We start from the raw sequence: 55,558 nt of genomic DNA, 5'->3' as shown, positions 1-55,558 counted from the left end.
TCATTGGGTTACATCCGGTTCGTTGTCTTTTGACTGGGCTTTGCGTATTGATACGCTGACCGGTGTCATGCTCGTCGTGGTCAATTCGGTGTCAGCACTGGTGCATATCTATTCGATCGGATACATGCACCACGATCCACATCGTCCGCGCTTTTTTGCCTATCTGTCGCTTTTCACCTTTGCCATGCTCATGCTGGTAACGTCGGACAACCTGATCCAGATGTTCTTCGGCTGGGAAGGTGTGGGTCTTGCATCTTACCTTCTCATCGGTTTCTGGTTCCAGAAGCCTTCGGCAAATGCCGCTGCAATGAAGGCATTCGTGGTCAACCGCGTTGGTGACTTTGGCTTCCTTCTGGGTATCTTTGGACTGTTTGCGCTGTTCCAGTCTGTCGATTACAACACAATTTTCGCGGCTGCTGCGAACTATCTGCCAGCTGAAGGTTCAGCGGATGCTGGTGCTGTTGTTCTGAATTTCCTCGGCTATGAACTGCACAAGGAAACAGCACTCACCGTTGTCTGCCTGCTGCTTTTCATGGGCGCGATGGGTAAGTCGGCGCAGTTCCTGCTGCACACCTGGCTTCCTGACGCGATGGAAGGCCCGACACCTGTTTCCGCACTTATTCATGCGGCAACCATGGTGACCGCGGGCGTGTTCCTGGTTGCGCGTATGTCGCCAATCTTTGAACTCTCGCACACGGCTCTTCTGATCATCACGATCATCGGTGCAACGACGGCATTCTTTGCCGCAACCGTTGCGCTTGTGCAGAACGACATCAAGCGCGTTATCGCTTACTCGACCTGTTCGCAGCTTGGTTACATGTTTGCGGCTCTGGGTGTCGGCGCTTACGGTGCAGCTGTCTTCCACCTTTTTACGCACGCTTTCTTCAAAGCGCTTCTGTTCCTTTGCGCAGGCTCGGTTATCCATGCCGTTTCTGACGAACAGGATATGCGTCGCATGGGTGGTCTGCGTAAGCTGATCCCGGTCACTTACTGGATGATGATGATCGGTACTGTTGCAATTACGGGTCTGGGTGTTCCGGGCACGATTATCGGTACGGCTGGCTTCTTCTCGAAAGACGCCATCATCGAGTCGGTCTTTGCATCGCACAGCCTTGCTTCGGGTTATGCCTTCACGCTTCTGGTGGTTGCAGCTCTGTTCACGAGCTTCTATTCATGGCGTCTGATTTTCATGACCTTCTTTGGCAAGCCACGCGCTTCCGCTGAAGTCATGCATCATGTGCATGAATCCCCACCTGTCATGCTTGTGCCACTGATGATCCTTGCTGTTGGCGCGCTGTTTGCCGGTGTCGTTTTCAAGGAATATTTCTTCGGCCACGATTATGCCGAGTTCTGGAAGGGTGCGCTCTTCACACTGCCAGGCAACGAAATCCTGGAACATTATCATCATGTTCCGCTGTGGGTTAAGCTGTCGCCGTTCATCGCTATGCTGATCGGTTTGGTAACGGCATGGGTCTTCTATATCCGTGCGCCACACATTCCGAAGGCACTCGCAGAGCGTCACCGCGGTCTGTACCAGTTCCTTCTCAATAAGTGGTACTTCGACGAACTTTATGACTTCATTTTTGTCCGTCCTGCACGTTGGCTTGGCCGCTTCTTCTGGAAGGTTGGCGACGGCAAGATTATTGACGGGTATGGTCCTAATGGTGTCGCTGCACGTGTCCTTGATGTTACAGGTCGCGTTGTGAAGATGCAGTCGGGTTACCTTTATCACTACGCATTCGCGATGCTTATCGGCGTCGCCGCGCTCGTCACCTGGATGATGCTCGGGAGCTCTTTCTGATGACCGATTGGCCAATTCTTTCTACGGTCACATTCCTGCCGCTCGTCGGCGCCTTGTTGATCCTTCTCATCAAGGATGACAGCGAAGCCTCGCGTCGCAACATCAAGAATGTTGCGCTGCTAACCACGGTTTTCGTTTTCATTCTCTCTCTGGTTATCTGGGCCGGATTTGATAATTCAAATCCGGGCTTCCAGATGGTCGAACAGGTTGACTGGCTTGGTGGTGGCATTTCCTACCACATGGGCGTCGACGGTATTTCGATGCTGTTTGTCGTGCTGTCAGCTTTCCTTATGCCGTTCTGCGTGCTGGCAAGCTGGTTTGCGATCGAAAAGCGTGTCAAGGAATACATGATCGCGTTTCTTATTCTGGAAACGCTCATGATCGGCGTGTTCTGCGCGCTGGATCTGTTCCTTTTCTATGTATTCTTTGAAGCAAGCCTTATCCCGATGTTCATCATCATTGGTGTCTGGGGTGGCAAGCGCCGCGTTTATGCAAGCTTCAAGTTCTTCCTCTATACGCTGCTCGGCTCCGTGTTGATGCTGATCGCGATCATGGCAATGTACTGGCAGGCCGGTACACTCAATGTGGTCGAATTGCTGAAGTACGATTTTCCGGCAGGCATGCAGACGTGGTTATGGCTGGCATTCTTCGCGTCTTTCGCAGTGAAGATGCCAATGTGGCCGGTTCACACCTGGTTGCCGGATGCGCACGTTGAAGCGCCGACAGCAGGTTCGGTTATTCTGGCGGGTATTCTTCTGAAGCTTGGTGGCTACGGCTTCCTGCGCTTCTCGTTGCCGATGTTCCCGCTGGCATCCGCTGATTTCGCTCCGTTCATTTTTGCCCTGTCTGCGATTGCGATCATCTACACCTCGCTCGTCGCCTTGGTACAGGAAGACATCAAGAAACTGATCGCATATTCGTCGGTTGCGCACATGGGCTATGTCACCATGGGTATCTTTGCAGCCAACGAGCAGGGCGTGCAGGGTGCAATCTTCCAGATGCTCTCGCATGGCATCGTCGCGAGCGCGCTCTTCCTTTGCGTGGGCGTAATCTATGATCGCATGCATACCCGTGAAATTTCGGCTTTTGGCGGTCTCGTCAACAATATGCCGAAATATGCCGTGGCCTTCCTCATCCTGACGATGGCGAATGTCGGTCTTCCGGGTACGTCTGGCTTTATCGGTGAATTTCTCACGCTGTTCGGTGTCTTCCGCGTCAATACGTGGGTAGCACTGTTCGCAACATCGGGTGTGATCCTGTCGGCAGCCTATGCGCTGTGGCTCTATCGCAACGTGGTGTTTGGTGCGCTGACAAAGGAAAGCCTCAAGGGCCTTCTCGACCTCAGCCCGCGTGAAAAGCTGATCCTGTATCCGCTTGTGATCCTTACCATTTTCTTCGGTGTGTATCCGGTGCCGGTCTTCGATGTGACCGCAAGCGCTGTGCATGCACTGGTTACCAATTATGACGCAGCGCTGGCAAATGCCGCTAGCGCTACGCTGGCGCAGTAAGTAAAGGCGTAGGCTTGATGCAAACCGACCTGATTGCTTCCCTGTCTCTCGCAGCTCCCGAGGTTCTCCTCGCGCTGAGCGGACTGGCATTGCTCATGATCGGCGTGTTCTCCGGAGAGCGCGCCTCCACTCTCGTCAATGGGCTTGCTGTTGCCGTTCTGATTGCAGCACTCGCTCTTGTCGTTATCTTCCCGCACAATGGCAGCGCCTTTGGCGGTGCCTTTGTGAGTGATGCTTTCGCACGTTTCATGAAGGTGCTGACACTGATCGGCTCCATCGTGGCGCTGATCATGTCTGTTGGCTTTGCGCGTGAAGACAAGTTCGATAAGTTCGAATTCCCGGTTCTGATCGTGCTGGCAACACTCGGCATGCTCATCATGGTGTCGGCATCGAACATGCTCACACTCTATATGGGCCTCGAATTGCAGTCTTTGGCACTTTATGTGCTGGCAGCCTTCAACCGTGATAGCGTTCGTTCGACTGAAGCGGGCCTCAAGTACTTCGTGCTTGGTGCACTTTCGTCGGGCATGTTGCTCTATGGTATCAGCCTTGTTTACGGTTACACCGGTCATATCGGTTTTGCCGAAATCGCAAACGCAATCACCGGCGGCGAACGTCAGCTTGGTCTGGTCTTCGGTCTGGTGTTTATCCTTGCAGGTCTCTGCTTCAAGATTTCCGCCGTTCCATTCCATATGTGGACGCCGGATGTTTATGAAGGTTCACCGACACCCGTAACCGCATTCTTTGCCGCTGCTCCAAAAATGGCAGCAATGGCGCTGATCGTTCGCGTTGCTGAAGGCGCTTTCGCTCCTGTTACCCATGACTGGCAGCAGATCATTACCTTCGTTGCAATCGCTTCGATGGTGCTGGGCGCTTTTGCTGCAATCGGTCAGCGCAACATCAAGCGCCTGATGGCTTATTCCTCGATCAGCCACATGGGCTATGCCCTTGTTGGTCTGGCTGCGGGTACCGTTGTCGGCGTGCGTGGCGTCGCACTTTACATGGCGATTTATCTCGTCATGACGCTCGGCAGCTTTGCCTTCATCCTGTCCATGCGGACAAAGGACGGCAATGTTGAACAGATTGACGATCTCGCAGGTCTGTCGCGCAGCAATCCGCTTATGGCCTTTATCATGACGATCATGCTGTTCTCGCTTGCAGGTATTCCGCCGCTCGCTGGCTTCTTCGGTAAGTGGTACACCTTTGTTGCAGCCGTTGAAGTGGGCCTCTATCCGCTGGCGATCATCGGTATTGTCGCTTCGGTTGTTGGTGCGTTCTACTATCTGCGCATGATCAAGATCATGTGGTTCGATGAGCCGGTGACGACTTTCGTTCCGGCAGCAATTGAGCTGCGTCTCGTGCTGCTTGTTTCAGGTGCATTTGTTCTCTTCTATGCACTGATTGGCGGCTGGCTTGGCGGTCTTGCTGAAACTGCAGCAAAGACTTTCTTCTGAGCATGACTATCAATAAGGCCGCAGGTGATGGCAATGGTTTCACGCTGGCACCTGCGGCTTTAGCAGACAACTATCGGCTGGAGTTTTTTCCCGTCGTTGGTTCAACCAATGCAGAGGCGCTTGATCGGGCAACTGCCGGCGATGCCGGGCGCCTCTGGTTCGTGTCTCCGAAACAGGAAAGCGGACGAGGGCGCCGGGGCCGTACATGGACTGCTCCCGAAGGCAATCTTGCAGCAACGCTTCTTCTCGTCGATCGCTTTGATCCGAAAATTGCAGCCACGCTTGGCTTTGTTGCAGGACTTGCGCTTGCTGATGCCGTTGATGCGGTTTTGCCGGAAGCTGTGGCTTCGCGCGTGACTGTTGCGCTCAAATGGCCCAATGACGTGCTGGTTGATGGCGCAAAACTCTCCGGTATTCTCCTTGAATCGACGCTGCTTTCTCACGGTCGTTTTGGTCTTGCGGTGGGCATGGGCACAAATGTTGTCGCCTCTCCGCAAGGCTTGCCTTACCCCGCGACATCCTTGCGTGAACTTGGCAGTCAGGTCGATGCAGCGACATTGTTTTTGGCACTTTCGGATGCATGGTGTCATTATCATTCAATATGGAATGCTGGGCGAGGGCTGAATGAAATCCGTCTGCGCTGGCTCAAGCGCGCGCATGGGCTGGGCCAGCCCGTTATGATGCAGTTGAATGGCCGTATTGTTGAAGGTGTTTTTGAAACCATCGATTCGGACTGCCGCCTTGTTATCCGCGAAGATGACGGTACACGTGTGCCGGTAACTGCCGGGGACGTCTATTTTGGAACGGCAGCCTCTGTTAAACCCGTTTCCTGATTGAATAATTGTGCACAATTGAACGCTGTGCGGGTTGTTCCGGGCTTGCAAACTATCGGCAGGCGGTTCAACAGGGGCATAATAAATTCTAAGTAAAGAACAGGGAGGCATTATGCCCCGCTCACTATCGACGCAATTTGTCTTCCTGCCGCTTGGCGGTGTCGGCGAAATCGGCATGAACCTTGCCATGTATGGCTTTGGTCCTGAGGACAAACGCGAATGGATCGTGGTCGACATGGGCGTAAGCTTTGCTGGCCCGGAGCATCCGGGCGCGGATCTGATCCTGCCAGACATTCGCTTTCTCGAAGCTGAGAAGCATAATCTGCGCGGCATTATCATTACCCATGCGCATGAAGACCATTATGGCGCCTTGCTTGATCTTTGGCCGCGTCTGAAGGCGCCTGTTTATGCCACGCCGTTTACGGCAGGCTTGCTGGAAGCCAAGCGTCAGTCGGAATCTGGTGCACCGGAAATTCCGGTCAACATATTCAAAGCGGGTGAGACCTTTGAGGTTGGTTCCTTCAAGATAGAAGCGATTGCGGTTACGCACTCGATTCCAGAGCCTGTTTCGCTCGCCATCACCACACCGCTTGGTACAGTCATTCACACGGGCGACTGGAAGATGGACCCTGATCCATCCATGGGACCGTTGATTGACGAAGCACGTTTCCGTGCAATCGGCGATCAGGGCGTTTTGGCGTTGATCTGCGATTCCACCAATGCGATGCGCGATGGTGAATCACCGTCTGAGCGACAGGTCGGTGAAAGCTTGCGCGAGCTTATTGAAGGCGCGCGTGGTCGCGTGGCGATTACAACGTTCTCATCCAACGTTGGCCGTATCCGCTCCATAACAGAAGCAGCGCGCGATGCTGGTCGTCAGGTGCTGGTGGTCGGTCGTTCGATGAAGCGCACAATCGCGGTTGCGACCGAGCTTGGCTATATGGAAGGCTTGCCGGAGTTCCTCAGCGAAGATGATTACGGCTATATCCCGCGCGAAAATGTCGTAATGATCCTGACGGGCAGCCAGGGAGAGCCACGTGCAGCGCTGGCCAAGCTTGCGCGTGATGAAATGCGCAGCATCGCGTTGTCGGCAGGCGACACGGTTATTTTCTCATCGCGCCCGATTCCGGGCAATGAAAAGGCTATTCTCGACATCAAGAACAAGCTCATTGATCAGGGCATTAAGCTGATCAGTGATGATGATGCGCTTGTGCATGTTTCCGGCCACCCGCGCCGCAGTGAGCTAAGGCGCATGTATTCTTGGGTGCGTCCGAAGATTCTCGTGCCCGTTCATGGCGAGGCAGCGCATCTTGTCGCGCAAGGGTCGCTCGGTGCTATGGAGGGCATTGAAGAGATTGCACAAGTGCGCGATGGCGACATGTTGCGCCTGGCACCAGGCAAAGCAGAAATCATCGATGAAGCACCTGTTGGCCGTATCTATAAGGACGGCAAGCTGATCGGCGACGAAGACGAAATCGGCATGGTTGAGCGGCGCAAGCTCGCTTATGTCGGCCATGTCGCTGTTTCTGTGCTGCTCGACCGTGATTTCAAGATCATGGATGAGCCCGATCTGGTTGCCTTTGGCCTGCCTGAAGAAGACAGGCAGGGCGATTTGATCGAAGATATTCTGCTTGATGCGGCAATCGAAGCGATCGACAGCATTCCACGGGCGCGCCGCAAGGATCTTGAAGTGGTCCGTGAATCGGTTCGCCGTGCGGTTCGTGCTGCGACAAATGAAGCATGGGGCAAAAAGCCGGTGGTGACAGTCTTCATCAACCGGATAAAGTAGCTCTGTTTTCGGAGGAGGAAGATAGATGCTCAAACGCCTGAACCATGTCGCAATCGTGGTTCCAGATATAAAGTCCGCCTCTGCGCTTTACACAGGACAGCTTGGTGCGAACGTGACCGCGCCGCAAGCTTTGCCTGAGCACGGGGTGACGGTGGTCTTTATTGATGTGGGGAACACCAAGATCGAATTGCTGGAACCGTTGGGAGAGGGATCGCCCATTGCGAGTTTTCTGGAAAAGAACCCTTCGGGCGGAATGCATCATCTTTGCTATGAAGTTGACGATATTTTAGCCGCACGCGATCATCTCAAGGCGCAAGGGGCACGCATTCTCGGTAATGGTGAGCCAAAGATTGGCGCCCATGGCAAGCCGGTGCTGTTTTTGCATCCCAAAGACTTCAATAGCACTTTGATCGAGCTTGAAGAGGCATGAGATGACGATTGTTTCCGGTATCGCGATGTATTTTATCTTCTGGTGGATAACACTATTTGCGCTCTTACCGGTTGGATTGCGCACGCAGGCGGAAGAAAATGACGTGACATTGGGAACGGTCGCGAGCGCGCCAGCCAAACCACGCATCGGACTTGCATTTCTGCGTACCACGTTTGTCGCCACCGCGATCTTCTGCATCTATTATTACCTGACGCAGGTTCAGGGCTTCAGCCTTGATGATATTCCGCATTTTTTTCCCGATCTGAAGTAAAATCGGACATTCTGTTTCTCGATAAATGAAGCGCTGCAAGACATAGTGCCTATTTTTTAGGCGCTATTTTTTGAGGCGGCATTTTTGTCGCTCGCGTCAAGATCATGCGTTGAATCTAAAATGTATCAATCCGTTATAACGGCTTGAAAAGAAAGAAATTTAGTGCCTTTCCAGCGAAAGCGCGTAACGGCTTCGCGCAAGACAATGCGTGATAAAAATTGAGACAGCATTTCCAATGATCCACTCAAAACAGCAAATGCTCTGAGCTTTGGAAAGCTTGCCTGTGACGCTGCGCTTTGCATTAAAAAACTGAAAAATATCAAAGGCTTATTTTGCCTGGTGAGAGCTTTTTCTCTTGAAGGCACGGCAAAGCCAAAAAAAAAGCAAGGCTTTCGCCTTGCTAGTCGAATACGCGTTCGATCCGTTTCCGTATTACAGGCGGCTGCGAATTAACGCGCCTGGATCCATCCTCCCAAGACTTTGACCGCGTGAAACAACGGTTAGCTCCGTTGTTATGCTTATTGATGAAAAAAATAGCGGACTGCATAGCTTTTGTCACCAAAAATCTTTTGTGATGTCATATTTCCTTCGCAATTTTGCCGCCTCTCGTGTGCGATATGCATAATACATTGAAATTTAAAATGAATCTCGGCGCCTTTCTTAAATGATCTTTTTCGTCATTCTGGCGGTGATGGCTGTGGATGGGAAAAAACCTTCTGATCAAAGCACGGGGAGGCGGGTTTTCAATAGCGGTATAACCCGTTATGAAGCCAGCAAGTTTGCTTAATTTTTGCCTGATTCTACACACAGTCGGTTGCTATTCAGGCAATCTCTCTCTTGATCGGTGGTCACGATGCGTCTGTCGCAGTATTTTTTGCCCATTCTGAAGGAAAACCCAAAAGAGGCAGAAATTGTCTCTCACAGGTTGATGTTGCGTGCGGGCATGATCCGTCAGCAGTCGGCAGGCATTTATTCATGGCTCCCGCTTGGCCTGAAAGTGCTCAACAAGGTCTGCAACATCATTCGTGAAGAGCAGAACCGTGCAGGTGCCAACGAAATTCTGATGCCGACGATCCAGTCCGCCGATCTTTGGCGCGAAAGCGGTCGTTACGATGCATATGGCAAGGAAATGCTGCGCATTCAGGACCGGCAGGAGCGCGAAATGCTCTTTGGTCCGACCAATGAAGAAATGGTCACGGATATTTTCCGTTCTTATGTGCGCTCCTACAAGGATCTGCCGCTGAACCTCTATCACATCCAGTGGAAGTTCCGCGATGAGGTGCGTCCGCGTTTTGGCGTGATGCGCTCGCGTGAGTTTCTTATGAAAGACGCCTATTCGTTCGACCTCGATTACGAGGGCGCGAAAATGGCTTATTACCGCATGTTCGTGTCGTACCTGCGTACATTTGCGCGTGTTGGTCTTCAGGCGATCCCAATGCGTGCCGATACCGGCCCGATTGGCGGCGATCTCAGCCACGAATTCATCATTCTCGCTGAAACCGGCGAAAGCCAGGTTTATTGCGATAAGGCATATCTTGAACTGGCTGTTCCGGGCGCAGATACGGATTTCCGTAACGATGAGCAACTGACCGATATCGTCAAGCGCTGGACAACGCCTTATGCAGCAACCGACGAGATGCACGACGAGGCTGAATGGGCAGCTGTAAAAGCTGATGATCAGGTTTCAGCGCGCGGTATTGAAGTCGGCCACATCTTCCATTTCGGCACGAAGTATTCTGAGCCGATGGGCGCAAAAGTGCAGGGGCCTGATGGCAAGGAACACGCTGTATCGATGGGGTCTTACGGCATTGGTCCTTCGCGTCTGGTTGCAGCGGCAATCGAAGCTTTCCACGACGAAGCTGGTATCATCTGGCCCAAGGCAATTGCGCCTTTCGGTGTTGGCATTGTCAACATGAAGCCCGGTGATGAGGCTTGCGATGGCGTGAGCGAAAAGCTCTATACTGCCTTCACCAATGCCGGTCTTGATCCACTGCTTGACGACACGGATAATCGTGCGGGATCGAAGTTTGCAACGATGGATCTGATTGGTCTGCCTTATCAGGTGATTGTTGGTCCGCGTGGCGTTGCTGCCGGTGAAGTTGAAGTCAAGGATCGCAAGACTGGTGAGCGTCAAAACCTCACCATTGAGGCAGCAATCAACCTTTTGACGGCATAACCATGAGCAATGCGGCGGCAGCAAAATATGACGGCAAGCAGAAGGTGCCTAACAAGGCGCCTTCTTCAGGTCCTTTCTCCGCTTATGAGCGGATGATCGCATGGCGCTATTTGCGAGCGCGCCGCCGCGAGACGTTTATTTCGGTCATTGCCGGTTTCTCTTTCACGGGCATCATGCTCGGTGTTGCAACACTCATTATCGTCATGGCGGTGATGAACGGTTTTCGCGCCGAGCTGCTCAATCGAATTCTCGGTATTAATGGCCATCTCATCATGCAGCCGATAGATCGGCCGCTGGATGACTATGCGAGCCTGATTACACGTATAGACGGTATTTCCGGCGTAAAATTTGCCATTCCGGTGATTGAAGGTCAGGCTTTGGTGCAGGGCAATATTGGCGCAGGCACCGGTGCTCTGGTTCGGGGGCTTCGTGAAGAAGACCTCGACAAGCTCAAGCTTGTTTCGGACAATATCAAACAAGGCACCCTGAAAGGCTTTGATCAAAGCGGAGGCGTGGCCATTGGCACGCGTATGGCTGAAAATCTTGGTCTTTCTGTCGGTGATACGCTCCGCGTTATCTCACCCGATGGTGATGTGACACCGTTTGGCGTCAATCCGCGCGTTAAAGCCTATCCTATCGTTGCAATCTTCGAAATTGGCATGTCGGAATATGACGCGTCGATTGTCATGATGCCGCTTTCAGAAGCCCAGCTTTTCTTTAATCAGGAAGGCAAAGTGCAGTCGCTTGAAATCTTTGTCGATAATCCTGACAAGGTGGATGCGATGCGCGCACCGGTCGAGGAAGTTGCGGCTCGTCAGATTTCCATGGTCGATTGGCGCCAGCGCAACCAGACCTTCTTCTCGGCTTTGCAGGTCGAGCGCAATGTCATGTTCATGATCCTGACGCTGATCGTGCTCGTCGCAGCCCTTAATATCATTTCCGGCCTGATCATGCTGGTGAAGGATAAGGGCCGTGACATCGCGATCCTTCGAACCATGGGCGCCACACGTGGGGCTATCATGCGAATATTCCTTATGACAGGCGCAGCCATTGGTGTCACGGGTACGTTTGCAGGCGTGGTTTTAGGCGTGGTTGTGTGCCTCAACGTCGAACGTCTGCGCGAGTTTTTCTCTTGGCTTTCCGGCACGACCCTGTTTAATCCAGAGCTCTATTTCCTGAGCACGCTTCCGGCCAAGATGGATGTCGGCGAAACGGTTTCCGTCATAGCTATGGCTCTGATCCTTTCCTTTATTGCCACCATTTTTCCGGCCTGGCGCGCTGCTAAACTCGATCCGGTCGAAGCATTGAGGTACGAATAATGGCGGCTGAAGTTATTCTGCGTCTGGAAAATGTCAGCCGCGCCTATAAGGAAGCTGATCGCGAACTGGTCATCCTGAAAGATGCGAGTTTTACACTGCATCGTGGCGAGATGGTTGCACTGGTTGCCCCGTCTGGTGCTGGTAAATCGACATTGCTGCATACGGCCGGTTTGCTGGAGCGCCCGGATGCGGGTGATGTTTTTCTCGATGGCCGCTCCTGCAGTGCCCTTTCAGAGGATGAGCGCACAGCCGTTCGCCGCAACGATGTTGGCTTTGTTTATCAGTTCCATCATCTTCTGCCGGAGTTCACGGCACTTGAAAACGTGATGATGCCACAGATGATCCGTGGCCTGCCACAAAAGGCAGCGTCCGTTCGCGCGCAGCAGCTGCTCGACTATATGAAGATCGGCAAACGTGCTTCGCATCGCCCATCGGAGCTGTCGGGCGGCGAGCAGCAGCGCGTTGCCATTGCGCGCGCAGTTGCCAATGCACCTCTGGTATTGCTGGCCGATGAGCCAACCGGCAATCTTGACCCGACAACATCCTCTTATGTTTTTGGTGCGCTGGAAGCACTGGTGCGGCAGTCGGGACTGGCTGCGATGATTGCGACGCATAATCACGAGCTGGCGCGTCGGATGGATCGTCGTGTGACGTTGAAAGACGGCAAAGTCGTCGATCTTTGAGAGCGCTTTGACGTCGCTCTAAGCTTTTCGTTCAATCGCCCTATAGAGCGCCGGTGGCCATGCCGCCGGCGTTTGCATGTTTATTTTTCATAAACCTTAAATACACGCGATCACTTACATGGGTGTTGACTTTGGAACAGAAATGGAACAAACAATAAACATACGTGAACAAAGAGGAGTTATTCCAATGACCGATCTCGTCTACGACGTTTTGTCTTTCGTCTCCATCAGCCTTTTCGTTGCGACCTTCGCCATATGGGTGAGTGCAATCTGAAAGCGCAAAGCGGGTTCTTCTGTGAACCTCGCTGATAGTAACGGCGCTCACTCTGGACATCGTTACCGTATTCCCCGAAAGTGTGACGATGGGCGATAAGAGTCGCCCGTTACCCTGTGCAAATCTCATATCGTGAGCAGCACTCGGATGGCGCTGAAAACATGATTTCGCTATCATGGTGTTGCCGCGCAGTCAGCTCTGCAAAGATCGGGGAATGAATATGAATGATACAGCAAGCATGCGCGCGGGCGAGGATATGACGTCACCTCGTTTCGTTCATCTGCGAGTGCATTCTGCTTATTCCTTGCTTGAAGGCGCCTTGCCTGTTGGCAAGATCATCAAACAGGCGATTGCCGATCAGGCACCGGCCATCGCGATAACTGACACCAACAATCTGTTTGGTGCTTTGGAGTTCGCCCAGAAGGCATCTAAGGATGGTTTGCAGCCGATCATCGGTTGCCAGCTCGATGTTGCATTCGGCGATCACAATGATAACAGTCGCAGTGCCAATCGCCGTCTGGTTCTCGACTTGGCACCCTTGGTTTTCCTCGCTTCGACCGAGGAAGGTTATGCGAATATTGTCCGGCTCGTCAGCCGTGCATTTCTCGACACGCCTTCGGGCGACCCTGTGCATGTCGATGCTGGGTGGCTGGCTGGCCTGTCAGAAGATGTGATTGTTCTCTCCGGTGGCCCTCTTGGACCAATCGGACGCGCTTTTGCCGCTGATCGCCCGGATCGTGCAGAAAGCCGTTTGGCTTTTCTGAAAGAAGCATTCGGTGACCGGCTTTATGTCGAGTTGCAGCGGCAGGCAGGTTATGATCGTGCGCTTGAGGCGAAGACCGTTGAACTTGCTTATGCAATGGAATTGCCACTCGTTGCGACCAATGAAGCTTTCTTCCTTAAGGCAGAGGATTTTGAAGCGCATGATGCGCTGCTCGCCATCGCCGAAGGACAAATTATTTCAAATGATGATCGCCGTCGTCTGACGCCGGACCACCACTTGAAAAGCCGCGCAGAAATGGCGGCACTGTTCGCGGACTTGCCGGAAGCGCTCGAAAACACGATTGAAATTGCGGAACGTTGCAGCTGGTTCACCCAGACACGAGCGCCAATCCTGCCGCGTTTCACGGGTGAATCCGACGATCCCGAAGCCGCAGTTCAGGCGGAGGCCGAAGAACTGGCGCGACAGGCGCGCGAAGGTTTGAAGATGCGGCTGGAAACAGCCGGGCTTGCTGAAGGGTATACGCAAGAACAATATGCCGAGCGTCTCGATTATGAGATCGGCATTATCACGCGTATGAAGTTCCCCGGCTACTTCCTCATTGTTGCGGACTTTATCAAATGGGCCAAGCAGCAGGGGATCCCTGTTGGCCCCGGTCGTGGTTCGGGTGCGGGCTCTCTCGTCGCTTATGCATTGACGATTACTGATGTTGATCCGTTGCGCTTTTCGCTGCTGTTTGAGCGCTTCCTCAATCCTGACCGCGTATCGATGCCAGACTTCGATATCGATTTCTGTCAGGATCGGCGCGAAGAAGTCATTCGCTATGTGCAGGGAAAGTACGGTCGCGATCAGGTCGCACAGATCATAACTTTCGGAACACTTCAGGCGCGCGCTGTGTTGCGTGATGTGGGTCGCGTTCTCGAAATGCCTTACGGGCAGGTCGACCGTCTCTGCAAGCTTGTGCCGCAGAATCCGGCCAATCCGGTGTCTCTGGCGCAGGCCATTGAAACAGAACCCAAGATTAATGAGGAACGTGAGAAAGAGCCGGTTGTCGGCCGTCTTCTCGATATGGCGCTCAAGCTTGAAGGGCTTTATCGCCACGCCTCGACGCACGCAGCCGGTATCGTTATCGGTGATCGCCCATTGTCTGAACTGGTGCCGATGTATCGCGATCCGCGCTCGGATATGCCGGTCACACAGTTTAATATGAAATGGGTCGAACAGGCCGGTCTGGTCAAGTTCGACTTTCTTGGTCTGAAAACGCTTACGGTTCTTGAGACGGCAGTGAAGCTTGTTGCGCGTAAAGGCATTGAGATTGACCTGTCGCGCTTGCCCTTGGATGACCAACTGACTTATGAAATGCTTTCGCGTGGCGAAACGGTCGGCGTGTTTCAGGTGGAAAGTGCCGGAATGCGAAAGGCGCTGCTCGGCATGCGCCCGGACCGCATTGAGGATATTATTGCGCTCGTGGCGCTTTATCGTCCGGGGCCGATGGAAAACATTCCGACCTATAACGCGCGCAAGAACGGTGAGGAGGAGATTGCCTCCATCCACCCAAAGATTGATGACCTGATCAAAGAAACGCAGGGCGTTATCGTTTATCAGGAACAGGTGATGCAGATCGCGCAGGTTCTTTCGGGCTACTCGCTCGGTGAAGCTGATCTTTTGCGCCGCGCCATGGGTAAGAAAATCCGCGAAGAAATGGACAAGCAGCGCGTCCGCTTCGTGGACGGTGCCATTGAAGGCGGTGTCGACAAGGCGCAGGCGAATATGATTTTCGACCTGTTGGCCAAGTTCGCCGACTATGGCTTCAACAAGTCGCACGCGGCTGCTTATGCGATTGTATCTTATCAGACCGCCTACATGAAGGCGCATTATCCGGTCGAGTTTCTCGCCGCTTCAATGACATATGATATGTCGAACGCCGATAAGCTGAATGATTTCCGCCGCGATGCAAATCGTCTGGGGATCGATGTGGTGACGCCATCGGTCATGACGTCTTTTCGTCCCTTCGAAGTTGGCGAGAAGAAGATCTTCTACTCGCTTGCCGCAATCAAAGGTGTTGGTGAAGCCGCCGTTGATCATATCGTCAGTGTACGGGCCGAAAAGCCGTTTGAAAGCCTTGAAGATTTCTTTGAGCGGATTGATCCGAAAATTGTCAATCGCCGTGTGACGGAAAGCCTGATCAATGCAGGCGCTCTCGATTGTTTCGGTCGCGACCGTGCGGCGATGAGTGCTGGCATGGACCGCATCATGGGGTTTGCCCAACGCACACAGGAAAATGCGGCCAGCGGTCAATCGGATATTTTCGGTCTTTCCGGCGCGCCCAAGGAAACCCTGATCCTTCCGCAGGCAGCCCCTTGGTTGCCTTCGGAAAAGCTGCATCGCGAGTTTCAGGCGGTTGGCTTTTATCTTTCTGCGCACCCGCTTGACGAATACCGTCAGGTGCTTGATCGCATGCGTGTACAGAGCTGGGCTGATTTCTCGGCAGCAGTCAAGCGCGGCGCAAATGCCGGGCGTCTGGCGGGTACGGTGACGACACGGCAGGAGCGCAAGACCCGCACAGGCAATAAGATGGGCATTGTGCAGTTGTCCGATGCCACTGGCCAGTTTGAAGCGGTCCTTTTCTCGGAAGGTCTTGCGCAATATCGTGATCTTCTGGAAAGCGGTAAGTCTGTCGTTATTACGGTTGCCGCAGAAAATCGCCCGGAGGGTATCGGGCTTCGCATCCAGACCGTGCAATCGCTGGAGGATCGGGCTTGCGCAATGCAAAAGGCATTGCGGCTTTATCTACGCTCGGCTGAAGCAGTGAAAAGTATCGTTCCGCATTTTAACACGCGCGGCGATGGACAGGTAAGCCTGATCGTAATCAAGGAAGAGGGGCAGCGTGAAGTGGAGATCGAACTTCCACACCGCTATCGCGTCAGTCCACAGATTGCGAGTGCCATGAAAGCTATTCCGGGCGTTGTTGACGTCGAGCTGGTCTAGAGCATTTCCAGCAAAAGTGCGAAGCGGTTTTGCGTGGGATAATGCGTGACAACAAACAGAGCATTTCCAGCAAAAGTGCGAAGCGGTTTTGCGTGGGATAATGCGTAAAAAATATAGAGCATTTCCAGCGATTCAAACAAAACAGGAAATGCTCTAAAAACCGGCCAATTAGAATTGGCCGGTTTTTTCCATGTTTTTAGTAAGCAGCAGTGAAACGCTTGCCGATATGTTTGCCCTGTTCTGCTTCATCGACAATCGCCACGGCCAGATCTTCAACCGAGATTTTGCTTTCGCCTTTGTCATCAAAGACTGGCTCGTCTGCGCCAAGACGATATTTGCCGGTGCGTTCGCCGGGTTGAAGAATGATTGCGGGCGAAACAAAGGTCCAGTCGAGGTCTTTTTCTTCACGCAGTTCATCGAGTGCCTGGCGTGCGCCAAGCGCGCCTTCTTTCCACTCGGCGGGAAAATCCGGCGAATCCACCAGCTGATGGCCGTTGATTTCCAGACTTCCGGCGCCGCCAACTGCGATGAGACGCTTCACGCCTGCTTTCTTGGCAGCTTCGTTGATGGAACGGCTGCCCTTGATGTGGTTTTCGCGGATATTGCTGTCTGTCCAGCCGGGATTAAAGGCTGAAATAATCACGTCATTGCCTGCAATTTGCTTGGCGAGCGCATCCGTGTCGAATACGTCGGCCTTTACAGCGGTAACATTGTCGAGTCTCGCAACCTTATCTGTATGGCGGACAAGTGCTGTGACGCTGTGACCGCGCGATTGTGCTTCCTTGAGGATTGCAGCGCCGACAAAGCCGGTAGCGCCGATGAGTGCGATTTTAGCCATTTCATGTTCCTTTCAAATCAGTCACTGAAGTAATATTTAATAATCAGGTTCTTTATAGTAACTATGTAGTTGATATGATAAACCTTGTGAAGAACGCACTTTTTCATGATTAGGGTACATGGAGGTAACTGCATGCCCGACAAGGCCACTTAGGGAAGTAAAATGAAAATCACGACCCAACCGGATAACGGAACACCGCTTCTATCATCGACGGCTGCTTTTCAATCGGAGCCCGATGGAAAGGGGCTTTGCCCCATTCGTGAAGTGCTCGACCGGGTGGGCGATACGTGGAGCATTCTCGTTATTTTTAATCTGCAAATGGGATCAATGCGGTTTAATGCATTGCGCCGATCTGTGGAGGGTATTTCACAAAGAATGCTGACCGTGACGCTGCGTTCACTTGAGCGCGATGGCCTTGTGGCGCGTCATGTGCGCCCAACGTCGCCGCCGGAAGTGAATTATTCCCTGACCGAACTTGGACATTCACTTGCTGTGCCGATTGATGTGCTGGGGCAGTGGGCTGTCGAAAACCGGGAACAAATGCGCGATGCCCGTCGGCGTTTTGATGCCGCTGCAGAAGATTAGGCTCAAGCCCCCTTTAATAAATGGGGCCAGAGCCAAACGAACCGGATGCCGGAATGCTCGTTACTCGTTTCAACAAAGGAGAATGAAACATGCCTGCAAAATCAAAAGCACAGCAAAAAGCAGCGGGTGCTGCACTTGCCGCAAAGCGCGGCGAGATCGACAAGAGTGAACTCTTTGGCGCCTCAAAAGAAATGTATGAAACAATGACGGAGAAAGAGCTCGAAGAGTTTGCCGAGACCAAACACAAAGGTCTTCCCGAGCACGTCTCAGACAAAAAAAGCAGCTGACTCCTCATCAGCTGCTCTTCTTCTATGATCTGTTAAGCGCTTACTTCGCGCCGTTTGCGGGTACAAATTCGATGGCTTTGAGCTTGCCGCCGCTAATTCCGCAGCGCAAGGTTATCGTGTCCCATTGCGTGCCGCCAGTTTTGCGCCGTGCTTCGCCGGGTACGGAAATGACGGCAGAAACTTTACGTGCATCTTTTGTGCTGAATTTCGCAGATTTGTCGTTTGTTGTTGCCGCGGAAATATCATCTTTTGTAAAACCAAGACGATCATATTTCTTGCTCTTTTTAACATAATCATAAGCACTTGCAACGCAGTCAGCCACCTGTGGTGACGCCTGCTGATCCTTGACAAGTGTCTGATAATTGGCAGTAAAATCTTTTGAACGCTTCGGAACACTGTCGGCATGGGCGGCGCCGACTACGCCGAAAGCGAAAATTGCGGAAAGTATGATCTTGGTCGATTTCATGATTTGCTTCCTTGGAAAAGCTACCGCACCAATTGGCGGTTAGCAAAATCGATAATGAAGATAATATTAGTGAGGCAGTTTGAATTTTTTATGTTCGCTGTCTGCGTGCAGAATATCTTATTGGCAGATTCGGGCAAGACAGGTTTTTCCATGACATCCCTGATCAAGATGCATGTTTGTGATGTGCGCGGCGTCCCCTTCAGGCCCGATTACCGTCATGAAAAGTTTGCAGCTTGCATCATGAACCGCACGCCAAAAGGCTTTTTCCTTTTCCGATCCGTTCCAGCCACTTTTCAATTCGGTCACAGAACCATCCGAAAACTTAAACGACATGATGTCGAGCGCATTGGCAAATGCATGTTCGGACACGCGCCCCTCTGATGCACCATTGACATTGCGACACTGATAGTCGGACCCCGTGCCAACTTCTGTGACTTTCACATCGTTGCCATAGACCTTGCTTGCGGCTTCTCTGACATGCTCCGACCATTTGGCAAGCGTAACAGCCATTGCGCAATTTGTTGTGACAGGATTTGCGAACTTCAGGGGCTGGGCTTTACCAATTGCAGTCAGCGAAAGCGGCGACTGCGCGCTGCATTGAGGACCATCATTGATCGGTGGGGAGAGCTTTCCCTCCACGTCGCCTTGCATGAGGGCTGGGCAGGCAACCTGATAGATGCGCTCGTTTTTCTCTGGCCTTGGTGTTTCAACATTGCTTTTAGCCGGTTCTGCCGATTGGGCCGGCTCTTTTTCGCGTCGTGGCGCGACCGCTTCTCGTTCTGGCGCTGGCGTGGGAACTGGAATCACAGTGACTGGCGCTGACTGCGGCTTTGATCGTTGCTGCCTGGTGCTGCGTTTCTTTTTGGTGCGTTTTTGAGGCGTGGTCTTCTTTGTGTTTCCGCTTAATGCGCGTTCAATAAGATTTTGCGCATTTACTGTTCCAGTCCCCGGCCAGTTCCCGCCGCAAATCAACGTAATCGAACATGCGAGGAGGAGGGTCGTTATTGCTTTGGGAAAGAAAGAGAAAGAAACGGCCATGTTTGCCTCTTTTGATATGACGCACCCCGGTTTAATGTCGATAAGGCAGTTGTCGTTCCTTCACGCTTCGTGGCGCACGGTTATATATGGCCAAATGGCTTAAAATCCGGGCTCAAGCCTTGACAAGATGACACGCTAATGACTACAAGCCGCCATCGCTGGAGCTTCATCGCTCCGGCGTTTCATTTGACGTGTCCCGTGGATGAAGATCGCAGCTGCGCGCTTCATTCTGTCAGTCTCTGGAAAACAGGGGCAGAGGAGGGCGCGTTTCCTGTCTGCGCCGTAAGGCGCATCAACTTTTTAAAGGAAATGCGATGAGCAAGCGCGAATCCGCTAAGTACAAAATTGATCGCCGCCTTGGCGAAAACATTTGGGGTCGTCCGAAGTCCCCTGTAAACCGTCGTGAATATGGCCCAGGCCAGCACGGTCAGCGCCGTAAGGGCAAGCTTTCCGACTACGGTGTACAGCTCCGTGCAAAGCAGAAGCTCAAGGGCTTCTACGGCGATATTTCGGAAAAACAGTTCCGCAAGACCTATGACGAAGCAGCTCGCCGCAAGGGCGATACTGGTGAAAACCTCATCGGCCTGCTCGAATCGCGTCTGGATGCTGTCGTGTACCGCGCAAAGTTCGTTTCAACGATTTTTGCTGCACGTCAGTTCATCAACCACGGTCACGTTAACGTAAACGGCCGCCGCGTCAACATTCAGTCCTACCGCCTCAAGGCTGGTGACGTTGTTGAAGTTCGCGAAAAGTCGAAGCAGCTCGTCATCGTTCTCGAAGCTGTTGCGCTCGCTGAACGCGATGTTCCTGACTACGTTGAAGTTGATCACAACAAGATGGTTGCGACCTACTCCCGCGTTCCAACCCTGGCTGACGTTCCATACGCAGTTCAGATGGAACCAAACCTCGTCGTCGAATTCTATTCGCGTTAATTCTGAGCCTCTGGCTCAGAGCATTTCCAGCAAAAGTGCGAAGCGGTTTTGCGTGGGGGAATGCGTGAAAGCAAAAATAAATAGCCGCCCTCGGTTTTCCCGAGGGCGGCTTTTCTGTATGTAGACGTTAATCTGTTTCTCTCATGTACAGGAAGCATAATGAACGCTTTCGATCCCAATAGTGCGGAGGATTCCGGCACTGATGGCTGTCATCCGCTTTTCCGCGATGTCCCTGCCTCCGTTGAATTCAACAAGCTGCGCAAGCGTTTGCTGCGGCTGACACGTCAGGCCATTGAAGATTTTGCAATGGTTAAACCCGGCGAGCGCTGGATGGTTTGTCTGTCTGGTGGCAAGGATTCCTACGGTCTCTTGGCACTGCTGCTTGATCTCAAATGGCGTGGTCTGTTGCCAGTGGAGCTGCTGGCAGTCAACCTCGATCAGGGGCAGCCCAATTTCCCAAAGCATATTCTGCCGGACTTCCTGAACCGGTACGGCATCGAACATCGCATTGAATATCAGGACACCTATTCGATCGTCACGCAAAAGCTGCCCGAAAACAGCACCTATTGCTCGCTTTGCTCGCGTTTGCGCCGCGGCAATCTTTATCGCATTGCGCGTGAAGAAGGTTGTTCGGCGATTGTGCTCGGCCATCACCGCGAAGACATCCTCGAAACCTTCTTTATGAATCTGTTTCATGGCGGGCGACTTGCCGCCATGCCGCCAAAGCTTCTTAATGATGAAGGCGACTTGATGTTGTTCCGTCCACTTGCTTATGCGGCGGAAGAAGACATGGAAAAATTTGCGACAGCCATGCAGTTCCCGATCATTCCGTGCGATCTCTGCGGCAGTCAGGAAGGGCTTCAGCGCAATGCGATGAAGGCAATGTTGATCGATATTGAAAAGCGGATGCCGGGCCGCAAGGACACGATGATCCGCGCCCTGACCAATGTGCGCCCAAGCCATCTGCTGGATCGCAAATTGTTTGATTTCGCAAGTCTCATGACCAGTTCTGACGTGGAGAATACCAGTGCAGTTTAACGAAAAGCAGGTTGATTGGTTGGCAGACCTTCTGGCCGAAGCCGCAAATGCTGAGATTATGCCACGCTTCCGCCAACTGGGGCAGGGTGATATTCGCCAGAAAACGTCTGCTGCCGATCTCGTTACCGAAGCTGACGTGAATGCAGAACGCTTTATCACTGCACGTCTCAAGGCGCGCTTTCCCAATGCGCTGATTGTTGGCGAAGAAGCCTGTTCTGATGATGAAACATTGCTCAATGGTCTTGGTGATGCAGAGCTCGCATTCACTATTGATCCGGTGGACGGTACGTTTAATTTCGCTTCAGGCGTTCCGCTGTTTGGCGTGATGCTGGCCGTTGTTGTCAAAGGCGAGACGGTTGCCGGTATTATCTATGATCCTGTCGGTAAAGACTGGATTCTCGCTTCAAAGGGCAGCGGTAGCCATATCCGCTATGCCAATGGCTCAATGAGCCCTGTGAAGGTCGCAGCATCAGCGGATATTTCGCAGATGACGGGATCGGTTTCCTGGCAATATACGGCTGAACCAGTTCGGTCGCGCCTTGCGCGCAATCATACGAAATTTTTGTCGCAGATTGGCTATCGTTGCGCGGCCCACGAATATCGTATCATCGCCACGGGTGGCGCGCATTTCGCTTGCTACAACAAGTTGATGCCGTGGGATCATTTGCCCGGCGCACTCATCCATCAGGAAGCAGGCGGTTATCTTGCGCGCTGGGATGAGAGCGATTACCTGCCATCGCATACAGGCGGCGGCCTTCTGGTGGCGCCAGACAAGGAAAGCTGGAAAGCAATTCAGTCGGCCCTTTTTGCAGAATGAAAAAAGCCCGCCAAATGGCGGGCTTTTCCAACGGTTCGTCAGAGTGGCTTGTTATGCTGCCTGAACATCTTGCCGCGTTCGGCAATCAAAACACAGATGAATGCGATAAAACCCAGCACACAATAGCCTGCCGCAACGGGTGTTGTCGTTCCGTCAAATGCCTGACCGATGATCGCTCCAAGCGCTGCACCAATCACGGTCTGTGTAAAGCCGAGAACAGAAGACGCTGTACCAGCGACTTCGCCGAGTGGCTCCATTGCCAGCGCGTTGAAATTCGACGTTACCAAACTGAACGAGAACATGATTGTCATATAGATCATCATCAGCATCCAGAATGGTACCGGTCCGCTCAGGCTAAGGGAAAGCACGACCCAAAGCAGGCTGAAGCCAACAAAAACCAGCAGCATCGTCTGCGAAATGCGGCGCATCCCATAACGTCCGACCAGACGTGAATTAAGAAAGGATGCAAGAGCGAGCGTCATGGCCACCGCTGCAAAGGCCAGCGGAAACATTGTGCCGAGATTGTAAATATCGACAAAGATCTGCTGCGCCGAGTTGATGTAGCCAAACAGCGCACCAAGGATGAATGACGTTCCCAACATGTAAAAAAGCGCTATGCGGTTAGACAAAACAATGCCGAAGCCACCGATGATGCTTTTCAGCGTCAATGGGCGACGGTGGTTGACGGGCAAAGTTTCCGGCAGGCGGATATAGGCCCAGATAGCAACGATCGCAGCCATCACCGCCATGGATAGGAATATCAGATGCCATTCACCAAACAGCATGATCAGCTGGCCGGTTGCAGGCGCAATCACCGGCAGGATCATGAACACCATCATCACGAGTGACATGACCTCAGCCATCTGACGGCCTGCAAAACGATCACGCACAACCGAAACGGCAATGACACGCGTTGCTGCCGCGCCGAAGCCTTGCAAAACACGCAGCACGATCAGCGTCGTGAAATCGGTGGCAAAAGCCGCGCCGAGTGCTGCCAGAATGTAAATCAGCAGGCCGCCAAAAAGTGGAAGTCTTCTGCCATAGCGATCGCTGAGCGGACCGTAAAACAGCTGTGATACGCCAAAGCCCAGCAGATAAGCCGTGATGACATATTGAGCATGATTTTCCGATAGAATACCGAGACTCGTGCCGATTTGGGGTAGACCGGGCAACATGATGTCCACTGCCAGCGCATTGATCGCCATGATTGCAGCAATAAGCGCAATAAATTCACCACGTGCACCCGCGGGCGTCTGTTGGTCCAATGAGCTTTTCTGAATATCGGTTGGCATTAGGGTAGTCCTCGATAAGCGGCACACCGGTCAGAGGATCGCCGGTGGAGCAGTCGGAATTTATAAAACAGATGCCTGTCATGACGATGCGTCAGGCAATAGAAAAGGCGCCGTTTCATGGCGCCTTTTAGAAAAGGTGAGCTTTAAAAGCCGTATGAGGGGATAATTAATCCTTAAGCGGCTTTGGTAGCAATACCCTTATCGGCAAAAAGTGTCTGCAATTCGTTGGACTGGAACATTTCGCGGATGATGTCGCAACCGCCAATAAACTCGCCCTTTACATAGAGCTGAGGAATGGTTGGCCAGCTGGAATAGTCCTTGATGCCCTGACGGATTTCGTCGGATGCAAGAACGTTTACACCCTTATAATCGACGCCAAGATAGTCGAGGATCTGCACGACCTGACCGGAAAAACCACATTGCGGGAAACCTGGTGTGCCCTTCATGAACAGCACAACATCGTTGGTCTTCACTTCATTGTCGATGAAATCGTTGATTCCGGTCATTTTAATTCCTTTCAGGATGCCGGTTCAAGTCCCGGCCCGCGTAGGGAGAGGCTCTGCCCCAATATAGTAAGTTGAGCTTTGGTAATCACCCTCTAAAGGTGAAAGCAAGTCAAATTAGCGCGAAAACAGGCTGTTCTGGGGGCAACATCTTGCCGCAGTAACATAGCGCCGCCACATATTGCCTTCTGAAAGCGCATCAAGGGCGGCGCTGATGTGTTATTCTGGTATGCTGGTCTGGAGCGCGAGCGCATGAAGAACGCCGCCCATATTGCCTTTAAGTGCGTCATAGACCATCTGGTGCTGCTGCACGCGTGACTTGCCACGGAAACTTTCCGCAACAACTTCAGCAGCGTAGTGGTCTCCATCTCCGGCAAGGTCGCGGATCGTCACCTTTGCGCCAGGAATACCTTCGCGTATCAGTTTTTCGATCTCATGTGCGTCCATAGCCATGCAAAATCTCCTGCCTTTCAGGGCTTCTTCTTGTTCGTTTCGAATCGTAACGCATCATCGTGATACGTCAATCTTCAACTGTCTAACGTTTAAATGAGCGACAAGCAAACGCCCGGCACAGAGTTCCCGGCCGGGCGTCAATTGGTAACAGTGCCGACCAATAACGCTTAGTTATCGACCGAAGCTTCGCCGCTCATAAAGCTTGGGAACCAGCCTTCAAAGGCAGCAGTTAGGTCTGCGACCGAAACATCGATGATCGTGCCGAATTTCAGACGATCACCGCCAACTGTTCCAAGTATGCGGAATGCCAGGCCCGCACCTTCAGCATTGAGCGCAATCAGCTTTGCCATTTCAGGCGTAGCTGAGACGACATAACGTGCCTGATCTTCACCAAAGAGCGTTGCATGTGGCAGGCCGTCACCGGCATCAAGTACAGCGCCCTTGCCAGATTTGATTGCCATTTCAGCTACACCAACAGCAAGGCCGCCGTCGGATAAATCGTGACAGGCTGTCACCTGACCATTGCGGATCGCTGAGCGAACAAATTCGCCGGTACGCTTTTCAAGCCCAAGATCAACGGCTGGTGCCGGACCATCCGCGCGGTCAAACAGATCACGCAGATAGATCGACTGACCGAGATGTGAGCCGTCGCTACCCAGCAGAACCAGCGTGTCGCCATCCTGCATGCCGCCTATCTTGGCCATCTGAGACCAGTCAGGAATAAGGCCGACACCTGCAATGGTTGGAGTCGGCAGGATCGCCTCGCCATTGGTTTCATTGTAGAGCGAGACGTTGCCCGAAACGATTGGGAAATCGAGCGCGCGGCAAGCTTCGCCGATACCTTCGATTGCCTTGACCAACTGACCCATGATTTCCGGCTTTTCAGGATTGCCGAAGTTCAGGTTGTCGGTCGAAGCGAGCGGCTCAGCACCGGTTGCGGTAATGTTGCGCCAGCATTCAGCAACCGCCTGCTTGCCACCTTCAAACGGATCAGCTTCGCAATAGCGTGGCGTTACGTCAGACGAGAAAGCGAGTGCCTTGGTGGGATGACCTTCAACGCGGATCACACCGGCGTCACCACCCGGAAGCTGCAATGAATTGCCCTGAATGAGCGTGTCATACTGCTCATAAACCCAGCGGCGCGACGAACCATCCGGCGAACCGACGAGCTTGAGCAGCGCATCGGAATAGTCTTCAACCTGCGGCACATTGGCTGCTGGTAGCGGAGCGTGCTTGCCCGGTTCCATCCACGGACGATCATATTCAGGAGCCTCGTCGCCGAGTTCCTTGATCGGCAGATTGGCAACTTCTTCGCCCTGATGAATGACGCGGAAGCGCAGATCATCGGTTGTCTTTCCAACGATCGCGAAATCAAGACCCCACTTACGGAAGATCGCCTGTGCTTCTTCTTCCATTTCAGGCTTGAGAACCATGAGCATACGCTCCTGGCTTTCCGACAGCATCATTTCATAAGCTGTCATATTCACTTCGCGAACCGGAACATGATCGAGAATGAGCTCGATTCCAAGATCGCCTTTGGCACCCATTTCAACGGCAGAACAGGTGAGGCCAGCCGCACCCATGTCCTGAATCGCAATAACAGCACCCGAAGCCATCAGCTCAAGACAGGCTTCGAGCAGGCACTTCTCGGTGAATGGGTCACCAACCTGAACGGTCGGGCGCTTTTCTTCAATCGATTCGTCAAACTCGGCCGATGCCATGGTGGCACCGCCCACGCCATCACGGCCCGTCTTGGCACCGAGATAGACAACCGGCAGGCCAACGCCCTTGGCTTCTGACAGGAAGATGCCGTCATGCTTGGCAAGACCGGCAGCAAAAGCATTGACGAGGATATTGCCGTTATAGCGCTTGTCGAAATTCACTTCGCCGCCGACGGTCGGAACGCCGAAGGCATTGCCATAACCGCCAACGCCGGAAACAACACCGGAAACGAGGTGGCGGGTCTTCGGATGATCAGGCTCGCCGAACCGCAGCGCATTCATGGCTGCAATCGGACGTGCGCCCATGGTGAAAACATCGCGCAGAATGCCGCCAACGCCTGTCGCAGCCCCTTGATAAGGCTCAATGTAAGATGGGTGGTTGTGGCTTTCCATCTTGAAGACGACACAGTCGCCATCGCCAATATCCACAACGCCGGCATTCTCGCCGGGGCCCTGAAGTACGCGGGGACCAGTCGTTGGCAGCGTCCGCAGCCACTTCTTCGACGACTTGTAGGAACAATGCTCATTCCACATTGCCGAGAAGATTCCGAGCTCCGTGAAGCTTGGTTCGCGTCCGATCAGATCAAGAATACGCTGGTATTCGTCCGGCTTGAGGCCGTGGGCAGAGATAAGTTCCGGCGTGATATCGCGCTTATTGGAAATAGTCATGGAGATGAGGGACCCCGTCGCAGGCTGCGGTACCCGGAAACTTCTGCCGAAGGGCGGACACCTAAGGTTTCAAGGGGCCTCTTTAACCTAACTCTGTTGGAAGCGCGACAGGAAAATGCCGATTTCCCGGTTCAAATGCTGCCTTCATAGCCTGCTTGTTCGTTTTCCAGCAGCTGACGTAGGGCTGTGAAGCCATTTTCGACATCACTGCGGTCGGCCGGCGAGGAAAAAGCGATGCGAACCCGATGATATGTCCGATCGATACGCCCGGCTTTGAACTCGTCTTCATCATCGATCAGCAATCCGTTTTCATAGGCCGCGGCTTTAAACGTGCTGGCAAGCCAGGGCTCGGGCAGTTTCAACCAGAGGATAGGCACATGCGGTGAAGAAACGAAGTCGTAACCGGCAAAGATTTCGCGGGCCAGCCGCTCGCGCCATTCGATTTCCGCAGAGCACTTGTCCAGCAGGGCATTCGCCTGACCGGAAAGCACGGTTTGAGCAGCCGTTTCAGCGAGCAGAAAGGACACGCCGCCGGTCATCAGTTTATGGGTCACCCTCAAACGCTGCGCACAATGCGGAGGGCAGGCCACCCAGCCACAACGCAAACCAGCCGTTACCGCTTTTGAAAGACTGCCTAAGAGAAAGGTGCGCTCTGGCGCAATGTCTGCAATTTTCGGGATATTTGATCGAGTCATGACCCCGTAAGTGTCGTCTTCGATCAGCCAGACATTGTGCCGCGCTGCGATATTGGCAATTGCAACCCGGCGCTCATAGGGCATGGTTGCAAGTGTGGGGTTGTGGATGCTTGGCATCAGAAATGCCATTGTCGGATGCTGTTGATTGCAGACCAGCTCAAATTCTTCCGGGATCATTCCGTATTCATCGCTTGCGGCAATCGCAATGCGTCGCCCGGTAATTCGGACGGAACGGCTCACCTGTGTATAAGTGAGATCTTCAAAAACGATCCTGTCACCGGGTGCGGTAAAGGCCGTAATTGCCGCAACTGCACCCGCATGCGCGCCGTTGGTGACCACAATGTTGCTCGCATCGGCGGGCGCATTTTCCTGATTGAGCCATTGGCGACCGGCTTCAAGCCAGTGTTGCGGAAAATACCGCGTGTAATTAACGATTTCATGCGGGAAATTGCGGATAACAGACGTGATAAGTGGCTCAAGCGCCGCGTTCTGTCCAATATCCGGTGCCGCAGTCGTGTCAAAGCGCCCTTTGTCGAGCGGGGCATCCTGAATTCGCGTGCCCGCTATGCCATCGCTGGAATAGGCGAGGGGCGCATCCTTTCGATCAGTCTTGCCAAGCACATAGGTTCCGCGGCCAACTTCGCCGGTTACAAGCCCACGTTCGTGCGCAAGCGCATAAGCGCGCCCAATTGTACCGATTGTCACCTTTAGATCGAAGGCCAGGTTGCGCTGGGGTGGCAGTTTCTGCCCCGCTGGCAAAGAGTTGTTGGCAATTGCCTCTTCAATCGCATCAGCGAGTTGCAAATAAAGCGGACCGGACTTGCCGGTGAGATCGGGGAGCCAATTTGTCATGGTCACAATATAAGCATTGTGTCGGTTCTTGAGTCAATTGTATTTGAGCATTCAAGCGTCACACGAACTTGAAATAGCGGTTTTGCCCATATAAAAGGCTTTTTGCTATGACATATACGTCAATTAAGCATGATGAAATAGATACAATTGATACAATCATCGCGCGGGAAAGTGAATTTTGTTATGCTTCCCGCTCTGTCTGGCAGCGCTTTGTCGAATGGTGGAAATTGCGTGCCATGCTGCGCCGCAGCCGCATTCAATTGATGAACCTCACGGACGATCAGTTGCGCGATATTGGTATTACGCGGGTGGACGCTGACATGGAAGCGCGCAAGGTACGCTTCCATATCCGCTAATTATTTATCCGGTCAGCAGCCCTTTTCGCCTGATGCCCAGCGATTGATATCCGTGGCGATCCGGCTGCCATGGCTTTGCTGCATCATAGGACCAAAGGCCTCGATCCGGGCTGGATTGCCCTGGGCCTGAACAACGAGCAAGGGACGCCCTGCAAGATTGCGCGACGGAACCACCAGAATACGCGGACGGCCAGTAAATGAATTTAACTCCGGCGCTAATGCATAACCGCGGAAGCCTTTGTCCTTTGATTTAAACCAGCAACTGTTGGCGCCGAGTGCAATGCGCTCCATGGTTGGCAGCGCTGCCTTATTCGAATCAAGGGCAACAGGGCCGGGGGCAGGCTTTGGCGAGCAGGCTGAAAAAAGCGCAAGAGCAGGCAGAGCGACAAGCGCAATGGTCTTATTCTTCAAGGAAGACTCCATCAAAACGCGTTCGGCAGAGCGCAGAAAATTGGCCAGCCGATAAGCGTGTAGAAACAAGGTGTTAACGCGAACCCTAAAAGCTCACATTGTGTCAGGTGAGATCATTCAAGCAAGTTGCGGCATGAAAGCCTTTAATCCGTCACTCATTTCATTCCATATGAGTTCGAATGCAGGGTCGCGCGTTGCTTTCACGGCATATGTGTCGAATTTTGGGTAAGCCGCCAGCAAATCATCTTTTCCAGAAAGCTTCTTGAGTGGCTCCATGAGAAAACGCACGGGCAGCAGCCATGCATCGGCAAGTGTCGGCGCATCATTGAGTGCGAAATCATGATCGGTCAGGCGCGATTCAACAACACTCAGGCCCTTATGCAGCTTCGTGAAAAGCCGCTCGATCGTTGCCGCGTCTCGTTCTGGTTTGCTTTGAAGAATAAAGAGCTTCATTGCCGGTTCGAGTATATCGATTTCAGCAATACGTGCCAGAAGCCGGATCAGAGCGCGCTCGCGCGGGCTTCCGGGCAGGACAGGCGTGTCCGGATAATGATCTTCAAGATATTCAGCAATGACGATTGCTTCAAACAGCGTTTCGCCTGAGCCGGTAATCAGCACAGGAACACGCTTGAGCGGTGTCACATCGCCAAAATCAGCAGGAAATGGGTAAGACAGATTGAGCGGTTTGAATGGCAGCTCTTTGAGATAAAGAACGCCGCGCACAAAAGCGGAATAAGGGGAGAGAGGGCGTGAATATAATTGCATCGGTATCGTTCCCCGATTCGGTTGCCGCAGGAAGTATCCTCCGCATAAGCTGGCATGAATTTTCAAAGAGTGCCAGAGGATTGAGTATCGGTTTAAACGGGAAATAAAAAAACGGCCTCCGGGTTTAACCGAAGGCCGCTTTGCGATGAGTGTAATTATTATCAGTCTCAGGCAGCAATACCAAGAGCGCCTGCAAAAAGCGCGCGGCCATCGCTGCCGCCATGGGCCGCTTCAATCAGGTTCTCGGGATGTGGCATCATGCCAAGAACATTACCGCGTGCATTGACGATACCAGCAATATCATTGACCGAACCATTCGGGTTGGTGTCTTCGGCATAACGGAACACAACCTGACCTTCACCTTCGAGGCGCTTCAGCGTTTCAGCATCGGCGAAATAGTTGCCGTCATGATGCGCAACCGGGCAGCGGATGATCTGGCCCGGCTGATAGCCGCGCGTGAATGCGGTGTTCGCATTGCTGACTTCGAGCTTCACTTCGCGGCAGACGAACTTCAGTGATGTGTTGCGCATCAGCGCACCCGGCAGCATTCCGGCTTCAACCAGAATCTGGAAGCCATTGCAGACGCCGATAACCATGACACCCTTGTCGGCTTTCTCACGGATAGCCTGCATCACTGGCATACGTGCAGCAATTGCACCGCAGCGCAGGTAATCGCCATAGGAGAAACCACCCGGAATGAGGATCAGATCAACATCGTCAGGGATGGAAGTATCTGTCTGCCAAACGGTAATTGGTGCCTGACCGGAAATCTTGGTGATGGCCGCAATCATGTCGCGGTCACGGTTGAGGCCCGGAAGAAGAACGACTGCTGCTTTCATGGCGTTTTACGTCTCTTTGATTTGAGTGCCCTTCAAAATCGTTGCTTAAGCGAGTTGAAGGCGCGCAAAAAACTTGGTTTCAGCCGCAGTGCGTCAGGCGATGACGATTGCGTAATCTTCAATGACCGTGTTGGCGAGCAGCTTCTCACACATGGCCTTGATTTCGGCTTCAGCTTTCGCCTTGTCCGTGCCTTCGAGTTCAAGATCAAAGACCTTGCCCTGACGGACGGAGTTGATTCCTTCGAAGCCCAGACTGCCGAGCGCGCCGACAATAGCTTTGCCCTGCGGGTCGAGAACGCCGTTTTTCAGTGTAACGGTGACGCGTGCCTTGATCACTTGGTAGTTCCTGCTGATCTGTAATAAAGACAATGAAAACAGCCCGGCACGCGAGTTGCCGGGCTGTGCGGATTTTTACTTCACAAGCGTAGGGCCGGAAGGACGGGGTGATTCGTTCTCGTTCATGATGCCGAGACGACGCGCCACTTCCTGATAAGCCTCAACCAGTCCGCCCATATCGCGGCGGAAGCGGTCCTTATCAAGCTTGTCATTGGTGTTGATGTCCCAAAGACGTGCTGAGTCTGGTGAAATTTCGTCAGCAACGACGATGCGCATCATATCGCCTTCAAACAGACGTCCGCATTCCATCTTGAAGTCAACAAGCTGAATGCCGATGCCGAGGAACAGGCCGGTCAGGAAATCGTTGACGCGAATGGCAAGAGCCATAATGTCATCGATTTCCGCAGGGCTTGCCCAGCCGAAAGCGGTGATGTGCTCTTCGGTGACCATAGGGTCATCAAGCGCATCTGCCTTGTAATAAAACTCGATGATCGAGCGCGGCAGAACCGTGCCTTCTTCCAGACCAAGGCGCTTGGATAACGAACCAGCCGCAACGTTGCGCACAACGACTTCAAGCGGGATGATTTCCACTTCCTTGATCAGCTGCTCACGCATGTTGAGACGGCGGATAAAGTGGGTTGGAATACCAATGCGATTAAGCTGGGTAAAGATGTGCTCCGAGATGCGGTTGTTTAACACGCCTTTTCCGTCAACAACTTCATGCTTCTTCGCGTTGAACGCGGTTGCGTCATCTTTGAAGAACTGGACAAGAGTACCGGGTTCAGGGCCTTCATAAAGAATCTTGGCCTTGCCCTCGTAAATACGGCGGCGACGGTTCATGGCTTTTCTCGGATTTCCAAAAATGTGATGATCGGCTTGTGCCGCTATTCTCGCGGGCTACGTATAGCAATTGTGGGCTTTTAACAATCCTGCTTTACACCCGTTCCCCCGTTTTAAGCGTTTAACGGCCATATTAATCAAGAAAGTGATGTTTGGCACTTGTATAATCTTGCTCTCCTTGCCAGCTTTAGGCAAGAGAACGGATAACGATCTTATATAAGTTAACAGCTTGGGAGTTGTATGAATGGCCACTGGCATGGATGAACGCCGCAACGCTTTCGAAAGCAAGTTTGCACATGATGCCGAGCTTCGCTTCAAGGCAGAAGCGCGCCGTAACAAGATTCTTGGTCTTTGGGCCGCAGAACTGTTGGGCAAGCACGACGCAGATGCAGAAGCCTATGCTCGTGACGTTGTCGCAGCCGACTTTGAAGAAGCAGGTGATGAAGACGTATTCCGCAAGCTGCGTGCTGATTTTGATGCGGCTGGGGTGAAGGTGGAAGACGAAACCATTCGTGAAAAAATGTTCGCTTTCCTTGAGGAAGCAGTTCAGCAAGTGCAGAAAGACTAATCAGTATGTCGGGGCGGAAATGTAGATAGCATTTCCGCCCTGAATATTTGTAATGGGGAATAAGCATGTCTTTGTCTTCGCGTCTTCGTGCCGGAGAAACAGTTCTTTCTGCATGGTCATCCTTGCCGGAAGCACTCACTGTAGAAGTTCTGGCGCATAGCGCCTTTGAAGCGGTCACGCTTGATATGCAGCATGGTGGCCATGATGAGCAGAGCGTTCTGCGCAGTCTTGGCTTGATTCTGAATGCGGGCAAGCCGCCGGTTGTTCGTATTCCTGTTGGACGCTTCGATATGGCAAGCCGTGCGCTCGATTTTGGCGCGCAAGCCGTTATCGCGCCAATGATTAACTCGGTTGAAGATGCGCACAAATTTGCCGCTTCAATGAAATATCCGCCAATAGGCGAGCGTTCTTGGGGCGTGTTCCGCGCCAATGCCGATTACGGCGCACCGGGCTCGAATGACTATCTTGTCACGGCCAATCAGGACACACTTGCTTTTGCGATGATTGAAACACGCGATGCTTATGATGCACTGGATGCCATTCTTGATGTGCGTGGCATTGATGGCGTTTTTGTTGGCCCTGCGGATTTCTCGATTGCCTGGAGCAATGGCCGCGAAGCCAATCCGAATTCCGAAGCCATCATTGAACCAATCAGCACAATTGCCCGTAAGGCGGCTGCCGCTGGAAAATTCGCCGGCATCTATTCGCCTTCGGCAGAATTCGCGCGGCGTTATATCCCGCTTGGCTTCCAGTTTCTGACACTTGGAAATGACGGTGGCTATCTGCGCCTTGGCGCAAAAACACTGATAGATGCTGTTCGTTCATAAAGAAAAGCGGCAGATTTTTCATCTGCCGTTTTCAAAAGTTAAATTGAATCTTTTTGTTTAGAAAAGCATACAACACATTGATTTAATGTGATTTTGGTGGTTGCAGATTGGTCATGAACTCTGCAAAAACCATCGTGCCTTCGGGCCATGGTCCGTGACCTGAGTCCGCGTTGATGTGGCCGGAATCACCGGCATCAATCAACATTGCACCCCAATCTTTCGCCACGTCTTCTGCGGCGTCAAAGCTGGAGAAGGGGTCGTTGCGGCTGACAACGGCAATCGTTGGAAACGGCAAACGCACACGTGGGTAAGGGCCGAATGTGATGAGGTGCTTCGGTCGGATTTTTTCATTCGCCACATCGGGAGGTGCAACAAAAAATGCACCAGCAACCTTGTGCTGAATTTGCGGAATGGCATGAACAGCTGTGGCAACGCCAAGTGAATGAGCAACGAGCACAATTGGCTTCGTTGCTTCATTGGCGGCTTTGACCACCTGTGCAACCCAATCGTCTTTGACTGGCTTCGACCATTCCGCCTGTTCAACCCGCCTTGCCGTGGAGAGTTTTTTCTCCCAACGGGTTTGCCAGTGATCGGGGCCTGAGTTGGTGTAGCCGGGAATAATGAGAATATCTGCGTCTTTGACTTTCATGACCCCTATTTAGAGCTGTTTCAATGCATCTTCAAGCTGGGCTATAGCGCTGTTTTACGAGCGTAGGTGATGCAAATGATGAACAGCTTGTTCGCTGATCGCTATCTTGTGAAACGCTCGCTAAATTGTGATCTTTGGAGGGAAGATAATTACGGAGAGGGTTCCACGGCTATGACCATAAGCAGAAGAACGATACTTGGTTCTGCAGGCGCTGCTGTGATGAGCAATATCCTTTCCGCGCGTGCGGACATGCCGCCGAAGGAGAATAAAATGACAGATACACTGAATATGGCGACTGCTGAAAAGAGCGCTCCTTTGCCTTTCGCAATGACAACACCGGTGCGTGTCGCACGCGTGGGCCTTAAGGCACGTGATGCGGAGGCACTGGCCGAGTATTACCGCGATGTCGTGGGCTTACGTGAAATGACACGCCGTGGCGCTTCTATTGTACTGGGCGCAGGCGACCGTGAGTTGATGGAAATCGAGCAGTTCTCTGCTGCAAAGCCTGATGATCCACGCAGCGCTGGTCTCTACCACACGGCTTTCCTGCTGCCGAGCCGTGGCGATCTCGCACGCTGGTCACGCCGCGCTATCGATAAGCAGCTGCCTGTCGCCGGTGCTTCGGATCATAATGTCAGCGAGGCCATTTACCTGACCGATCCCGAAGGCAACGGCATTGAGATCTATTCCGACCGTCCACACGATACCTGGCAGTGGAATGGTGATCGCGTGAAGATGGGCACCGAAGCGCTCGACGTCAAAAACCTTCTCGACGTTGTTGATCGCGAAGGCGGTGAGTGGATCGGCGCGCCACAGAATACAGTGGTCGGTCACGTTCATCTGCGCGTCGGCAACGCGCAGGATGCGGAAACCTTCTGGCATCAGCAGCTTGGCTTTGACACTGTTCAAACCTATGGCGACAAGGCCGTGTTCCTGTCCACTGGCGGCTATCACCACCACATTGGTGCCAATGCCTGGCAGAGTTCAGGTGCTGGCTTGCGCGATAAAGATCGCACTGGTTTGGCATGGGTCGAATTGGAAGATACGCGTGGTGGTAATAACCACGTCTTTGAAGACCCATGGGGCAATGTGATCAATACGATCAAAAAGAGCGCCTGATTTGAATGTCAAAAAGCCCCATGTTTACAGAAACATGGGGCTTTTTTCGGATTCGTTTTATGAAGGCTTATGCTTCACCGAAAACCCGTTTGAAAATCGTATCGACGTGTTTCGTGTGATAGCCAAGATCGAACTTTTCGCGGATCTGTTCTTCGGAAAGCGCTGCACGAACTTCCTGATCAGCAAGCAATTCTTCGAGGAAGTCTGCACCCTGTTCCCAGACCTTCATGGCATTGCGCTGCACGAGGCGGTAGGAATCTTCACGCGATACGCCAGCCTGCGTGAGTGCCAGCAGAACGCGCTGCGAATGCACAAGACCACGGAACTTGTTCATGTTTTTGAGCATGTTTTCCGGATAGATCACCAGCTTTTCGACAACGCCAGCCAGACGGTTGAGCGCAAAGTCGAGGGTGATCGTGGTATCCGGGCCAATCGCACGCTCAACGCTTGAATGCGAAATATCGCGTTCATGCCAGAGAGCAACGTTTTCCATGGCAGGCACAACCGACATACGAACCAGACGGGCAAGGCCGGTCAGGTTTTCTGTCAGAACAGGGTTGCGCTTGTGCGGCATTGCGGAAGAGCCTTTCTGGCCGGGCGAGAAGAATTCTTCCGCTTCCAGAACTTCCGTGCGCTGCATGTGGCGGATTTCGATGGCGACGTTCTCAATCGACGAGGCAATAACGCCGAGTGTTGCAAAGAACATGGCGTGACGGTCGCGCGGGATAACCTGCGTTGAAACTGGCTCTGCTTCAAGACCAAGCTTTTCACAGACATATTCTTCAACGCGCGGGTCGATATTGGCGAAGGTGCCAACAGCGCCCGATACAGCACCGGTCGCGATTTCCGCGCGTGCTGCAACGAGGCGTGCACGGTTGCGCACCATTTCGGCGTAGAACCGGGCGAAAGTCAGTCCCATTGTGGTCGGTTCGGCATGAATGCCATGGCTGCGGCCAATACGAACGGTATCCTTATGCTCGAATGCGCGCTTTTTAAGCGCTGCCAGCACACGGTCCATGTCTGCGAGAAGCAGGTCAGCGGCACGAACGAGCTGCACATTAAGCGTTGTGTCGAGCACGTCCGACGAGGTCATGCCCTGATGCACGAAACGGCTGTCTGGACCGATGAATTCAGCGAGATGCGTGAGGAACGCGATGACGTCGTGCTTGGTGACGGCTTCGATCTCGTCGATGCGCGCAACGTCGAACTTGGCGGCATCACCCTTTTCCCAGATGGTCTTTGCAGCTTCCTTCGGGATGACGCCCAGTTCAGCAAGCGCTTCGCAGGCATAGGCTTCGATCTCGAACCAGATGCGAAACTTTGTTTCGGGAGACCAGATGGCGACCATTTCTGGTCGGGAATAGCGCGGGATCATGGGCATATCCTGTTTTGGCGGCCCGTCTGCTGGGCTGCAGGTATTTAGAGGGAATACGCGGTGTTTAGCAGAGCGTAAGGCTCTGCTCAACGCATTCCACCGGAAAAGTGGCTTGTTTAGCGTGCTGCTTCTGCGGCTGCGCGAATGGATTTGATGTTGGCGGCATAGCTCTCGACTGAGTTGCCTTTATAAACAGCAGAACCGGCGACAAGAATATTGGCGCCGGCCGCAACGACCAAACCGGCAGTGTCTGGCGTAATTCCGCCGTCAACTTCAATATTAATCGGGCGGTCGCCAATCATCTCGCGCACGCGTTTGATCTTATCGAGCATCGGCGCAATGAATTTCTGGCCGCCAAAGCCCGGATTAACAGTCATGACAAGTACGAGATCAACATCATCAATGACGTTGGTCAATGCTTCGACAGGGGTAGCGGGATTGAGCGCCAGACCGGATTTCTTGCCCAAAGCGCGGATGTTCTGGAGTGAGCGGTGCGTATGCGCGCCAGCTTCGGCATGAACCGTGATCAGGTCACAGCCTGCATCGGCAAAAGCTTCAAGATAGGGATCGCAAGGCGCGATCATTAGATGCGTGTCGAAGAAAGCCGGCGTGCGCGGGCGAATTGCTTTCACCACCTGTGGGCCAAACGTAATATTCGGTACAAAATGCCCATCCATGACGTCGATATGAATCCAGTCGGCACCGGCTTCAAGCACGGCATCGACTTCTTCTCCCAGACGCGCAAAGTCGGCGGATAAAATGGATGGGGCGATAGCGATAGGACGCATGGTTGTCTCCCTTGGCAAACACTTGCCTTATTCAAACAAAAAAGCGTCCGACCTTTGCTGGCCGAACGCAGATATTGATTTCTAGCCCCAGCGCTTGTGGAACCACATCCACTGGCCAGGATATTCACGCACCCAGCCTTCAACCGTATCGTTGAGAAGTTGCGCGGTCGCGGCGATATCGATCTCACCCTTTTCATCGCGCGGCAGTTCCATGCGCTCTTTTAGCTCAAGCCGGTATCGCCCGCCGGGCAGGCGAATGCAGCGCGCCGGATAGACGTCGCAATCATACTGACGCGCGAGCTTTGCGAGCAACGGATTGGTCTTAACCGGACGGTTGAAGAAGGTCGAGGGAACTCCGCGCTGGAACTTCTGATCCACCAGCATACCGACATTGCCATCAGCATCCAGAACGCGCGCCAGCGACCACGCGGCGCCGGCCTTTGATGGCACCAGATGCCCCATATTGGTCTTACGTGCTTTGAGAACGGTCTTGGCAATATAGGGATTGTTCGGCGGGCGGAAGAGGGCGGTTACATCCAGACCGAACGTACCGGCGCAGATCGGCAGAAGCTCGAAATTGCCGGTATGTGCGGTGAAGAAGATGTGCGGCTTTGTCTCGTCACGCAGACGTTCGAAAATCGGAATGCCGTCAACTTCAATTAGTCCGGGTTCTGTAGCGTTCGGATCAAAATCGAAGATCGCATCGAGAAAGATATATTCCGCGAAAAGACGCGCCATCGAATCCCACATTTCGACGGCGATCTTTTCGATTTCAGCATCGCTCTTCTCAGGATAGGCATGACGCAGATTGTTGGTCGCGACCTTATGCCGTGGTGTGAGTGGGCCTACTTTGCGCGCAAACCATGCAGAAAAGCGGATTGCGCTTTTCGCAGGCAGGAGACGCAGCAGAGCCAGCGCGATAAAGACGGCCTGCGCCCAAAGCCAGTAGTTAAACTGCTTGAGCTTTCGTGACCACTTGAAGAGAAGAAGCTTAATCTTGAACATTCAGGCCTAGTCGATCTGCAAAACGATCTTGCCAAACACGTCACGGCCTTCCATGCGCTTCAGTGCAGTGCCAATATCATCAAAGCCGACAATGGTGTCGATAACCGGATGAACAACGCCCTGTGCCATTTTCTGCATCGCATCAGCCATGTTTTCCATGCGGCAACCGAATGAGCCGAGGATTTTAAGCTGCTGCTGGAAAAGCTGCATCAGGTTCATATTGGTCGAAACGCCGGAGGTCGAACCACAGGTCACGAGACGTGCGCCGCGCTTCATGCAGAGCATTGAGCCTGCCCATGTGTCGGCACCGACATGTTCGAACACAACATCAACGCCCTTTTTCTTGGTGAGCTTGCGCACAACACCTTCAAAGCGATCCACGCGATAATTGATGACATGATCGGCACCGAGTGCCTTGGCCTTCTCGATCTTGTCGTCCGAGCCAACGGTGGTAATGACTGTGCAGCCCATCTTCTTGGCAAGCTGAATGGCAGCCGTACCGATACCGGAACCACCGGCCTGAACCAGAACGGTTTCACCCGGCTGGAGCTTCGCATTGTCAAACAGCATATGCTCGACCGTACCAAAGGTAACAGGAGCAACAGCCGCACCAATGGCATCAACGCCGGGAGGCGCCGCAACCAGCAAACGTGCTGGCAGATTGACAGCTTCACAGGCAAAGCCATCAAGATGGAAGCCATGAACGCCGCCCACATGTTTACAAAGATTGTCGCGACCTTCGCGGCAGGCCTTGCAAAGACCACAGGTGCGCGCACCATAGATCGAAACAAGCTGACCCGGCAGAACATTGGATACGCCGGGGCCGATTGCATCGACGACGCCGGAAGCTTCCGCACCGATCACCAGAGGCATCTTGCGCTTGGCAAATGCCATGCCGCGCCAGCCCCATACGTCAATATGGTTGAGTGCGACGGCCTTGATACGGACTGTCACTTCACCATTGCCGGGGGCAGGTGGCGGAGCAATATCGGTCATTTCAAGACGACGATCGTCGAGAAGCTGCAAGGCGCGCATGAATTTATCCTTTTCAAGACATAATCCCGGAAAGCGATCTGCTGACCGGGATTACCGAGAATACATAACTTTGGACCCGATTAATTCGGATTTGCTGTCAATACAAGGCTAGTATTCTGTCCGCCAAAGCCAAATGAGTTGGAAAGCACGGTAGAAACCTGTGCGTCGCGCTTCACATTTGGCACCACATCCAGCGGAATTGCCGGATCTGGGTTGTCGTAATTGATGGTTGGAGGCAAGGTGCCTGTCTGAATTGTCAGCAATGAGAATACCGCTTCAATCGCACCGGCAGCGGTCAGCGTGTGGCCGATCATCGACTTGTTCGATGAAACAGGGATCGAAGAGAGCCGGTCGCCAAACACAGTTGAAAGCGCAAGATATTCCATCTTGTCGTTCTCAGGTGTGGAAGTGCCATGTGCATTGACATAGGAAAGCTGATCTTCGGTAAGGCCTGCATCACTAAGTGCGGCACGCACTGTACCAATTGCAGGTGAAGCGTCCGGCTTTGAGCGGGTGCGGTGGAAGTCATCAGCCTTTTCGCCACAACCGGCAAGAATGCCAAGCACCTTCGCGCCACGCGCAAGCGCGCTTTCAAGCGATTCCATGACCAGAGCACCAGAGCCTTCGGCCATGGCAAAACCATCACGGTCTTTGGAGAAAGGCTTGGATGCCTTTTCCGGCTTGTCGTTCTGTGTGGACAATGCCGAGAGCAGCGAAAAGCGAATGAGCGATTCAGCCGATACCGAACCATCTGTGCCAATCGAAAGAACACGGTTACTTTCGCCACGACGAATGGCCTCAACGCCGAGCTGAATTGCGGTTGCACCTGAAGCGCAGGCGGTCGAGAGTGTTACCGGCAGACCGCGTGTGCCAAAAGCTTCCGACAGGCGTTCTGCTATATAGCCGAACTGTGTTGTATTGAAGAGCTCATCCTGACGTGTACGACGGCAGGCTTCAAGCAGAAGCTGATAGCTTGCCGGGCCTTCATCCTTGATGCTGGCATCCAGTGCAAAGCGGCTCTTCCAATCGAGCTCAACGGGAGGGGCTGCAAGGAAAAGCGGGCCGCCAAAATTGGTAACTGAAAGACCTGACTGGGCGAGGGCTTCTTCACCGGCAAGACGCGCCAGCGCCTCAGACAGCGCGGACGAGCCAATATTGCTTTCAGGAAGAAAATCCACCGTGCCGGAAAAGCGCGTTTTCAGGCTTTCTGTCGGAAAACGGCTGATTTCATGAATGCCCGAGCGTCCACCGGTAAGCGAGGCCCAGTTGTCTTCCTTGCCCTGTCCGAGCGAAGAAACAACGCCTGCACCCGTGATGGCAACAATGGGACGGCCGAGATGGTCTGTATATTTGGTCATCTTATGCTCTCACCAGCTTTGCGGCACCTTCAGCGCGTGTTGCACCGATGGTGGTGACAATGGCTTCACTGATTGTTCCATCAATGGCTTTTTCAGCTGCGCTTGATGGTGTGAAAGCCTCACCTTTCCAGACAGAAATCGCTCCAAGCGCCAGCGCCAGTGGAAACTGTGCTTCACGCAAATGACCGGTCAGACCGGCAATCCCGCGATAGGCGGCATTGATGCCTTCAAGTGCTGCCTTTTCACCGGTTGTTGCAGCATGCGCGCCGGAAGCACCCGAAACCACATATTGAGGCTCTTTGCCGCCATTGGCCGCAATCACAAGATCGCGAATTGCGTTTGTAAGATCGGCAGTATCGCGGCGGATTTGCTCGCTTTCAATGCTTGCAATCTCGGCATAGGCACGTGCACCGCGCTTTTGCGCGTGTTCAGCGCTTTCGAGCACCAGAAACACGCCGCCAGAGCCGGAAATCATGCCGCCACCGGCTGAACCTTCACGCTCCCAGAGCGGTGCCCAACCATCATGCTTGAGCAAACCGCCAAGCTCGTGGCCGAGAATCATATCGAAATGTTCAGCATTATAAGAGCCGCCGACCAACGCATGCGTGCTCTGTCCTGAACGAATGCGGGCAGCCGCTGTTTCAATAGCCGAAATACCCGAACCTTCCTCGCCCATGAAGGTGCGCGAAGAACCGGTGACTTTGTGAACGATGGAGATATTGCCCGCCAGCAGGTTGGAAAGCTGGGCAAGAAACAGGGTAGGGCGCAACTCTGTCGAGAGCTTCTCGTTGAGCATCTCACCGCGATTATTGCTGATGCGTCCTTCTTCGAGAATTTGCATATCGACAGTAATGTCGCGTTCACCACCACCGGCTCCCACGATCATGTCCATGCTGGCGCAAAGGGCTTCGTTGTCCTTGATACCGGCATCTTCGAGCGCAAGGCCTGCCGCATAGGTGCCGAGCCGCTGCCATGTTTCCATCTGGCGCTGGTCGCCACGCTTGGGTATCTGCAACCCCCAATCGACTTCACCAAGCGGATGAACTGTATAGGGCGCAAAGGCTTGCTTTTCGAGGCGCGGTTGAGAACCTGACGTTGAAAAAGCGTTCCAATGCGCATCCAGCCCTTCGCCGAGCGAGGAGATGATGCCAATACCGGTAATGACGACTTTATTGCTTTGCATGGTTCGGCCTGCCCGTAAATGCTGCGCTTGATCCTGAAACGGAATCAGGGCGAACAGGGATGTTCACCCTTTTTAACGCATCCCGAAAAGTGTGAAACGGTTTTCGGATAAGATGCGCGTTAAAAATAAGTTAGAGCGCCAATCTGATTTTATCAGATCGAAGGCGCTCTAATACCGTCAGCTTGCGTGGCTGTTCAGCCCTTCTTGGCTGCAACCAGCTCGTCAATCTTGGCGCAGAGGTTTTTCAGAACGAAGTATTCTTCGGTCGGAGCCTTACCTTCGTTAACTTCCTGCGTCCACTGTTCAAGCGGAATCTTGATGCCGAATTCTTTGTCGATAGCGAATACGATGTCGAGGAAGTCGAGGCTGTCGATGCCAAGATCATCAATGGTATGGCTATCGGGCGTGATGGTGTCACGGTCGATTTCGCTTGTTTCGGCAATGATGTCGGCGACTTTGTCAAAAGTAGAGGACAAGTTTCGATTCCTTTATTCTTGGCGATGCCACAACAGGCATGCGTCTGAGTATCTGCGCGTATCTAGCGTTTTTCCGATGATAGGGAAAGTCATAATAGTTCCACGATCACCGGCATTTCGCTGGACTTTGATTGCGCATATAAGGTGCACAATGCGCCAAGCGCAACATAAAGCCCATTACAAAAAATTGAAATGTCCTTCGGAGGGGGCTTGTTCAGGGTTCATTCCTGATCCGCTTGATGAAGTACCAAAGGCCAATGGCGGTGCATGCAAGCATGATGATTGCGAGCGCATATTGCACCGGTCCATTGCCGGATGCGATTGCCGCAAGGCCTGATATTGCGCTGCCCAAAGTGCCGAGCGCTTCTGGATGTTTGAGCGCGGTACTGATGGCTGTATCGCTTTGACGGGCTTTCGGTAGCGGGTCAGCATTTGGCTGGGCGGGTTCGGTGGCAGGGGGCGTTGCGGCCAATGCAAGCGCGCGTGAGCGCACCCGCTCCACCCGCGCCAGCCAGCCATTGCCAAAGGTTGCAGCCGTGGAAAGTCCCTTGAGCCACGCTGCGCGTGCATCGCAGAGTGCATTGATAATGACTTCTGGAGGATAATTGGAAACTGCTGCAATGGTTTGTGCGCCGATTACAGCATCTTCTGGTTGATTGACGATTCCTTGCAGTGTTTTTGCAGCCCGCCCCGGACCGGAGTTCACCGCAAAATCAAACACGGCATAGTCGACCCCCGATGGCAGCTTGTCGCCGTCAACCTTGTTCCAGAATTGCTGTTGATAGATTTTTGTTGCTTCTGCCGGAGAAAGTTTCTCAACATCCAGTTTAGAGACAGGGTGCCCCTTCCATGCAGACAGTGTTGCTATGGTAATTCCCATGTTGGTCGCCCCGCCGGGATCGCGGGGATCATCTGCATATCCGCCTTCTTCACTGAAAATATAGGGCATAATATTTTTGAAATTTTCTTTCATCGCTAAAACCCCTAATTTAGTTAATAATATTAAATCAATACTTGTTATATATTTATATTACGCTGAAATTTGACAAAATAATATTAACTTATGTTTTCCGGGTCTTGCTGGGCGGTTTTAATAATCGGTGTTCCCTCTTGCGTCATCTTCACGATGCGGATTTGATGCAGCTTTCGAAAACACATCAAAATGGGCGAGCACAGTGACATCGGAAATTTTTGGATATGCACCGGACGGGCAGGCGGTTTATCGGATGACCATTGCCAATGGTCCGCTTGAGGCAAAGATTATCACATGGGGCGCAGCCATTCAGGACCTGCGCATGGAAGGGCACGATGCGCCGTTGGTTATAGGCTATCGTGACTTTGCCGATTATCCTGAACACTCGCCGCATCTGGGCGCAATTGCGGGCCGCTTTTCCAATCGCATTCGCAATGCTCATTTTGAGATTGATGGTAAAGGCTACGATGTCGAGCCGAACTTTCAGGGTATGCATAATCTCCACGGCGGAAGTCATGGTCTTGGCAACCGGGTCTGGAAGGTTACAGGCTCTGGCTCAGATTTCGTGACGCTTGCAACGATCGCAGCCGATGGTGAGATGGGTTTTCCGGGCAATCTGAAGGTAAGTTGCACTTATATGCTCAATGCACACGGCACGCTGATTGTCCGCCTTGAAGCCGTCACTGACCAGCCAACCCCCTGTAGCCTTCTCCATCACAGTTATTTCAATCTCGATGATGGTGGCGAGGGTGATATTCTTGATCATCAGCTTAAGATCGAAGCCGAGGCCTATATGCCCGTTGATGAAGCGCTGATACCGGATGGCCGCATTCTGCCGGTCAAAGACACGCCCTATGATTTCCGGGAATTTCGTCCGATTCGGTTTAATGAAAACGGCAAGCAACTCGAATATGACAACAATTTCTGCTTAACAGCTGCGCGCGGACCGTTGCGCCCTTGCGCTTCCGTCAAGGGCGCGCGTTCTGGCATTCGTCTTGATATTGCGACCACAGAGCCTGGTGTTCAGTTCTATGCGGGCAATACAATGGCCAATGACTGCATTGGCCTGACAGGTAAGCCCTACGGCAAACATGCGGGCTTCTGCCTTGAGCCACAGCTGTGGCCTGGCTCGCTGGAATATTCTTATGTGCCGCAGTCGATCCTGCATCCGGGCGAGGTATACGCCCAGATGAGCCATTTCACATTTACGCGTGACTGATTTCGCTAAGATACGCGGCGCGCGCTGCTTCCATTGGAGCGAGTGCGCCGCGAATTTCAACAACACGGGCAGCAACCGCATGGGCTTTTCGCGCAGCCTCAACGGGTGGCAGGCCCTCAAGACGTGCGGCAAGATAGCCGCCGTTAAAACTGTCGCCGGCCCCTGTCGTATCAACTGCATTGGCCTTGACGGCAGGCACAAGGGCCTGTTTGCCGTCAGCGATAATAAGCGCAGGCTCGGTGCCGTCTTTCACAACGATTTCCTTCACACCCAGGCCGATAAGCCGATCTGCACAGGCTTGCGCAGTTTCGTCGCCAAACAACGCCTGCTCATCCGGAAAGGTCGGCAGCGCAATATCGGCGATCTGCATCGCCGCGCTGATAATTTTTTTGGCGGCTTCGCGGTCTGGCCAAAGCTGATGACGGAAATTGGGATCAAAAGCGATAAGCGCGCCATTTGCACGGCACTCGCGCAAAATATCGAACAATGTTTCGCGGTGCTCAGGAAACACAATGCCAACCGAAATACCGGAAAAATAGATCATATCACGATTGGCGAGGCTTAATCTCAGCGCATTCTCATCGCTTGCGAGGCGCTTTGCTGCGGCGTCACTGCGCCAATAGGTGAAGGAGCGTTCGGCACCGTTCAGGGTAATTGCGTAAAGACCCGGATGAACGCCCTTGATGACAGGGCTGTGGGCAATACCAATGCCATTGGAGGTGAGAAAGTCGCGCTGCTTTTTTGAGAACTCGTCTTCGCCAAACGCAGTAACATACTCTACAGGAAAGGCCTGATCCGTGAGTGCGCGCGCATACCAGGCCGTATTGAGCGTATCACCCGCATATCCCATGCGCCATTGATCGTCACCATTGCCTGAAAGCTCGATCATGCACTCACCGATCGACGCAAAACCACCCATAGTCATCTCCTAATTTTATCCGGGACTACGCCTATACGAATTTGTCAGGATGTAAAATATTGATGTGATCTTCCTTTATCGACTTGCCACATTCGGCGTGTAACGATCCCGGCAAAAGAGGAATCACGATGCGTTACGCAATCTATTTTACGCCGCCGTCGGGTGATGCGCTTCTGAAAGTCGCGGCAAACTGGCTGGGGCGCAGTGCATTTAGTGGAGAGGCGGTTAAGGTTCCGGCGATTCGCACACTCGCAGCCGAAGATATCGCCGCGTTGACCGAAGAGCCGCGCCGTTATGGCTTTCACGCAACGCTCAAGGCGCCGTTCAGGCTGGATACAGCTTATAATGAAAGCGATTTGCTTTCGGCCCTGATGTATTTTGCATCGTCGAGCCGGCCATTCATGATTCCACGCCTGCGAGTACAGGGTATAGGTCCATTCTTTGCGCTGGTGCCGGAAGAGCCGGTTGCGGAGCTTAATCAGCTTGCCAATGATGTTGTTGTCTCGTTTGACCGTTTTCGTGCGCCTCTGCGTGATTCCGAAATTGCAAAGCGCCGTCCCGAGCGCTTAAGCGAAGCGCAGCGTCAAAATCTTGATCGCTGGGGGTACCCATATGTTTTCGATGAGTTTCGTTTTCATATGACGCTCACCGGATCGGTGGAAGAAAAACAGCGCCCACATGTCGAGCGCGTGCTTGATGATTTTTTCGCACCTGTTCTGGACGATGCGGTGGAGGTTGCCAATCTTGCTTTGTTTGTTGAATCGGAAAAAGGTGCACCTTTTGAGATTCATTCGCTACATCCGATGACCGGTGGTAATAAGATTCCCAAACGGTCCTCGCGGGCTGTGGGGAGGCCTTAAGGGATGACGACGGAATTAATTCTGAAAAATGCAAGCATCGTGCTGCCGGATGAGGTTATCCGCGGCACGGTGAAAATCGTTGATGGAATCATTGCTGATGTTGCGTCTGGCTCGACTGTGTCTGGTAAAGACATGGAGGGAGATTATCTGACGCCGGGGTTGGTGGAATTACACACCGACCATCTTGAAGGGCATTATGCGCCGCGTCCGAAAGTGCGCTGGAATCCGATTGCGGCCGTTCAGGCACATGATGCGCAGATTGCGGCTTCGGGTATTACCACGGTTTTTGACGCTCTTCGTATTGGCTTTGATGAAGAAGCGCAGACCGGTATTGATGATATGCGCAAGCTATCATCAGCCATCGCCGAAGGGCGCGAGGCAGGACGGCTGCGCGCAGACCATTTTCTGCATTTGCGTTGTGAGGTTTCGGCTCCTGATTGCCGTAGCGCTTTTGAACGGTTTGGTGAACATCCGCTGGTCCGACTGGTGTCATTGATGGATCACGCGCCGGGACAGCGCCAGTTTACGGATTTAGAGACCTATAAGCTTTACTACATGAGCAAGCTTAGGGTCTCGGAAGAAGAATTTATCCGCTATTGCGAAAAGCGTATGGGGCAGTCACAACAGCATTCGGTATCAAACCGAACGGCCATTGCGAGTGCTTGTAATGCACGTGGAATTGTTCTTGCCAGCCATGATGATGCAACAGTGGATCATGTTATGGAAGCAAAGACACAGGGCATTCGCGTTGCAGAATTTCCGACCACGCATATGGCTGCGCAAGCCTCGAAAGAGGCGGGGATGTCGGTTCTGATGGGCGCGCCCAATGTCGTGCGTGGTGGCTCGCATTCTGGCAATGTTTCGGCCCGTGAACTTGCGAAAGCAGGGCATCTTGACATTATTTCGTCAGATTACATTCCGGCAAGCATGATGCAGGCGGCATTTTTTATGGCTGAGGTGATGGATGAGATCACCCTGCCGCAGGCGATTAAACTTGTCTCAGCCAATCCGGCAAAGGCCGCAGGTCTTGATGATCGCGGAGAAATCGCGATTGGCAAGCGTGGCGATCTGGTTCGTGTGCAGATTGCCGAACATGTACCGATTATCCGCACCGTCTGGCGTGAAGGACGGCGCGTGATTTAACGCGCGCCGTTTTTAATATTAAGCAGCAGCATCAGCAAGAGAGAGAAGGCCGGTATCGCCGTCTACCGAAAGCTTCAACTCGTGATAGCTGTTGATGCTTCTATGTGACGTCTTTGGTGAATGCGGATGTGTTGCTGTCACCACCACAACGCTTGCCCCTGCCGTTTCGCCTGCAACAATACCGGCGGGCGCATCCTCGAAGACCAGACAATTATGCGGGTCAAAACCAAGGCGCTTTGCACCAAGCTGGAAACATTCCGGGCTTGGTTTCCCCCGTTCGACGTCTTCCGCAGACACAATTGTCTTGGGCATCGGCAATCCGGCAGCTTGAAGGCGACGACGTGCAAGCTCGATCGGTGCGGATGTCACAATTGCCCAGCGGTCTTCGGGAAGCGAGTTAACAAAATCCAGCGCACCTTCAATGGCGACGATCCCATCGAGATCAGCCATTTCGGCATCAAGCAGAATTTTGGCTTCTGTATCGGGATCAAGATGCGGCAAACCAAGCCTGCGCACCGTATCGACCGCACGAACACCATGAATGGTTGGAACAAAAGTGACCGGATCAATGCCATGGCGGATAGCCCATTGTCCCCAGACGCGTTCTGTTGCCGCTATTGAACTTAGAACAGTACCATCCATATCAAACAGAAAAGCATCGAAGGTTTTATTGAAGGGGGACAGGTCGGTCAAAACGGGGCCTCGAATTTTCATGGTCAGAATCGTGTATGATGATCTTAGAGCGCATCCCTAAAAGTGTGAAACGCTTTTCGGATAAGATGGCCGCCCCGGCAACTTGATCATTGGCAGCATTTGTGGCTTTTTGCGCCACTTGAAGCGGGGCATTTTATATGAAGCCAGCAAGCTTGCATGAATCGCATTCTCAGGATTATTGTTTAAATGACTGATATTAAAAATAAAAATCACAATTATCCTGATCACCGGTTCTCCGTAGCACCTATGCTCGACTGGTCCGACAGGCATTGTCGTTATTTTCATCGGCTGTTTTCAAAGCGCGCGCTGCTCTATACCGAGATGGTTGTGGCCGATGCGGCCATTCATGGACCGCGCGAGCGTCTTATGGGTTTTGATAACACGGAGCACCCGATTGCGCTCCAGCTTGGCGGCTCCGATCCGGTCAAGTTGCAGGAAGCAGCACGGATTGGTGCGGGCTTTGGCTATGATGAAATCAATCTGAATGTCGGTTGCCCGTCTGATCGCGTTCAATCAGGAACTTTTGGCGCCTGTCTGATGCAAACACCGGATGTGGTTGCGCGCTGCGTCGCGGCCATGAAAGAAGCCGTTTCCGTGCCGGTGACTGTTAAAAGCCGGATCGGGGTCGATGATCAGGACCCGGAAGAAGCCCTTGATGCATTGGCCGATCAGGCTCTTGAAGCTGGTGCTGACGCGCTCTGGGTTCATGCGCGCAAAGCCTGGCTGAAAGGTTTGTCACCGAAGGAAAACCGCGATATTCCACCGCTTGATTATGATCGCGTCTATCGTTTGAAGCAACGCCTTGCTACGTCCTTCATTGGTATCAATGGGGGGGTCGGCTCTCTGCAGGAGGCCGTTGCGCATCGTGATCATGTCGATGGCATTATGCTGGGACGTGCCGCCTATCACAATCCGGCCATTCTCGCTGATGTTGATCATCTCATGTATGGCGATGACGAAAAGCCAACCGATATGGCTGAAATCATCGAAGCAATGTGCGCCTATATCGACAGGCATATTGCAGATGGCGGCAGGCTTTCCCATATCAGCCGCCACATGGTCGGCCTGTTTATGGGGCAACCTGGTGCACGCCGTTGGCGCCAGATATTGTCAACGGACGCGTCCAAGCCCGGTGCAAACAGTAATGTGCTGCGTCAGGCCTATGCCTCCGTCATGGAAGCCAGTGCGGAAGCAGCCTGACTTAATCCATCATGATCAACTGATCGCCGCGAACGCTGAATCCGCCCAGTGTTTGAAGGAAGTTCATACCGAGCAAGCTGCCGGTTATCAGGCCTTCCTGCGTGACCATGGCGCGAATATTGTGCCGCTCAATATCGCCAATCTGCAATGTCGCAATGGTTATGCTGGCGGCTGTCGCTCTGCCATTGGCCGTATTAATCGGCACGTTATAGGAAAGCGATGAGGTGTCTATGCCTGCGCGCTCGGCGTCTTGTTTTGAAAGCACAACGGACGATGCGCCGGTATCGACGAGGAAATGCACACGCGCATCATTGACGCGACCATTCACCTCAAAATGACCGTTGGACGATTTTGCGAGCGTGACTGTGAGCGAGCCATCGGCGGCGCGCCCTGAAATCGGGCTGCCGGGAATAAGCCCGGCGGTGATGCGGCTTCCGACATCCTGAAGCTCGTAGCGATATTGATAGGCGGCAACCAGAGCAAGAATGATGACGGCCCAAACGGCCATATTGCGCGCGAAATCGCTGAGTTTGATACCGGAGCCCAATATGCCTGCCGCAAGCACGACGCCCCAAATACCCATATAGGCAGCCTGACCAAATGCATCATTGGCAAGGCCGAGCGTTGTGCCGCTATCATTGTTTGCCATCAGCAGCAGAATAACAACTGCAATGGCTGCAATCACGATCCAGAACAAACGCCCCATCAGTCTTCTTTCTTTTCCAGTTTTTCACGCCGTGCCGGTAACAGCGCCATGATCGCCTTTCGTTCGTCCTGCTTCATAGCGGACCAACCGGCAATTTCATCAAGGGTGCGTGCGCAACCGAGGCACAAACCGCTTTCGCTGTCTATCACGCAGACGAGCACACATGGAGATTCGATCGCTTCTGCACTCATGGGATCAATGTGGTTTCATCAAAGCGAGATAACAAGGCCAAGCAATATGGTGAGCACACATATCTGCTGTGCTGCGCCCAGCGTATCGCCGGTTTGTCCGCCAATTCTGGCAACGCAGAGCCTTGCAAAGCCAAAAAGCACCACACCGCTGATAACCAGTGCTTTGATAAAGCCGGAAACGCCGACGGAAGCAACGACAGTCACCAATAATAATACCAGACCAATCAAGCAGGCGCAGACAAGTGTTTCCCAGTTTGGTCGCCCCAGATTGTCGGCAAGGCCTCCGGGACGGGCAGAGGGAAGGCCGTGCCAAAGTGTGAGCATTGCAGCACGACTTGCAGCTTCCACACCAATTAAGGCCAGTGCCGCAGAACACGCACCCGCGCGATCGATGATTGCAGCCAGCAGCGCGACCTTGATACCCGTTGAGATAATGAGAGCAAGTGCTGCAAACGTGCCAATGCGGGAATCTTTCATAATTGCCAAGCGCCGCTCTGGCGTGGATGCGCCAAAAAATCCGTCGGCAGTGTCTCCGAGACCATCTTCATGCAGTGCGCCGGTCATAGCGGCGAGTATACCGACTGCGATAAAACCTGACACAATTGATGGCAGGGTGAGATAATCGGATATGAGCAGCCCTATGCCAGCCAGAACTCCAAGAACAGCACCGGCAAGTGGAAAAGCGCGCGCACTTGTTTTTAGCGAATCGCTTCCATCTTCAAACCAGCCATCGGGCAGCGGCAAGCGGCTCAGAAACCCGAGAGACCGAATTGTGTCGCTTAACAAGCTTTTCTTGTGCAACTGCTTGCTCCCGAAAGGAATAATTGCAGCCATTGAGGCATGGCGCAAAGAGGTGATTTGAAAAATTGCGTAAGTGCTTATAGGACGAGCACAACGATATTGCATCCTCCATTGATTGATTGGACCAGACGATATGAGCGCCAGTGGCCTTCCTTTTGACGATTTCCGAGAACTTATCCGCAATCTTCCGGGACCTGATCTTGATGCGGAAGCGGCTGTACGTGCGCGAGAAGTGACATTGACCAAGCCAGCAGGCTCGCTCGGACAGCTTGAAGAGATCGTCGCATGGCTTGCAGCATGGACCGGCAAGTCAACGCCGCAAATCAACCGGCCGCTGGTTGCTGTTTTTGCAGGCAATCATGGTGTGACGGAAAAGAATATCACGCCTTTTCCATCAAGCGTGACCGCGCAGATGGTTGAGAATTTCGCCGCCGGTGGCGCTGCAATCAATCAGATATGCATTGCTTATGATCTGGGCCTTAAGGTTTTCGATCTGGCGCTGGAACATCCCACTGCTGACATCACCGAAGAGGCAGCCATGGACGAGCGCACCTGCGCGGCCACCATGGCGTTCGGTATGGAAGGCATTGCGGGCGGCACCGATCTTCTGTGCATCGGCGAAATGGGAATCGGAAACACGACCATTGCCGCAGCCATTGCGCTGGCGCTGTTTGGTGGCGAAGCTGAAGACTGGGTTGGTCCGGGCACAGGATCAACAGGCGAGCTTCTTGAGCGCAAACTTGCCGCCGTGCGTAAAGCGGTCGCACTGCACGAGGCCCATATAAAAGATCCGCTGGAAGTGCTGCGCCGTCTGGGTGGCCGTGAACTTGCGGCTATGGCCGGTGCAATCCTTGCGGCGCGCATGGAGAAAATTCCGGTCATCGTCGATGGTTTTGTGGCAAGTGCTGCTGCAGCAGTCCTTTATGCGGCCAACCCTGTTGCCTTGGATCATTGCCTTTTCGGCCACGTATCTGCAGAGCCGGGCCACCGCCTGCTTCTCGAAAAAATGGGCAAAAAGCCGCTGCTCGATCTTGGCATGAGGTTGGGAGAGGGTACAGGTGCCGCATTGGCAGCCGGCATTGTAAAGGCCGCAGCGCTTTGCCATAGCGGCATGGCAACGTTTGAACAGGCAGGCGTTACCGCTGGTAAATAATACAAAAAAGCAACGGTGCTTGGCATGCAGCACCGTTGCTTTTTGATTGATTTTCAATCGCTTAATTGCTCTCTTTATCCAGAAGCATGTAATCAAGCGGCAATTCGGTTGTGTACTTGATCTGCTCCATTGCAAAAGACGAAGACACATCGCGAATTTCGATCTTGCTGATCAGCCGTTTGTAGAAAGCGTCATAGGCCGCAATATCCGGCACTGCCACACGCAGCAGATAATCGACATCACCGCTCATGCGATAGAACTCGATGACCTCCGGAAACTCCTGAACCACTTCCGAGAAGCGCTTGAGCCATTCATTGCTGTGCGAGCTGGTGCGAACGGAAACAAACACGGTGACCCGCGTATTGACCCGTATCGGGTCAAGAATGGCGACGCGGCGTTTGATAACACCATCTTCCTCAAGTTTTTGAATACGGCGCCAGCAAGGGGTCGTGGATAGGCCAACCTTCTTTGCGACATCAGCGACTGCCAGTGTTGCGTCTTGCTGCAATAAGCGCAGTATTTTTCTGTCTAGCCTGTCCATGCGTTTTTTATCCCGGTATTAGAAATTGTTTCCCGAACTGTCCGTGTAGGTAAAACTAATTACCTTATCGATTGTATTTGTCTAAACTTACAGGAAAGATATTCTATTGAGAATGCGGGTTATAAAAATTATTTTCCGGGATGAATGAGTTTGCGTATTTTTTGCTGAAGTACTGGTACGACATCGGTATCAAACCATGGATTGCGCTTGAGCCAGCCGCTGTTGCGCCATGAAGGATGTGGCAGTGGAAGCACGGTGCGCCCGGCAGCATTTGGCGTTTCCATAAAGTTGCGCCAGTTCTCCACGGTTTCGGTCAGGCTGGTTTTTCTCCATTCGGGCAAATGATAGGCAAGCGCGTATTGTCCGACAACGAGAATGAATTCGAGCTGCGGCATCGCAGCAAAAACGCGATCATGCCACGTCTGCCGACATTCGCGACGCGGCGGAAGATCGCCGCCATGCTTGTCATAGCCGGGAAAACAGAAGCCCATAGGCACGATTGCAAAAAGCGCAGGATCATAAAACTCCTCGCGCGTTGTGCCCAGCCATTGACGCAGGCGATCACCGGACGGATCATTGAAGGGCAGGGACGTGTTATGCACGCGAATGCCCGGAGCCTGCCCGCAGATCGCAATGCGCGCGGTATCCGAGATGATGCAGACCGGATTGGGCTCGTGTGGCAAAGGCGGCAGAAACAGAGGCGTGTCGCGGCAAATCCGGCAGTTTTTTATGGAATGGCTGAGTTGTTGCAACTGGTCCATGCAGACCATTCTACTCCCCTGGATCAGATGTTTAAAAAGCGGAAGATGATCTTCCTTATATAGTCAATCAATCCGCGTGTTCCATCAAACGCTGGCACATCATGGCTGGTTTCCGCTCCCGCATGTGGCTTTTGATGCGCCTTGCGCCATTGATCAGGCATTTCAAAACGACCAGCCCATATTCCGCGTTTGTGGCGCCGGGCTTCGGCTTCTTCAGTTCTGTAGTCGCCATAAGAAACAGCCCAGCCTTGTTCCACCATCCACTGGTTGAGATTGGCCTCACCGCGATAGCATCGGCCAAGAGTACGCCCAAATTTATCGAAGCCATGTTTCTCGCACCGAATCGCTGCTCCATCGGTTTTTGTGCGCAGCGCATTACGGGCGTCTCTGCCGCAAAAGTAGTCATGACCAGCAATCTGACAGCTTTGCTCCATCTCCGGTGCATCGATGCCCAGAAGGCGAATATGAGCCTTATTGAGAACGAGTGTATCGCCATCAATCACATAGACGCTGCCCGAGAGCGATTCCTGTGGCTGACGGTTGGCCGGAAGATATACAATGATTGCAATAAGCGTAAAAAAGATGAGCAAAGTTAAGAGGATACTGCGTATAGCGCACCCTCTCACTGGCTTCCTTCGCGGGTAGGGTCGCCTGTAGCTGCGCCATTTGCCGGTCATTTTTGATGCCCCCCGTCTCGTGCGGGATCATAACCCAAGTCCAGCGCCGGGCGAAATCGATCTAAATTTGCTCAAACAAAACATCGCAATTTATTGGGGATGAGAAGAGTCCGTTTGTGTTGATTCAGCAACAGTCTTTACCATTGCTTTAGGTTAGAAAGCAGGAAGGTGCTTTCTGCCCATTTCCCGCCACAAAGGCGCGTCACCGCTAAGGAAAGGCGAAAGTGAATAACGACTTCGGAAAGCTTTGGTTTCATCAGGACAGGAAGAAATGAGGAAAGACGCATTGTTTAACAACGATCCGTTTTCGGGCAGCGAAAAGACTGCACGGTCTTCCTATCTTTTTTTTGGTAAAGTTCGAGCTTTTTTCGGTCAAGATCAGGTCGCACTGTTGACGAAAAGACAGTGCAATTTGTCACTTATGTTTTCCACGTCCAACCATTGTGAAAGACCCGCGTTGTGATGCGTATTCGCAGTTTTTCATATCCCCTTATTGCCGCGGCACTTGGACTGGCGATTGCCTGTAACAGCGCACTGGCTTTTGACCTGAACGATGACTCTGAAAAGTCGCGGAGCCCGTTCGAACTCTTCAAGTTCGGTTTCTCTGCTTATAAGAGCGGTCACAAGGACGAAGCTATCAAAGCGCTGCGTTATGCTGCTGAACGCGGCCATCAGGGCGCGAAATGGAAGCTTGCGCGGATGTATGCCGATGGCGACGGCGTGGCTGAAAACGACTATGAAGCGTATCAGATTTTCGAAAAAATCGTCCGTGATGGCGCGGAGCCGGGTTCGGAGAACGAACCCTATGTCGCGGATGCGCTTGTTGCGCTTGCAGGCTATGTGAAGCGCGGCATTCCAGGTTCTCCAGTCAATGCCAACCCCAAGTTTGCACGTAATCTCTATGTGCAGGCTGCATCGAATTTTGGTGATCCGGCTGCGCAGTATGAACTGGGCAAGATGCTTCTTGATGGTGAGGGTGGAGAACCCAACCCAATGCAGGCCGCCCGCTGGTTCCAGCTTGCAGCCAAGAAGGGCAATGCAAGTGCGCAGGCAATGCTTGGCAATATGCTGTTTCAGGCTGGCAAGACCGTTCGTGGCCTTGCCCTGCTGACGGCTGCCTTTGAGCGCTGTTCGTCAGAAGATTGCTCGTGGATTCGCGATATGCAGGAGCAGGCTTTCTCGATCGCTGGTGAAGCGGATCGTCGCAATGCAATTGCGTTGTCCAGCAATATGACGGCCAAGGGCGATTTCTGATAAATTTAAATCGGCCTCATGATCAGAGTGCTAATGTAACCGTGACCGGAACATGATCTGACGGCTTTTCCCACGCGCGGACA

General features: G+C 53.0%; 57 protein-coding genes (2 of these 57 cut by a window edge). 26 read left to right on the top strand and 31 right to left on the bottom strand.

Annotation, left to right across the window (positions count from 1 at the left end):
- From nuoL to dnaE, 11 genes are all read left to right on the top strand, one after another.
- Positions 1 to 1,801 carry the 3' portion of an NADH-quinone oxidoreductase subunit L gene (gene nuoL, locus ABE530_RS08205; RefSeq protein WP_499694205.1) on the top strand. Its footprint begins 194 nt before the window's first position, so only the last 1,801 of its 1,995 coding nucleotides appear in the window; its start codon lies off the left edge, out of view; it ends in the stop codon at positions 1,799 to 1,801.
- Positions 1,801 to 3,309 (top strand): NADH-quinone oxidoreductase subunit M, encoded by a 1,509-nt coding sequence (locus ABE530_RS08200; protein ID WP_265983553.1) that lies wholly within the window; start codon positions 1,801 to 1,803, stop codon positions 3,307 to 3,309. The genes nuoL and ABE530_RS08200 overlap by 1 nt, the downstream gene beginning before the upstream one ends.
- Positions 3,310 to 3,326: 17 nt before the next feature.
- Positions 3,327 to 4,763 carry an NADH-quinone oxidoreductase subunit NuoN gene (gene nuoN / locus ABE530_RS08195; protein WP_265983554.1) on the top strand — a complete coding sequence of 479 codons (1,437 nt, stop codon included), beginning with the start codon at positions 3,327 to 3,329 and terminating at the stop codon, positions 4,761 to 4,763.
- 2 nt (positions 4,764 to 4,765) lie between these two features.
- Positions 4,766 to 5,596 (top strand): biotin--[acetyl-CoA-carboxylase] ligase, encoded by an 831-nt coding sequence (locus ABE530_RS08190; RefSeq protein ID WP_499694204.1) that lies wholly within the window; start codon positions 4,766 to 4,768, stop codon positions 5,594 to 5,596.
- A 112-nt stretch (positions 5,597 to 5,708) separates the two neighbouring features.
- Entirely contained in the window at positions 5,709 to 7,385 is a 1,677-nt protein-coding gene (locus tag ABE530_RS08185; protein WP_499694203.1) for a ribonuclease J, read from the top strand.
- 25 nt (positions 7,386 to 7,410) lie between these two features.
- Complete coding sequence (mce, locus tag ABE530_RS08180; protein WP_499694202.1) at positions 7,411 to 7,815, top strand: methylmalonyl-CoA epimerase; 405 nt, start codon at positions 7,411 to 7,413, stop codon at positions 7,813 to 7,815.
- 1 nt (position 7,816) lies between these two features.
- Entirely contained in the window at positions 7,817 to 8,086 is a 270-nt protein-coding gene (locus tag ABE530_RS08175; RefSeq protein ID WP_265983560.1) for a DUF1467 family protein, read from the top strand.
- A gap of 853 nt (positions 8,087 to 8,939) precedes the next feature.
- Positions 8,940 to 10,262 (top strand): proline--tRNA ligase, encoded by a 1,323-nt coding sequence (gene proS, locus ABE530_RS08170; protein WP_265983562.1) that lies wholly within the window; start codon positions 8,940 to 8,942, stop codon positions 10,260 to 10,262.
- 2 nt (positions 10,263 to 10,264) lie between these two features.
- Positions 10,265 to 11,581, top strand: coding sequence for a lipoprotein-releasing ABC transporter permease subunit (locus ABE530_RS08165; RefSeq protein WP_499694201.1), 1,317 nt, complete (start codon positions 10,265 to 10,267; stop codon positions 11,579 to 11,581).
- Positions 11,581 to 12,264, top strand: a complete 684-nt coding sequence (locus ABE530_RS08160; protein WP_265983566.1) for an ABC transporter ATP-binding protein — start codon at positions 11,581 to 11,583, stop codon at positions 12,262 to 12,264. The genes ABE530_RS08165 and ABE530_RS08160 overlap by 1 nt, the downstream gene beginning before the upstream one ends.
- Before the next feature lie 494 nt (positions 12,265 to 12,758).
- Positions 12,759 to 16,247, top strand: coding sequence for a DNA polymerase III subunit alpha (gene dnaE, locus ABE530_RS08155; RefSeq protein WP_265983569.1), 3,489 nt, complete (start codon positions 12,759 to 12,761; stop codon positions 16,245 to 16,247).
- 196 nt (positions 16,248 to 16,443) lie between these two features.
- On the opposite strand, the gene ABE530_RS08150 is transcribed toward dnaE, so the two are convergent.
- Positions 16,444 to 17,085 (bottom strand): NAD(P)-dependent oxidoreductase, encoded by a 642-nt coding sequence (locus tag ABE530_RS08150; protein WP_499694200.1) that lies wholly within the window; start codon positions 17,083 to 17,085, stop codon positions 16,444 to 16,446.
- 162 nt (positions 17,086 to 17,247) lie between these two features.
- On the opposite strand from ABE530_RS08150, the gene ABE530_RS08145 reads away from it, so the two are divergent.
- Complete coding sequence (locus tag ABE530_RS08145; protein ID WP_265983572.1) at positions 17,248 to 17,670, top strand: winged helix-turn-helix transcriptional regulator; 423 nt, start codon at positions 17,248 to 17,250, stop codon at positions 17,668 to 17,670.
- An 89-nt stretch (positions 17,671 to 17,759) separates the two neighbouring features.
- Positions 17,760 to 17,957 (top strand): DUF3008 family protein, encoded by a 198-nt coding sequence (locus ABE530_RS08140; protein WP_499694199.1) that lies wholly within the window; start codon positions 17,760 to 17,762, stop codon positions 17,955 to 17,957.
- Positions 17,958 to 17,997: 40 nt separating this feature from the next.
- Here the strand turns inward: ABE530_RS08140 and bspC are convergent, their stop codons facing one another.
- Together bspC and ABE530_RS08130 are read right to left on the bottom strand one after the other, a co-directional pair.
- Positions 17,998 to 18,423, bottom strand: coding sequence for a type IV secretion system effector BspC (gene bspC, locus ABE530_RS08135; RefSeq protein WP_499694198.1), 426 nt, complete (start codon positions 18,421 to 18,423; stop codon positions 17,998 to 18,000).
- 117 nt (positions 18,424 to 18,540) lie between these two features.
- Positions 18,541 to 19,461, bottom strand: a complete 921-nt coding sequence (locus tag ABE530_RS08130) for an extensin-like domain-containing protein (protein WP_499694197.1) — start codon at positions 19,459 to 19,461, stop codon at positions 18,541 to 18,543.
- 314 nt (positions 19,462 to 19,775) lie between these two features.
- On the opposite strand from ABE530_RS08130, the gene rpsD reads away from it, so the two are divergent.
- The 3 genes from rpsD to ABE530_RS08115 all read left to right on the top strand — a co-directional run bounded on the left by rpsD (position 19,776) and on the right by ABE530_RS08115 (position 22,248).
- Entirely contained in the window at positions 19,776 to 20,393 is a 618-nt protein-coding gene (rpsD, locus tag ABE530_RS08125; protein WP_499694196.1) for a 30S ribosomal protein S4, read from the top strand.
- A 159-nt stretch (positions 20,394 to 20,552) separates the two neighbouring features.
- Positions 20,553 to 21,431, top strand: a complete 879-nt coding sequence (gene ttcA, locus ABE530_RS08120; RefSeq protein ID WP_499694195.1) for a tRNA 2-thiocytidine(32) synthetase TtcA — start codon at positions 20,553 to 20,555, stop codon at positions 21,429 to 21,431.
- Positions 21,421 to 22,248 carry an inositol monophosphatase family protein gene (locus ABE530_RS08115; RefSeq protein ID WP_499694194.1) on the top strand — a complete coding sequence of 276 codons (828 nt, stop codon included), beginning with the start codon at positions 21,421 to 21,423 and terminating at the stop codon, positions 22,246 to 22,248. The genes ttcA and ABE530_RS08115 overlap by 11 nt, the downstream gene beginning before the upstream one ends.
- A 38-nt stretch (positions 22,249 to 22,286) precedes the next feature.
- Here the strand turns inward: ABE530_RS08115 and ABE530_RS08110 are convergent, their stop codons facing one another.
- The 5 genes from ABE530_RS08110 to ABE530_RS08090 form a co-directional block, all read right to left on the bottom strand.
- Complete coding sequence (locus tag ABE530_RS08110; RefSeq protein WP_265983580.1) at positions 22,287 to 23,540, bottom strand: multidrug effflux MFS transporter; 1,254 nt, start codon at positions 23,538 to 23,540, stop codon at positions 22,287 to 22,289.
- 173 nt (positions 23,541 to 23,713) lie between these two features.
- A complete protein-coding gene (gene grxD, locus ABE530_RS08105; RefSeq protein ID WP_265983582.1) occupies positions 23,714 to 24,046 on the bottom strand; it encodes a Grx4 family monothiol glutaredoxin in 333 nt (110 codons plus the stop codon).
- Positions 24,047 to 24,262: 216 nt separating this feature from the next.
- Positions 24,263 to 24,496 carry a BolA/IbaG family iron-sulfur metabolism protein gene (locus tag ABE530_RS08100; RefSeq protein WP_134153339.1) on the bottom strand — a complete coding sequence of 78 codons (234 nt, stop codon included), beginning with the start codon at positions 24,494 to 24,496 and terminating at the stop codon, positions 24,263 to 24,265.
- A 167-nt stretch (positions 24,497 to 24,663) separates the two neighbouring features.
- Positions 24,664 to 26,886 carry a phosphoribosylformylglycinamidine synthase subunit PurL gene (gene purL, locus ABE530_RS08095; RefSeq protein ID WP_499694193.1) on the bottom strand — a complete coding sequence of 741 codons (2,223 nt, stop codon included), beginning with the start codon at positions 26,884 to 26,886 and terminating at the stop codon, positions 24,664 to 24,666.
- Positions 26,887 to 27,017: 131 nt separating this feature from the next.
- Positions 27,018 to 28,433 (bottom strand): aminotransferase-like domain-containing protein, encoded by a 1,416-nt coding sequence (locus tag ABE530_RS08090; RefSeq protein ID WP_499694245.1) that lies wholly within the window; start codon positions 28,431 to 28,433, stop codon positions 27,018 to 27,020.
- A 107-nt stretch (positions 28,434 to 28,540) separates the two neighbouring features.
- Here ABE530_RS08090 and ABE530_RS08085 point away from each other — a divergent pair, with 107 nt between their 5' ends.
- Positions 28,541 to 28,789, top strand: coding sequence for a DUF1127 domain-containing protein (locus tag ABE530_RS08085; RefSeq protein ID WP_265983584.1), 249 nt, complete (start codon positions 28,541 to 28,543; stop codon positions 28,787 to 28,789).
- Positions 28,790 to 28,801: 12 nt separating this feature from the next.
- Here ABE530_RS08085 and ABE530_RS08080 read toward each other — a convergent pair whose 3' ends face one another.
- From ABE530_RS08080 to purC, 5 genes are all read right to left on the bottom strand, one after another.
- Positions 28,802 to 29,200: a hypothetical protein gene (locus ABE530_RS08080; RefSeq protein ID WP_499694192.1), complete on the bottom strand. Its 399-nt coding sequence runs from the start codon at positions 29,198 to 29,200 to the stop codon at positions 28,802 to 28,804.
- A 117-nt stretch (positions 29,201 to 29,317) separates the two neighbouring features.
- Positions 29,318 to 29,965: a glutathione S-transferase family protein gene (locus ABE530_RS08075; RefSeq protein WP_265983586.1), complete on the bottom strand. Its 648-nt coding sequence runs from the start codon at positions 29,963 to 29,965 to the stop codon at positions 29,318 to 29,320.
- Positions 29,966 to 30,132: 167 nt separating this feature from the next.
- Positions 30,133 to 30,804, bottom strand: a complete 672-nt coding sequence (gene purQ / locus ABE530_RS08070; RefSeq protein WP_265983587.1) for a phosphoribosylformylglycinamidine synthase subunit PurQ — start codon at positions 30,802 to 30,804, stop codon at positions 30,133 to 30,135.
- A 93-nt stretch (positions 30,805 to 30,897) separates the two neighbouring features.
- On the bottom strand, positions 30,898 to 31,140 hold the full coding sequence (gene purS / locus ABE530_RS08065) for a phosphoribosylformylglycinamidine synthase subunit PurS (RefSeq protein ID WP_265983588.1): 243 nt from the start codon (positions 31,138 to 31,140) through the stop codon (positions 30,898 to 30,900).
- A 75-nt stretch (positions 31,141 to 31,215) separates the two neighbouring features.
- Positions 31,216 to 31,980, bottom strand: a complete 765-nt coding sequence (gene purC / locus ABE530_RS08060; protein WP_265983589.1) for a phosphoribosylaminoimidazolesuccinocarboxamide synthase — start codon at positions 31,978 to 31,980, stop codon at positions 31,216 to 31,218.
- A gap of 244 nt (positions 31,981 to 32,224) precedes the next feature.
- Between purC and ABE530_RS08055 the strand changes: the two genes are divergently transcribed.
- Both ABE530_RS08055 and ABE530_RS08050 read left to right on the top strand, forming a co-directional pair.
- A complete protein-coding gene (locus tag ABE530_RS08055) occupies positions 32,225 to 32,548 on the top strand; it encodes a DUF1476 domain-containing protein (RefSeq protein WP_265983590.1) in 324 nt (107 codons plus the stop codon).
- 59 nt (positions 32,549 to 32,607) lie between these two features.
- Positions 32,608 to 33,375 (top strand): HpcH/HpaI aldolase family protein, encoded by a 768-nt coding sequence (locus ABE530_RS08050; RefSeq protein ID WP_499694244.1) that lies wholly within the window; start codon positions 32,608 to 32,610, stop codon positions 33,373 to 33,375.
- 82 nt (positions 33,376 to 33,457) lie between these two features.
- On the opposite strand, the gene ABE530_RS08045 is transcribed toward ABE530_RS08050, so the two are convergent.
- On the bottom strand, positions 33,458 to 34,024 hold the full coding sequence (locus tag ABE530_RS08045) for an RBBP9/YdeN family alpha/beta hydrolase (protein WP_499694191.1): 567 nt from the start codon (positions 34,022 to 34,024) through the stop codon (positions 33,458 to 33,460).
- 249 nt (positions 34,025 to 34,273) lie between these two features.
- Here ABE530_RS08045 and ABE530_RS08040 point away from each other — a divergent pair, with 249 nt between their 5' ends.
- Positions 34,274 to 35,143: a VOC family protein gene (locus ABE530_RS08040; protein ID WP_499694243.1), complete on the top strand. Its 870-nt coding sequence runs from the start codon at positions 34,274 to 34,276 to the stop codon at positions 35,141 to 35,143.
- Between the two features lie 67 nt (positions 35,144 to 35,210).
- On the opposite strand, the gene purB is transcribed toward ABE530_RS08040, so the two are convergent.
- The 8 genes from purB to ABE530_RS08000 all read right to left on the bottom strand — a co-directional run bounded on the left by purB (position 35,211) and on the right by ABE530_RS08000 (position 43,336).
- Positions 35,211 to 36,518 (bottom strand): adenylosuccinate lyase, encoded by a 1,308-nt coding sequence (purB, locus tag ABE530_RS08035; protein WP_265983593.1) that lies wholly within the window; start codon positions 36,516 to 36,518, stop codon positions 35,211 to 35,213.
- Positions 36,519 to 36,634: 116 nt separating this feature from the next.
- Complete coding sequence (gene rpe, locus ABE530_RS08030; protein ID WP_499694190.1) at positions 36,635 to 37,306, bottom strand: ribulose-phosphate 3-epimerase; 672 nt, start codon at positions 37,304 to 37,306, stop codon at positions 36,635 to 36,637.
- An 81-nt stretch (positions 37,307 to 37,387) separates the two neighbouring features.
- Entirely contained in the window at positions 37,388 to 38,311 is a 924-nt protein-coding gene (locus tag ABE530_RS08025; protein ID WP_265983595.1) for a lipid A biosynthesis lauroyl acyltransferase, read from the bottom strand.
- A 6-nt stretch (positions 38,312 to 38,317) separates the two neighbouring features.
- Positions 38,318 to 39,346, bottom strand: coding sequence for a zinc-binding dehydrogenase (locus ABE530_RS08020; protein WP_499694189.1), 1,029 nt, complete (start codon positions 39,344 to 39,346; stop codon positions 38,318 to 38,320).
- Positions 39,347 to 39,426: 80 nt separating this feature from the next.
- Positions 39,427 to 40,704, bottom strand: coding sequence for a beta-ketoacyl-ACP synthase (locus tag ABE530_RS08015; protein ID WP_499694188.1), 1,278 nt, complete (start codon positions 40,702 to 40,704; stop codon positions 39,427 to 39,429).
- Position 40,705: 1 nt separating this feature from the next.
- Positions 40,706 to 41,887: a beta-ketoacyl-ACP synthase gene (locus ABE530_RS08010; RefSeq protein ID WP_265983598.1), complete on the bottom strand. Its 1,182-nt coding sequence runs from the start codon at positions 41,885 to 41,887 to the stop codon at positions 40,706 to 40,708.
- Between the two features lie 194 nt (positions 41,888 to 42,081).
- Positions 42,082 to 42,363 (bottom strand): acyl carrier protein, encoded by a 282-nt coding sequence (locus ABE530_RS08005; protein ID WP_024897522.1) that lies wholly within the window; start codon positions 42,361 to 42,363, stop codon positions 42,082 to 42,084.
- A gap of 214 nt (positions 42,364 to 42,577) precedes the next feature.
- Positions 42,578 to 43,336 (bottom strand): glycoside hydrolase family 108 protein, encoded by a 759-nt coding sequence (locus ABE530_RS08000; RefSeq protein WP_499694187.1) that lies wholly within the window; start codon positions 43,334 to 43,336, stop codon positions 42,578 to 42,580.
- Between the two features lie 202 nt (positions 43,337 to 43,538).
- On the opposite strand from ABE530_RS08000, the gene ABE530_RS07995 reads away from it, so the two are divergent.
- Positions 43,539 to 44,555: an aldose epimerase family protein gene (locus ABE530_RS07995; protein WP_499694186.1), complete on the top strand. Its 1,017-nt coding sequence runs from the start codon at positions 43,539 to 43,541 to the stop codon at positions 44,553 to 44,555.
- On the opposite strand, the gene ABE530_RS07990 is transcribed toward ABE530_RS07995, so the two are convergent.
- A complete protein-coding gene (locus tag ABE530_RS07990; RefSeq protein WP_499694185.1) occupies positions 44,542 to 45,474 on the bottom strand; it encodes a sugar kinase in 933 nt (310 codons plus the stop codon). The genes ABE530_RS07995 and ABE530_RS07990 overlap by 14 nt on opposite strands.
- A gap of 128 nt (positions 45,475 to 45,602) precedes the next feature.
- On the opposite strand from ABE530_RS07990, the gene ABE530_RS07985 reads away from it, so the two are divergent.
- Complete coding sequence (locus tag ABE530_RS07985; protein WP_265983604.1) at positions 45,603 to 46,334, top strand: DUF1045 domain-containing protein; 732 nt, start codon at positions 45,603 to 45,605, stop codon at positions 46,332 to 46,334.
- 3 nt (positions 46,335 to 46,337) lie between these two features.
- Complete coding sequence (locus tag ABE530_RS07980) at positions 46,338 to 47,477, top strand: alpha-D-ribose 1-methylphosphonate 5-triphosphate diphosphatase (protein WP_499694184.1); 1,140 nt, start codon at positions 46,338 to 46,340, stop codon at positions 47,475 to 47,477.
- A gap of 18 nt (positions 47,478 to 47,495) precedes the next feature.
- On the opposite strand, the gene ABE530_RS07975 is transcribed toward ABE530_RS07980, so the two are convergent.
- Positions 47,496 to 48,170, bottom strand: a complete 675-nt coding sequence (locus ABE530_RS07975) for an HAD family hydrolase (protein WP_265983880.1) — start codon at positions 48,168 to 48,170, stop codon at positions 47,496 to 47,498.
- A gap of 207 nt (positions 48,171 to 48,377) precedes the next feature.
- Here ABE530_RS07975 and dusA point away from each other — a divergent pair, with 207 nt between their 5' ends.
- Positions 48,378 to 49,391: a tRNA dihydrouridine(20/20a) synthase DusA gene (gene dusA, locus ABE530_RS07970; RefSeq protein WP_499694183.1), complete on the top strand. Its 1,014-nt coding sequence runs from the start codon at positions 48,378 to 48,380 to the stop codon at positions 49,389 to 49,391.
- A gap of 1 nt (position 49,392) precedes the next feature.
- Here the strand turns inward: dusA and ABE530_RS07965 are convergent, their stop codons facing one another.
- From ABE530_RS07965 to ABE530_RS07955, 3 genes are read right to left on the bottom strand one after another with little or no spacing between them, the layout of a single operon-like run.
- Positions 49,393 to 50,097, bottom strand: coding sequence for a TIGR02281 family clan AA aspartic protease (locus ABE530_RS07965; protein ID WP_499694182.1), 705 nt, complete (start codon positions 50,095 to 50,097; stop codon positions 49,393 to 49,395).
- Positions 50,097 to 50,288 carry a DUF1289 domain-containing protein gene (locus tag ABE530_RS07960; RefSeq protein ID WP_499694181.1) on the bottom strand — a complete coding sequence of 64 codons (192 nt, stop codon included), beginning with the start codon at positions 50,286 to 50,288 and terminating at the stop codon, positions 50,097 to 50,099. Before ABE530_RS07960 ends, ABE530_RS07965 begins: the two co-directional genes overlap by 1 nt.
- A gap of 18 nt (positions 50,289 to 50,306) precedes the next feature.
- Positions 50,307 to 51,122, bottom strand: coding sequence for an adenosylcobinamide-GDP ribazoletransferase (locus ABE530_RS07955; RefSeq protein WP_499694180.1), 816 nt, complete (start codon positions 51,120 to 51,122; stop codon positions 50,307 to 50,309).
- Positions 51,123 to 51,222: 100 nt separating this feature from the next.
- On the opposite strand from ABE530_RS07955, the gene cobT reads away from it, so the two are divergent.
- A complete protein-coding gene (gene cobT, locus ABE530_RS07950) occupies positions 51,223 to 52,242 on the top strand; it encodes a nicotinate-nucleotide--dimethylbenzimidazole phosphoribosyltransferase (RefSeq protein WP_265983612.1) in 1,020 nt (339 codons plus the stop codon).
- A 61-nt stretch (positions 52,243 to 52,303) separates the two neighbouring features.
- On the opposite strand, the gene ABE530_RS07945 is transcribed toward cobT, so the two are convergent.
- The 3 genes from ABE530_RS07945 to ABE530_RS07935 all read right to left on the bottom strand — a co-directional run bounded on the left by ABE530_RS07945 (position 52,304) and on the right by ABE530_RS07935 (position 54,221).
- Positions 52,304 to 52,783, bottom strand: a complete 480-nt coding sequence (locus ABE530_RS07945) for an Lrp/AsnC family transcriptional regulator (RefSeq protein ID WP_499694179.1) — start codon at positions 52,781 to 52,783, stop codon at positions 52,304 to 52,306.
- Positions 52,784 to 52,911: 128 nt separating this feature from the next.
- Complete coding sequence (locus tag ABE530_RS07940; protein WP_499694242.1) at positions 52,912 to 53,544, bottom strand: uracil-DNA glycosylase family protein; 633 nt, start codon at positions 53,542 to 53,544, stop codon at positions 52,912 to 52,914.
- 23 nt (positions 53,545 to 53,567) lie between these two features.
- Positions 53,568 to 54,221 (bottom strand): thermonuclease family protein, encoded by a 654-nt coding sequence (locus tag ABE530_RS07935; RefSeq protein ID WP_499694178.1) that lies wholly within the window; start codon positions 54,219 to 54,221, stop codon positions 53,568 to 53,570.
- A gap of 462 nt (positions 54,222 to 54,683) precedes the next feature.
- Between ABE530_RS07935 and ABE530_RS07930 the strand changes: the two genes are divergently transcribed.
- The gene (locus ABE530_RS07930; protein ID WP_265983616.1) at positions 54,684 to 55,475 is read left to right on the top strand and encodes a tetratricopeptide repeat protein; all 792 of its coding nucleotides are present in this window, start codon (positions 54,684 to 54,686) and stop codon (positions 55,473 to 55,475) included.
- A gap of 22 nt (positions 55,476 to 55,497) precedes the next feature.
- Here ABE530_RS07930 and xth read toward each other — a convergent pair whose 3' ends face one another.
- Positions 55,498 to 55,558, bottom strand: partial view of an exodeoxyribonuclease III gene (xth, locus tag ABE530_RS07925; protein WP_499694241.1) — the end only. 722 nt of this gene lie beyond the right edge of the window; the window shows 61 of its 783 coding nt (coding positions 723-783); its start codon lies off the right edge, out of view; it ends in the stop codon at positions 55,498 to 55,500.

Origin of the sequence: Brucella sp. TWI559 (assembly GCF_039674265.1) — a bacterium.
Classification (GTDB): Bacteria; Pseudomonadota; Alphaproteobacteria; order Rhizobiales; family Rhizobiaceae; genus Brucella; species Brucella chromiisoli.
This window is presented reverse-complemented; position numbering and strand designations above follow the sequence as displayed.

What these genes read in the sequence shown, in the direction of transcription:
- ABE530_RS07935 (WP_499694178.1), bottom strand. Translation starts at nt 54,221, where the DNA reads ATGACCGGCAAATGGCGCAGCTACAGGCGACCCTACCCGCGAAGGAAG.
- ABE530_RS08185 (WP_499694203.1), top strand. Translation starts at nt 5,709, where the DNA reads ATGCCCCGCTCACTATCGACGCAATTTGTCTTCCTGCCGCTTGGCGGT.
- cobT (WP_265983612.1), top strand. Translation starts at nt 51,223, where the DNA reads ATGAGCGCCAGTGGCCTTCCTTTTGACGATTTCCGAGAACTTATCCGC.
- ABE530_RS08100 (WP_134153339.1), bottom strand. Translation starts at nt 24,496, where the DNA reads ATGGCTATGGACGCACATGAGATCGAAAAACTGATACGCGAAGGTATT.
- ABE530_RS08145 (WP_265983572.1), top strand. Translation starts at nt 17,248, where the DNA reads ATGAAAATCACGACCCAACCGGATAACGGAACACCGCTTCTATCATCG.
- ABE530_RS08190 (WP_499694204.1), top strand. Translation starts at nt 4,766, where the DNA reads ATGACTATCAATAAGGCCGCAGGTGATGGCAATGGTTTCACGCTGGCA.
- ABE530_RS07945 (WP_499694179.1), bottom strand. Translation starts at nt 52,783, where the DNA reads ATGGACAGGCTAGACAGAAAAATACTGCGCTTATTGCAGCAAGACGCA.
- ABE530_RS08055 (WP_265983590.1), top strand. Translation starts at nt 32,225, where the DNA reads ATGGCCACTGGCATGGATGAACGCCGCAACGCTTTCGAAAGCAAGTTT.
- dnaE (WP_265983569.1), top strand. Translation starts at nt 12,759, where the DNA reads ATGAATGATACAGCAAGCATGCGCGCGGGCGAGGATATGACGTCACCT.
- ABE530_RS08165 (WP_499694201.1), top strand. Translation starts at nt 10,265, where the DNA reads ATGAGCAATGCGGCGGCAGCAAAATATGACGGCAAGCAGAAGGTGCCT.
- ABE530_RS08110 (WP_265983580.1), bottom strand. Translation starts at nt 23,540, where the DNA reads ATGCCAACCGATATTCAGAAAAGCTCATTGGACCAACAGACGCCCGCG.
- purC (WP_265983589.1), bottom strand. Translation starts at nt 31,980, where the DNA reads ATGAACCGTCGCCGCCGTATTTACGAGGGCAAGGCCAAGATTCTTTAT.
- ABE530_RS08200 (WP_265983553.1), top strand. Translation starts at nt 1,801, where the DNA reads ATGACCGATTGGCCAATTCTTTCTACGGTCACATTCCTGCCGCTCGTC.
- ABE530_RS07990 (WP_499694185.1), bottom strand. Translation starts at nt 45,474, where the DNA reads ATGGGTGGTTTTGCGTCGATCGGTGAGTGCATGATCGAGCTTTCAGGC.
- ABE530_RS08000 (WP_499694187.1), bottom strand. Translation starts at nt 43,336, where the DNA reads ATGAAAGAAAATTTCAAAAATATTATGCCCTATATTTTCAGTGAAGAA.
- nuoN (WP_265983554.1), top strand. Translation starts at nt 3,327, where the DNA reads ATGCAAACCGACCTGATTGCTTCCCTGTCTCTCGCAGCTCCCGAGGTT.
- ABE530_RS08015 (WP_499694188.1), bottom strand. Translation starts at nt 40,704, where the DNA reads ATGACCAAATATACAGACCATCTCGGCCGTCCCATTGTTGCCATCACG.
- purQ (WP_265983587.1), bottom strand. Translation starts at nt 30,804, where the DNA reads ATGAAAGCAGCAGTCGTTCTTCTTCCGGGCCTCAACCGTGACCGCGAC.
- ABE530_RS08150 (WP_499694200.1), bottom strand. Translation starts at nt 17,085, where the DNA reads ATGGCTAAAATCGCACTCATCGGCGCTACCGGCTTTGTCGGCGCTGCA.
- rpe (WP_499694190.1), bottom strand. Translation starts at nt 37,306, where the DNA reads ATGCGTCCTATCGCTATCGCCCCATCCATTTTATCCGCCGACTTTGCG.
- ABE530_RS08045 (WP_499694191.1), bottom strand. Translation starts at nt 34,024, where the DNA reads ATGAAAGTCAAAGACGCAGATATTCTCATTATTCCCGGCTACACCAAC.
- bspC (WP_499694198.1), bottom strand. Translation starts at nt 18,423, where the DNA reads ATGAAATCGACCAAGATCATACTTTCCGCAATTTTCGCTTTCGGCGTA.
- dusA (WP_499694183.1), top strand. Translation starts at nt 48,378, where the DNA reads ATGACTGATATTAAAAATAAAAATCACAATTATCCTGATCACCGGTTC.
- mce (WP_499694202.1), top strand. Translation starts at nt 7,411, where the DNA reads ATGCTCAAACGCCTGAACCATGTCGCAATCGTGGTTCCAGATATAAAG.
- ABE530_RS07985 (WP_265983604.1), top strand. Translation starts at nt 45,603, where the DNA reads ATGCGTTACGCAATCTATTTTACGCCGCCGTCGGGTGATGCGCTTCTG.
- ABE530_RS08040 (WP_499694243.1), top strand. Translation starts at nt 34,274, where the DNA reads ATGCCGCCGAAGGAGAATAAAATGACAGATACACTGAATATGGCGACT.
- rpsD (WP_499694196.1), top strand. Translation starts at nt 19,776, where the DNA reads ATGAGCAAGCGCGAATCCGCTAAGTACAAAATTGATCGCCGCCTTGGC.
- ABE530_RS07955 (WP_499694180.1), bottom strand. Translation starts at nt 51,122, where the DNA reads ATGGCTGCAATTATTCCTTTCGGGAGCAAGCAGTTGCACAAGAAAAGC.
- ABE530_RS08020 (WP_499694189.1), bottom strand. Translation starts at nt 39,346, where the DNA reads ATGCGCGCCTTGCAGCTTCTCGACGATCGTCGTCTTGAAATGACCGAT.
- ABE530_RS07980 (WP_499694184.1), top strand. Translation starts at nt 46,338, where the DNA reads ATGACGACGGAATTAATTCTGAAAAATGCAAGCATCGTGCTGCCGGAT.
- ABE530_RS07940 (WP_499694242.1), bottom strand. Translation starts at nt 53,544, where the DNA reads ATGGACCAGTTGCAACAACTCAGCCATTCCATAAAAAACTGCCGGATT.
- ABE530_RS08160 (WP_265983566.1), top strand. Translation starts at nt 11,581, where the DNA reads ATGGCGGCTGAAGTTATTCTGCGTCTGGAAAATGTCAGCCGCGCCTAT.
- ABE530_RS08130 (WP_499694197.1), bottom strand. Translation starts at nt 19,461, where the DNA reads ATGGCCGTTTCTTTCTCTTTCTTTCCCAAAGCAATAACGACCCTCCTC.
- proS (WP_265983562.1), top strand. Translation starts at nt 8,940, where the DNA reads ATGCGTCTGTCGCAGTATTTTTTGCCCATTCTGAAGGAAAACCCAAAA.
- ABE530_RS07960 (WP_499694181.1), bottom strand. Translation starts at nt 50,288, where the DNA reads ATGAGTGCAGAAGCGATCGAATCTCCATGTGTGCTCGTCTGCGTGATA.
- ttcA (WP_499694195.1), top strand. Translation starts at nt 20,553, where the DNA reads ATGAACGCTTTCGATCCCAATAGTGCGGAGGATTCCGGCACTGATGGC.
- ABE530_RS07965 (WP_499694182.1), bottom strand. Translation starts at nt 50,097, where the DNA reads ATGGGGCGTTTGTTCTGGATCGTGATTGCAGCCATTGCAGTTGTTATT.
- ABE530_RS08010 (WP_265983598.1), bottom strand. Translation starts at nt 41,887, where the DNA reads ATGCAAAGCAATAAAGTCGTCATTACCGGTATTGGCATCATCTCCTCG.
- ABE530_RS08085 (WP_265983584.1), top strand. Translation starts at nt 28,541, where the DNA reads ATGACATATACGTCAATTAAGCATGATGAAATAGATACAATTGATACA.
- grxD (WP_265983582.1), bottom strand. Translation starts at nt 24,046, where the DNA reads ATGACCGGAATCAACGATTTCATCGACAATGAAGTGAAGACCAACGAT.
- ABE530_RS07930 (WP_265983616.1), top strand. Translation starts at nt 54,684, where the DNA reads ATGCGTATTCGCAGTTTTTCATATCCCCTTATTGCCGCGGCACTTGGA.
- ABE530_RS08075 (WP_265983586.1), bottom strand. Translation starts at nt 29,965, where the DNA reads ATGCAATTATATTCACGCCCTCTCTCCCCTTATTCCGCTTTTGTGCGC.
- ABE530_RS08025 (WP_265983595.1), bottom strand. Translation starts at nt 38,311, where the DNA reads ATGTTCAAGATTAAGCTTCTTCTCTTCAAGTGGTCACGAAAGCTCAAG.
- purB (WP_265983593.1), bottom strand. Translation starts at nt 36,518, where the DNA reads ATGATCCCGCGCTATTCCCGACCAGAAATGGTCGCCATCTGGTCTCCC.
- ABE530_RS08090 (WP_499694245.1), bottom strand. Translation starts at nt 28,433, where the DNA reads ATGACAAATTGGCTCCCCGATCTCACCGGCAAGTCCGGTCCGCTTTAT.
- ABE530_RS08175 (WP_265983560.1), top strand. Translation starts at nt 7,817, where the DNA reads ATGACGATTGTTTCCGGTATCGCGATGTATTTTATCTTCTGGTGGATA.
- purL (WP_499694193.1), bottom strand. Translation starts at nt 26,886, where the DNA reads ATGACTATTTCCAATAAGCGCGATATCACGCCGGAACTTATCTCTGCC.
- ABE530_RS08140 (WP_499694199.1), top strand. Translation starts at nt 17,760, where the DNA reads ATGCCTGCAAAATCAAAAGCACAGCAAAAAGCAGCGGGTGCTGCACTT.